Origin of the sequence: Microbispora cellulosiformans (assembly GCF_008728085.1) — a bacterium.
Classification (GTDB): domain Bacteria; phylum Actinomycetota; class Actinomycetes; order Streptosporangiales; family Streptosporangiaceae; genus Microbispora; species Microbispora amethystogenes.
Genome location: NZ_VYTZ01000005.1, coordinates 228,095 through 284,932, shown reverse-complemented (window position 1 = coordinate 284,932; position 56,838 = coordinate 228,095). Strand labels below are relative to the sequence as shown.

Here is a 56,838-nt window from a genome sequence, read left to right as displayed (position 1 = left end):
GGCCATCGCCGCAGGTCGGCCGCGATCGCGGCGGCGAAGAAGGGCTCTGCCGCCGCCTCGTCGGCCAGAACGGCCCGGGCGTAGCGCAGGTCGGCGTGCAGGGCCGGCGACGGTGTGGCGAGCGCCACTGTCTCCATTTCCTCGATGATGCCGGCGATCGCGCGGCCTTGACCGCTGTGCACCGCGGCGTCCGCGAGTTCGGCGACGGAGAAGCAGCGTAGCGCCAGGTGGAAGGCCGGATCGGCGGGGTCGTGCATCCGTCGCAGATGGTCGAAGGCGTCGGCGTAACGTCCCTCGCCCAGCGCGGCGAGCCCGCGCGCGAGTTGCACCGTGGCCAGAACGGGGCGGGCTCCGACGGGCAGGGCCACCTGCTCGGCGGCCATCCCGAGGATCTCCACGCGATCCTGCTCGCCGCGTAGCGCGGCGAGCACCGCGCCCGAGGCCTGGGCGATGGCGTGCATCAGCGGCTGGGAGGTCTCGTGCGCCAGACGGGCGGCCTCCTCGGCCGCGGGAATGGCCACGCTCAGGTCGGCCAGCCGGGCCGCGCTCCACGCCTGTGCTCCGAGGTCCCGTGCCAGGAGGCTGAGCCGGCCCTGCGCGCGCAGGACGGGCAGCGACGCGGCGCAGAATTCCTCTGCCAGGTCGAACGCCCCCACCATCAACGCCGAACTGCCGAGGAGGCGGGCGGGCGGGCGGCCGCCTGTCGGGTGGGCGGCCAGACGGCGTAGCCGCTCGATCACGACCTTGCCGCGCTCGATCGGAGCCGCGAACGCCAGGACCGTCAGCAACCGCCCGTCCAGATCGTCGACGGGCAGGGCCTCGGCCACGGTGACGACGCGTTGCCGGGCCCGCTCGTCGGCGTGAGCCCAGAAGCATCGCAGGGACGCACTGGACAGGAGCTTCAGTGCGAGATCGACGTCTCCCTGCGCCGCCGTGCTCTCGGCGAGGTCGGCCAGTGCGTGCGCCGCCGCGCTGTCGTCGCGGATGCCGTCCTCGAAGTTCTCGCGGATCCACACGACACGGGCCCGCTGCCGGGCCGACAGCCGCAGCCGCTCGCCTTCGCCCAGCAGTCGCACGACGATGTCGCGCCGTCCCATCTCGGCCGCGTACTCGGCGGCCAGGACCAGCCGTTCGCACCGGTGATCGGGGTTCTCGCTGAGCCTGACCGCGTGCTCCAGCGCCGCGACGGCCGACAACAGGTCGCCCCGGCGTCGTACGCTTCCGGCCGCGGTCTCCAGTTCGGCGGCGATGGTCTCGTCCGGCCTGGGGGTGGATGCCGCGCGGTGCCAGAGGCTGCGGTCGGGCCGGCCGGTGAGGACGCCGGCCAGGGCGGCGTGCGCGGCGTGCCTCTGGGAGACGCTCGCGCCCTGGTAGATGGCCGAGCGCATGAGCGGGTGCCGGAACGTCACTTCGGTCTCGTGCACGTCGACCAGCCGTACGGTGACGGCGGGAGCGAGATCGTCCGCGGTGACGGGGAGACCGGTGATCAGCGCGGTGGCGTCGAGGGTCTCGGAAAGGGTGGTGCTGTCGTTGAGCGCGGCCACCAGCAGCGTGGTCCGGACGGCCGGCGGCAGCCCCGACATGCGGCCGGTGAACGTCTGTTCCAGACGGGTGGTCAGCGGGAGCCACCCCGGCGGCAGGGGCCTTCTCCCGTTTCGCGTGTCCGCGGTGATCGGCAGTTCGACGAGGGCGAGGGGGTTTCCCGCGGCCTCCCGCAGCAACCGTGTGCGCACCGCCGAGGTCAGGGTGGGGCTGTGCGTTTCCAGCAGGGCGGTCGCGGCGGCGTCGTCGAGCCGATCGAGGAGCAGTTCCGGCAGCCCTGCCCTGTCGAGCGGGCTCTGGAAACCGTCGCGGATGGCGGCCAGCAGCAGGATCGGTTCCGAGTCCAGCCGCCGCGCGACGAACGCGAGCACGTCGGCGCTGGCGCGGTCGAGCCAGTGGGCGTCCTCGACCAGGAGCAGGACGGGCGAGCGGGCGGCGGCCTCGCCCAGGAGGTTCAGCGTGGCCAGGGCGATGAGGAACGGGTCCGGCACCCGGACGTCGGTCAGCCCGAACGCTGCTCCCAGCGCGTCACGCTGCGGGGTGGGCAGCTCCGCGAACTCGGTACGAAGCGGAAACAGCACCTGATTGAGACCGGCGAAGGGCATGTGTGTCTCTGATTCCACGCCGGCCGTCCGCAGGATTCGCATGCCATGTGCGGCCGCGAGCCCGGCCGTGTCCAGCAACAGGGCCGTCTTACCGATTCCCGCCTCGCCGCGCACCAGCATCGCCCCGCCGGTCATGCGGACGCCGTGCACGAAATCTCCGAGACGCCGCTGTTCGGACTCCCGCCCGAAAAGTGAAGGTGTGGTGTCAAGGGTGGGGGTGACGAGGGGGCCGCCGGGGACGAGCACCAAGCCGGCGTCGTTAACGAGGGTCAAAGGATTCCGGCCTTTCACTGATGCGCTCGATCGGGGGCGGACGTCGTCAGGCGGCGGCTTCGCGGATGAGGTCGGCGACCGTGGCGGGCTGGGAGACGTGGACGGCGTGGCCGACGATGACTTCGACGACCTTGGCTCCGGCGCGCTCGGCCATCATGCGCTGGGCCGGCGGCGGGATCATCCGGTCCTCGGTCGCCACGAGATACCAGCTGGGCTTGTGCCGCCAGGCCGATTCGCCCTGGTCAGGGGCGAACGCGGCGATGTACACCAACGACGTGACGTTGGGGTGCGTGCCGGCCTCGCTGATGACGATTCCGCCGTAGGAGTGGCCGACCAGGACGGCCGGGCCGTCGAGGCCGTCCAGGACCCGGCGGGTCGCCGCGACGTCATCCTCCAGCGACAGCGTCGCGTTCCGCACGATGTGGTTGCGGACGATGTGGTTCTGGACGATGTGGACGCGCAGTCCTGCCCTGGTCAGCTCCTCGTGGACACCCTGCCAGCCCGATCCGTCCACGAATCCACCGTGTACGAGCACGATGTTCCTGATGGTGGTCATGGGCGCTCCCGAGCTGGGCGGACAGGCTCGGAGCCCGTCCTGGTGCTCTCCATCCAAGTCGCGCGCACGCGGCCCGGCCACGCAGAACAGGACGCAGAAGTAGCGCGGAGACCGTCAGGGGGCGGCGTTCGCCAGTTCGTGGCAGCGGGTGCTCGCCTCGGCGTCGCCGACGGCCTGGTACACCTCGGCCGCACGCGCGTAGGCGTGGCGGCTCTCGCCGGTCCGCTCCTCCTCTGCCAGCATGGCCGCCAGCGTCTCCAGGGAGCGGGCCTGCGGGACGGGCAGCTGGACCTGCTCCATGAGGCTGATCGCCTCGGTGAGCTTGGTGATCGCCTCGGCCCGGTCGCCGAGCAGTCCCAGGCATTCGCCGACGCGGGCCAGCGCGATCGGCCGGATGACCGCCGCGACGCTCGGTGTCGCCCCCGAGCGGTCGTCGTCCAGCAGGGCCAGCAGGTCGAGGTACTGCTCCAGTGCCCTGGCGTGGTGTCCGGCATCGCGAAGGCAGGTGCCGAGGGCGCCGAGAGAGTGGCAGTAACGATCGATGTCGCCGTTCTTCTTGTGTATCTCCGCCGCCCGGGTCTCCGACGCGATGGCCTCGTCGAGCCGCCCGAGCCGTCGAAGCGCGCCCCCCGCATGGTGGAGGGCCAGGGCGACCTGCGCTGTGGCACCACCGCGGGTGGCCAGCTCCGTCGCCTGGGCCGTGTAGCGCAGTGTGGTCTCCGGGTCGTCCCGTGGCAGCAGATGGACCCAGGCCAGCATGTTCAGCAGCACCGCCTGCCGGGCCGGATCGCCCAGCGCGGCGGCGGCCTCGGCGCCGAGGGTGAAGACCTCGTACCAGTGCGGCGCGTGCATCCACCGGTCGGAGAACCAGTCCATCGACTCGGCGCAGTCGAGGACGGCGGCGTACCGGCCGATGCTCGCCCCGTGGCGTAACGCGCCCAGCCAGTTGTCCGCGTTCACACGCAGCCAGCGGTCGGCCTCCTCCGGGGAGGACAGGCCGGTGGTGTCGGGGCCGGCGTGACCAGGATCACCGTACCCGGGTTCGAACCACCGTCCGGCGGTCGTCGCCATCCGCAGCAGCCACGATGTCATCGTCTCGGTGAACGCGTCGCGATCGGCCGCGGGCTCCTCCTGCTGAAGCCGGTCGCGGGCGAACAGCCGGACCAGGTCGTGGAAGCGGTAGCGGCCCGACGTGCTGTCCTGCAGCAGACCGAGGTCGACGAGTTCGTCGAGGGCGTCCCATGCCCCCTCGATCGACGTGCCGCCCACCACGGCGGCCAGGGCGGCGTCGAAGTTGTGCCCCGGCACCAGGGCGAGCCGGCGGAAGACCCGCCGCGGCGCGTCGGCCAGCTGCTCGTAGGACAACCCGAAGGCGGTGGCGATCCTGAGATCGCCGGCGCTGAGCTGGTCGAGGCGGCGCTCCTCGTTCGTCATCCGGGCGGCGAGGTCGGCGGCGTTCCAGCCGGGGCGGCTGACCAACCGATTCCCGGCGATCCGGAGTGCGAGGGGCAGACCGCCGCACATCTGTGCGAGTTGTGAGACGGCCGATCCGTCGTCCGAGGCGCCGCGGTCCTTGAGGATTCCCGTCAGCAGCTCGGTGGCTTCGACCAGGGGCAGGGACCCGAGACCGAGTCTGCGCACTCCTTCCAGGCCGGCCAGCAGGCGGCGACTGGTCACCAGGGCCTTCCCCGCGCCGCCGCCCGGCAGCAGCGGCCGGACCTGCTCCTCGGAGGCGGCATTGTCGAGCACGATCAGCACGTGCCGGTCACGCAGCAGGGACCGGTACAAGGAAGCTCGCCCGGCGACGTCGCGCGGGATCTGCTGCTCCGCCGTGCCGAGTGCGCGAAGCAACATGCCGAGGGCGTCGTCGGCGGCCAGAGGCTGTGGAGACATACCGAACAGGTCGAGGAAGAGCACCCCCTTGGGGAAGTCCGGCCTCAAGGTGTGGGCGGCGCGGACGGCCAGAGTGGTCTTGCCCAGCCCGGCGGAGCCGGTGATGAGCACCACACTCGCGTTCCCAGCGCCTAGGAGCTCGCTGATCCAGGCCAGTCCCGCGGCCCGGCCGGTGAAGTCGTCGACGGAGCGCGGCAGCTCGCACAGCCCGGTCGGGCGGTCCCAGTGATCGCGCAGGCGGCCCTCGCGCGCCAGCTCGACGAGCTGTTTGCGGTCGGCGTCCGTCAGGCCGAGGGCGCCGGCCAGTGCGGTGACGGTCCGATGCTGGGGGCCCTTGCTGCGTCCGCGTTCCATGTCCGACAGCGTCCGGGCGCTGACTCCCGAGGCCTCGGCGAGCTGCTCCAGTGTCAGACGCGCCGCGTGCCGATGACGGCGCAGCACCTCGGCGAAGCTGGGTGGGGTGGTGATCGGGTGCTCCTACTCCGCGAAGCAATGGAGATCACCCACAGCTTACGGGGAAGACCGGTGACAGCGGCTTCAGCCTGAATCACGACCTGCAGTCACATGGCGCTCGGTGACGCAGTCAGGTGACGCACGCGCGGCAGGCGGGCCGGTTTCTACGGTGTGCCCCATGAACGCAGATCGCGCCACAGGCAGCGATGCCACGGCGTCCACCACCCACTCGAGTAGGCGAACCTTCCTCGCCCGGGCGGCCGTCGCATCGGCGCTGCCCCTGGCCGCCGGCCTGCTCGGGGCCGGTGAGGCGCAGGCGGCCGCCGTACTCCCCGACTACGCGCCCATCCCCGAGGCGTCGAAGGGCCCGGCGCTCAACGACAGGGGCTACTTCGTCGGCCGGATCGACGGCGACCTGCACTGGGTCACCGACTCCTCCTACCAGGCCATGTTCCTGACCACGCGCCAGGGCGTCGTCCTCGTCGACGCGCCACCCACCATCGGGCACAACCTGCTGCGCGCCATCGAGGAGGTCACCAGGGCGAACGGCCGTCCCCGGAAGGTGACCCACCTCGTCTACTCCCACTCGCACGCCGACCACATCGGAGCCGCCTCGATCTTCGGCAGGGACGTCGTGCGCATCGGGCATACCGAGACCGCGAGATTCCTGCGCCGGGACGCGGACCCGAACCGGCCGGCGCCCACGCTCACCTTCGACGACCACCACGTCCTGCAGGTCGGCGGCGAGCGTCTCGAACTGGCCTACCACGGCCCCAACCACTCACCCGACAACATCTTCGTCTACGCCCCCAAGCAGGAGACGCTGATGGTGGTCGATGTGCTCTATCCCGGCTGGGTGCCGTTCAAGAACCTCGCCGTCTCCCAGGACATCCCCGGCTGGCTGCGGGCCCACGGCATCGCCATGAGATATCCGTGGCGCACCCTCGTCGGCGGTCACCTCGGCCGCCTCGGCGCCCGCGCCGACGGACACCTGCAACAGCGATACCTGGCCGACCTGCAGACCAGCGTCCGTGACACGGTCTCCAGCCTCGACCCGGCGCCGTTCTTCGGCAAGTACGGTCCAGCCGGCAACTCGTGGGCGGTCTTCGCCGCCTACCTGAACGCGGTCGCCGAGCAGGCGGCCGCCCCGGTCATCGCCGACTACCTCGGCATTCTGGCCGCCGCCGACGTGTTCACCAAGGACAACGCCTTCGGCCTGCTGGAGTCTCTGCGGATCGACGCCGGTCTGCTCGGCCCCTTCGGCATCCGTCCCTGACCGCGCCGCGGACGTGCGTGGTCAGGGGAGGTGGCGGCGTACCCACTCGGGGTCGGGGTTGACGTGAGGGCTGCCGGCGACCACGACGGTCGGCACCGTCTCGTCGCCGCCGATGGCGGCGCGGACCGCCGCCGCGCCCTCGGGGTCCTGCCAGATGTTCACCCAGTGCAGCCGCCGGGCGTCGCGGGCGAGACGCAGCCGGAGCCGGAGGCAGTAGCGGCAGCCCGGACGCCAGTAGACGATCGGGCGGCCGTCTACTGCCTCGCTGCGGCGCCGCGCCTCGGCCGCGCCGATCGACCTCGGGAACACCAGGGGAGACAGCAGGACGGCGGCGAACAGAAACAGCAGGAAGAGCGTGACGGCACCGCCGGTTGACCCCTGGGCCGACTGCCGGAACGCCGAGGCGATCCCGCAGGCCAGGAAGACGACCGGCAGTGTCCATCCGCGCAGCATGGTGGTCACGCTATCGGGCGGTTCTCCGGCGCCGCAAAAGTTGGTAGGTCACGTGGCCGATCCGCGCGCGTCCGCGTGACTGGATCCGTCCGTCCCGGGAACCTGGCGAGGACCCGATCACTGGTGTCGAGGACGGAGGGGTGGACGAGCCGATGGCGACCACCGCGGGCGGGGCCCGCGCCGGGCTGGAACCGGTCAGTCTCCGGCTGCCGGGCATCGTGCTGGGAGTGGGACTGGGCGGGTTCGCCGACGGAATCCTGCTGCACCAGATCCTGCAGTGGCATCACATGCTGAGCGGCACCGACAGTGATCACATCGGCGTGCGGTACTACGATCCGCGCACCGTCTCCGGGCTGGAGATGAACACGGTGTGGGACGGCCTGTTCCACACCGTGTGCTGGCTGGCGGTCCTGGCCGGCCTGGCGATCCTGTACTCCCGGGTCACGCGGGACCGCCGCCGGGTGTGGGGCTCGCGGGTGCTGTGGGGCTGGATCCTGGCCGGATGGGGACTGTTCAACCTCGTCGAGGGCGTCGTGGACCATCACCTCCTGGCCATCCATCACGTGCACGGCGGGCCGTACCGGCTGTGGTGGGACATCGGGTTCCTCGTCCTGGGCGCGCTGCTGGTCGCCGGGGGCTACCTGCTGGCGCGGAGCGGGCGCTCTTTCGAGCTGGACGAGCAGTGACAGAACACGGCGCCCACGTCGCGGGCTCGCTGCCGATCCTGGCCGTGCTCGGGTGCGCGATCGGTTACCTGTGCCTGGCGCGGCGGGCCCGCCGCCGCAATTCCGCGCGGGGCTGGAGCCGGTGGCGTACGGCGGGGTTCGTCGCCGGGCTCGCCTTGCTGGGCGCGGCGCTGGCGCCGCCCGTCGCGTCGTTCGCCCACGCCGACTTCCGCGGTCACATGGTCCAGCACCTGATCGTCGGCATGTACGCACCGCTCGCGCTGGTGCTCGGCGCGCCGGTCACCCTGGTGCTGCGCGCCCTGCCCGCCGGCGGCGGGCGGCGGCTGACCGCCGTGCTGCACAGCCGTCCCGCCCGGGTGGTGGCGCATCCGGTGGTCGCGCTGCTGCTGTCCACCGGCAGCCTCGTGGTGCTGTATTTCACCCCGCTCTACAACGCGGCCACGGCGTCGGCGGCGGGGCACTGGCTGCTGCACGCGCATTTCCTGCTGTCGGGCTGCCTGTTCGTCTACGTGATCGCCGGGCCTGATCCGGCCCCGGGCCGGCCCGGGGTCCGTGCCCGCCTGGTGTACCTCGGCTGCGCCGTCGCCGTGCACGCCGTCGTGGCCCAGTTGATGTACGGCGGCTTCTGGGTGGACGTGCACGCCCCGGTCGCCGAGGTCCAGGGCGGCGCGGAGATCATGTACTACGGCGGCGACATCGCCGAGCTTCTCCTCGCGGCGGCTCTGGTCGCCACGTGGCGGCCCGCGCCCCGCACGGGTGCGGGGCGCGGGCCGGCCGTCACGCGGTACGCGCGGCGATCTTGGTGAGGAGCGGCTGCACCAGGCGGGCCGCCAGGGGGCCGAAGGCCGCGAGGATGAGGACGTACGCGGCGGCCAGGGCGCCCAGATCGGGGTGGGCGCCGGCGGCCACGGCCAGCCCGGCGATGACGATGTTGAACTCGCCGCGGGGGATGAGCGCGATGCCGGCGCGCACCCGTCCGGCGCGGGCGATGCCCGCGCGGCGGGCCGCGTAGATTCCGGTCATCAGCTTGGTGATCATCGTGACCAGGGCGAGGCCGGCCGCCAGCCCGGCCGCGGGCAGGATCTTGGTCGGGTCGGTCTGCAGGCCGAAGAAGACGAAGAACACGGCGGCGAACAGGTCGCGCAGGGGAGCGAGCAGCGCGTGGGCGTCCTCGGCGAGCTCGCCCGACAGGGCGATGCCGACCAGGAACGCGCCGACCGCGGCCGAGACCTGCAGCTGCTGGGCCAGCCCGGCCACCAGCAGCGCGAGCCCGACCACCTTGAGCACGAGCACCTCGGAGTTGGGGCTGGCGACGAACGCCTCGATGTAGCGGCCGAAGCGGAGCGCGACGAGCAGCACCACGCTGACCGCGGCCAGCGCGATGGCCACGGTGACCGCCCCGGCGACGAGGCTCAGGCCGGCCAGCATGGCGGTCAGGACCGGGAGGTAGACCGCCATCGTGAGGTCTTCGAACACCAGCAGCGACAGCACGACCGGGGTCTCGCGGTTACCGATCCAGCCCAGGTCGGAGAGGACCTTTGCGGTGATTCCGGAGGAGGTGGCGTAGGTGACGCCCGCCATGGCGACCGCGGCGACGGGTCCCCAGCCGAGCAGCAGGGCGAGGATCGCGCCGGGGGCGGCGTTGAGCAGGAGGTCGACCAGACCGGCGCGGGCGTTGCCCTTGAGGCTGGTCACCAGTTCGTCGGCGTTGTATTCCAGGCCGAGGGTGAGCAGCAGGAGGATGACGCCTAATTCGGCGCCGGTGGCGATGAAGTCCTCGCTGGTGCCCAGCGGGAGGATGCCGCCGGTGCCGAAGGCGAGGCCGGCGAGGAGGTAGAGAGGGATGGGGGAGATGCCGACGCGCAGCGCCAGTGCTCCGAGAATGCCGAGTCCGAGGACGACGGCGCCGAATTCGAGGAAGAGTATTGCGGTGTTGTGCACGCGCTGCCCTCAGCCGCTGGCGAAGATGTCGGCGACGGCGGTGGTGCTCTCCTCGCCGCCCACCACGACCACGATGTCGTCCCCGGTCAGGACGAAGTCGGGTGCGGGGCTGGCGAAGACGCGTCCGGCGCGGACCACGGCGACGATGGAGGCGCCGGTGCGGGTGCGCACCTGCGCGTCGCCCATGGGACGGCCGTCGTAGCGGGAGCCGGGTGTGATCAGAACCTGGAGGCTGACCAGGCCCTCGACCTCGCGGTGCATGGCGTTCAGGCGCTGGACGATGCGGGGGGCGCCCAGGAGCTCGACGAGCGCGTCGGCTTCCTCGTCGTTGAGTTTGACGGTCTCACACGCTCTGTCGGGATCGTCGGGGTCGTAGATGACGAGGTCGCGCCGTCCCGTGCGGTGGGAGACGACCCCGATGCGCCGGCCCGAGCGGGTGGTGAACTCGTGCCGCAATCCGATCCCCGGCAACACCGTCTGCTCGACGTCCACGGCGCCGCTCCTCCGTTCGTGAGATGTCATTACTTGTCCGGAGAACCTACCAATAAGACGCCGTCGTCCCGCCGCCGGTGTCGCTGGCGGCGGGACGACGGCGCTCGGGCGTCAGGCCGCCTGGTCGTCGGCGATCCAGATCGCACGCCAGTTCGGCTGCTCGTGGTAGCGGCGCAGCTCGGCGAGGCCGGACAGCCATCCGGTCCAGGCGCCGTACGGCGGGTTGGCGGTGTCGAAACCGCTCTGGACGAAGGTCAGGCGGGTGGCGCCGCCGGTGTCCTCCAGGTCCCAGGTGACGACGCCCATCGGTCCCCAGTCGACCGAGATCGCGCTGTCGGGAACCAGGTCGATGATCTTCGCGGGCTGGGGGTTGGCGTCGAGGCCGCCCATCGCGAAGCGCCCGCCGACGTACGGCTCGATGCCGATGGGGTACCCGAACCACTCGGTGGCCTTGTCGGAGTCGATCAGCGACTCGTACACCGTGGACACGGGCGCGGCGATGTCCAGGTGACCGCGGAAGTCGGTGGTGGTGTAGTCGGGCTGCGGGCCGATCTCCCGTTCCTGCACGTGGTCGGCGAGGTTGGAGAGGGCGAGCGACCAGAACACCTGCAGCACCCCGCGGATGCTCGCCCCGGTGATGGCGTCCTGGAAGTCGAAGTGGGTCTGCGACAGGGTCAGGACGGTCGTGGCGGCGTCCTCCTCCCGCAGGGTGATCTCCGTGGTGGTCTCCTCGCCGTCGAGCAGCCAGGCGAAGCGCAGGGTGTGGTCGTCGGCGTGCAGCAGGCGCTGGTGGGGGGCCTCGCCCTCGGGGGTCCGGCGGCCCCAGAACTCGTACCGCTCGGGCAGGTCCACCTCGGCGTGCTCGGCCAGCCACACCCGCATCGCCGCGGGGTCGGTGAGCGCGTGGCGCACCTCCTTGATCGGGGCATCGAGGCGGACACGGATGATCATCGGCTCACTCACTGTCGTCTCCCTTGGGGTAGCAGGCCACGGCGAGTTTGAAGGCGTCGCCTTCGGTGCCGCCGTAGCGGGTGAACAGGTCCTGAAGTGCGGACCGCAGGTCGTTGAGGAACTCCTGACGGCGTTCGGGGGTGACGCGTATCTCCCCGGAGACGCCGATGGACGGCAGTTCCGGCGCCGTCCGGTCGAGGGCGGCGACGTCGGCCTGCACCTGTTCCATCAGGTCGAGCAGGTAGCCGAGGCTGAGCTCGTCCTGCCTCCGCCGCAGTCCGCCGATCCGGCCGACGAGGCCGGGCGACAGCCAGTAGGACCTGGCGCTCGCCCGGTAGATGCCCTCGGTGATGCCGCGCACCCGCCGCTCGGAGACCTGCTGCACCAGGCCGGCCTCCACGAGGCGTTTGACGTGGTAGTACACGCGCTGGGGGGTCTGGCCGAGCACCGCCGCCACCTCGGTGCAGGTGCGCGGCTCGGCCAGTTGCCGCAGCACCTCGATGCGCTGCGGCTTGAGCAGGGCTTCCGCCTGCTCGATCTGATCCAGGTACAGGACGTCTCTCATCGCAAAAACAATCCTGTACGTAAAAAATCTCTTTGTCAATGGGGTACGCGTACGGCCTGCCGGGCGTCCTGGCAGGCCGTACGGGTCAGCGAGTTGGTCAGCGGCTGGGCGCGCCGATGACGGAGGTGCCGATGACAAGGTGGCGGGCGGGATCGCAGCCGAGGAGTTCCTCGACGATCTGGTCCCGCAGGGCCGCCGTGAAGGTGATGTGCAGACCGGCCGCGGTGGCCAGCAGGTAGACGGTCTGGCTCAGGTGGCCGACGTCCATCATCAGCGCCCGGTAGACCCGGGGGAAGGTGTACTTCCACTGGTTGCGGGCGATGACGCTGGTGTAGAAGATGAGCGCCCCGGCGCCGGCGACCCAGTCCTGGTCGCCGACGGCGGCCACGAGCCGCTCGTCGTCGAGACGGCGGCCGAGGAACTCGAGGGTGTGGTCGGCGGCGGCGTAGTGGTAGGCGCCCGGCTCGAGGCCCTGGACGTTGCGCGCGTAGAGGTAGAACTCGGTCGGGTGGCGGGCGCCGCCGGAGGGGCTGGTCTTGAACACCCGCTGCCAGGAGTCGGTCACCACCCCGTCGGGGTCGAGGTCCACACCCGCCTGGGTCAGCGGGCCCTCGGCCCGCGGCAGCGGTCCCGCGGCCGTCTTGAGCAGGGCCGCGACGGTCTCCAGCGGCAGCGCGGCGGGCCCGAAGTAGCGGCGGCTGCGGCGCCGGTGCAGCACGTCCATCAGGTCGCGATGGCGCCAGACGCCGGGGTCGGCGTCGGGCAGCGCGAGGCGGGTGGCGCCGGGCAGGGACCAGAACGCCGGAGGCGGCGGGTCGGTGAGAACCTTGGCTTCGAGGTCCTCGTTGTCCTGTTCGGCGGTGCGCATGGCGGTGCCGGCATGGGAGCGGGTGGAGAAGTGGTAGGCGCGCGCCAGCGGCCCCCACGGCTGCCAGGCCTCTTCTATGGCCTGTTCGCGCTGATGGCGGGGCCCGTTCTCCGCGATCAGGATGTCGTGCTGGGCGAGGACGGTGGCGACCCGGTGCCAGTGGGCGGCCTCGTCGGGATCGCCCCCCAGCTCTCGCACCGAGCCCAGGTCGCGAAAGCCGGTGAACCACCGCAACACGCGCTCGACACCGTCGGTGAGGGCGAACTGGCGATGGTCGAGGTAGTCGTCCCAGACCAGTTGGCCGGCGTCCCACAGCAGGGCGCCGCAGCCGGACAGGCGTACGTTCACGACGGGTCTCTCACTTCTCGTTCGGGGGCGGGGCCGGGAGCGCGCGGGCCGCCTCCCGGCCGCGGCGTGCCGCCGCCAGATGAGGGTGGTCCGGCGCCGCCCGGCCCAGCAGCTCAACGGCTCGGCTGTAGCAGGTGTGGGCCTCGCCGGGCTGACGGCGGGCGCGGTACAGGGCGCCGAGATTGATCAGGGTGACGGCGGATTCCGGGTGGCCCGGACCCAGGACCGCGTCCTTGACGGCCAGGGCGCGGATGTAGTGGGCCAGGGCATCGTCCAGGTCACCGCGACGATGCCGCAGCGCGGCGAGGTTGTGCAGTGCGGCGGCGACGTCATGGTGCTCCGGGCCGTACGCGGCCTCGAAGACGGCCAGGGCGCGCCGGAGCAGCGCCTCGGCCTCGTCCGGGCGTCCGCGGCCCTCCACGAGCGCGGCCCAGGCGGCGAGGTCCGCGGCCACCCTCGGGTGACGCTCGCCGAGCAGCCGGGCGCGGACCTCCACCGCCCGGCGAGCCCACGGCTCACCGGCCTCGTGGTCCCCACGGGCGTGGGCGAGCCCGCCCAGGTTGTGGCAGACGGAGGCGACGTCCTCGTGCTCACCGCCGTGGGCCGCCTCCAGGATCGCCAGGGCCCGCCGGTAGAGGGCCTCGGCCTGCTGGAATCGGCCGGTGTACTTGCCCAGCACACCCCACTCGTTGCACACCTTGGCCACTTCCACCGACTCCGGGCCGAAGACCCGCTCCGCGGCGGGAAGAGTGAGAGTGAACAGCAGCCCCGCCCTGCGGTAGCGGCCGCACATACGCCACGCGCTCGCCAGCTCGCACTGGGCGTGGACGCGCAGCGCGTCCTGGCCCTGGCGCCGGGCCTGGCCGGCGGTGGCCCGGAACGCCCGCTCCGCCTCCTCGAAGGCTCTTGCCGCGCACCGCTCCCGCGCGTGCCGCAGCAGCTCCGCCGCCCCGGCGGGACGGGACTCGCCGCTCACCTGGCCTCCCGTACGACGTCACGACCGTGGGCGGCGTCCGCCTCCCGGAGCCGGTGAGCCCGGGGAGGCGGACGCCGAGACGCACTCACGCCTCGATCAGAACCTCGTTGTGGTTGACGTCCATGTGGGCGTGCGGTTCGCTGTAGGCGTCCTCGTGGGTCTCGAACACCGCGACCTCGTTGTGGTTGAGGTTCAGGGCGGACTCCGGCTGGGCGTAGCCGTCCTGATGGACCTCGAACACCGGAGTCTCGCTGTGGTTGTAGGTGAGGGCGGACTCGGGCTGGGTGTAGCCGTCCTGGTGGACCTCGAACACTTCGGACGTCCTCTGCGACATTAAGGGCGCTCCTTCCGGGGGACTCCTGTGACGGCCGGCCCGAAACCGGCCTCGTACAGGCGGGGTGACCACGCACCCCCATTACTCTGGCTCCGACTCCGGAAGCATCTCAGCGGCACGATCTCTCGCCAGGTCCAGTGAGGGCCGGTTCACCGGCGATACTGGTCCGTTGTGCGAGCCCCGCGACACGAGGAGACCGAGCACGTGCCCGACACGCACGACCACGCGCGCCCCGGTGTGGACACATCGCCCGGCGGCGACCGGCTCGCCCTGCGGGCAAACTGCGCCGACTGCTTCGGGTTGTGCTGCGTGGCGCTGCCCTTCGCCGCCTCGGCCGACTTCGCGATCACCAAGGACGCCGGCCGGCCGTGCCCCAACCTGGGGGCCGACTTCCGCTGCGGCATCCACGCGCGCCTGCGTGAGAGCGGCTTTCCCGGCTGCACCGTGTACGACTGCTTCGGGGCGGGGCAGAAGGTCTCGAAGGTGACGTTCGGGCGCAGCTGGCGGGAGGAGCCCGCGAACGCGGGGCGGATGTTCGAGGTCTTCGCGGTGATGCGGCACCTGCACGAACTGCTGTGGTACCTCGGCGAGGGACTGTCACTGCCCGAGGCCCGACCGGTCCACGCCGAGCTGCGCCGCGCGTTCGAGGATACCGAGCATCTCACCCTCTCCGGCCCGGGCGAACTGCTGGCTCTGGACGTCGCCGCTCACCACGACGCGGTCAACGGGCTGCTGCTGCGGGTCAGCGAGCTGGTCCGGGCGGCGGCGGGAGGCCCCGGCAGTGGTGGCGGGAGCCGGGGTGGGAAGGGTCAGGGTGGCAAGGGCCGCGAGCGCCGGAAAGCCGATCATCGGGGTGCCGACCTCGCCGGCGCCCGGCTGAGGAGGGCCGACCTGCGCGGGGCGAATCTCAGGGGAGCCTGCCTCATCGGCGCCGACCTGTCGGGAGCCGACCTGCGCGGCGCGGATCTGATCGGAGCTGATCTGCGGGCGGCCGACCTGCGCGGGGCGAACCTCGCCGAGAGCCTCTTCCTCACCCAGCCCCAGGTCAACGCCGCCCGGGGTGACGACGCGACGAGGCTTCCGCCCGCTCTCGGCCGCCCGGCGCACTGGACGCTTCGCCAACAGTAAGGCCGTCGCCGGCGGTGGGGTCGTAGTCGTAGAGCCAGGCCGTGGCGCGTTCGTAGGCGAACGGGAAGACGACCGGCATGATCAGGTTCCGGAGCCGGCGGGCGATCGGGCCCAGAGCCTTGGCATCCCTGTTGTCGTCCCCGGCCTTGAGCATCCTGGCGACGCGGTCCCGCCGCGCCCGGCCGTACGAGGCGAGGGCCGTGGGCACGGCGGTCGGTACAGCAGTGGGTGTGCCGCCGGCGGCCGCCAGGCAGCGGGCCAGCGTGACGGCGTCCTCGATCGCCATCGACGCGCCCTGACCGGCGCCGACGGGGTGCCAGGCGTCGCCGGCCAGGACGATCCGGTCGTCGTGCCAGACCGGCACCGTCGCCAGGGCGTGCATGAGCGTCGGGCGCCGTACGCTCGTCGCGGCGCGCAGCAGGGCGGACGGCGTCTCCTCGTGGCGGTAGAGGTCCCGGAGGTCGTCCAGGCCGGCCTCGTCCGGTCCGGGGGGCGCTGCGGAGGCGACCTGGGCGGACCACCACACCTCGCCGTCCGGGGCGGCCAGGTAGACGAACGCGCCCCTGCGGCCGAAGACCATGTTGAAGACGCCGGGTTCGACGTCGACATTGACGCCGACGCCGTGTGAGACGCCCGAGACGGAGTAGAACCCGGCGTACGCCGGTTCGGGTGCGGCCGGGTCGAGCACGCGCCGGGTCGCCGACCAGATGCCGTCGGCGCCGACGAGGAGGTCCGCGCGGGCGGTGCGACCGCTCACGAACTCGGCCCGGATGCCGCCGCCGTCCCGGACGGCGCCGGTGAGCCGTTCGCCGGTGACGAAGCGTGCGCCGTGGGCGGCGGCGCGGGCGCGGAGTGTCTCGACGAGGCGCCCGCGTTCGAGGGTGACGCTGTGCAGGGGCTCGCCTTCGGGGCGTCCGCGCGGTGCGTCGCCCAGGAGTTTGCCGGTGTCGGCCCACAGGCGCTGGCGCGCCACGCCGAAGCCCGCCTGCTGTACGGCTTCGAGGCAGCCGAGCGCGCGCAGGCCCTTGAGCCCGTTGGCGGCGAGGCTGAGGAACGAGCCGACCGTTCCGGCGGGGTCGGCGTACGCCTCGTAAACGGTGACCTCGGCTCCGACGCGCCGCAGCGCGAGCGCGGTCGTCGCCCCGGCCACCCCGCCGCCTGCCACGATGACCTGCATCCCGTCCTCCTGAATCTCGGTTCACTGAATAGTTATTCGGCGAATTGCGATTCAGTATGATGTCGCCCATGAACGAGCGTCAAGGCGGGGTGCGCAAGGCGAGGGCGGCCGAGACCCGGGCCGCGCTGAAGGACGCCGCGCGCCGCCTGTTCATGGAACGCGGCTACCTCAACACCAAGATCGCGGACATCGCGGCGGAGGCCGGGCGGGCCACGGGGTCGTTCTACGAGCACTTCAAAAGCAAGGAGGAGCTGCTCCAGGCGCTGATGGCCGACCTGGAGGGCCAGGCCGACGAGGAGATCGGGGCGGCCGGGCATCCCCGCGACCACGACCTCACCGACCGGGCGCAGCTGCGCGGGCACATGGCCGTCGCCTGGAGCGTGCTGCGGGCCAACCTGCCGGTCGTGGCGGCGCGGATGCAGGCGCTGATCGCCGAGCGCCCGGCCTCCGGCGCCGCCTGGGCGAGCCTGACCGCCGAGTCGGAGGTGCTGCGCGACCACCTGGAGTATCTGCGGGAGCGCGGCCACCCGCTGCCGGGCGATCCCGCCCTGCTCGCCCCGATGATGGCGGCGATGCTGTCGATGTTCGGCTACGCCGTCCTCACCGCCGGCGAGCACGGGCCCGCCGCCGGCGACGACGAGATCGTCGACACGCTCACCGGGCTGCTGCTGCACGGCCTGGCCGGCGGTGAGAGCGCCGGGCCCGGCCTCGTGGGGCAGAACAGTTAGCCGGGCAGGGCGCCGGCGACGGCGGTCGCGTCGAGTTCGTCGCTGACGGTCAGGCGCGGCGTGAGCCCGGCGCGGGCGACGGCCTCGGCGGCCTCCCCGGCCTGGCCCCGGCTGGTCTCCACCAGCAGGTGCCCGCCGGGCGCGAGCCAGCGGGCGGCCTCCGCGACGACCCGCCGGACGACGTCGAGCCCGTCCGCGCCGCCGTCGAGGGCGACCTTCGGCTCGTGGTCCCGCGCTTCGGGCGGCAGCAGCCCGATCGCGTCCGTCGGCACGTACGGCGGGCTGGCCACGATGAGATCGATCCGGCCGCGCAGGTCGCCGGGCAGCGGCGCGTACAGGTCGCCGTGGTGGACCCGGCCGCCCGCGGCGGCGAGGTTGCGGCGGGCGCAGGCGACGGCGGCGGGATCGACGTCCACGGCGTGCAGCGTGATCGGTCCCACGGCGGCGGCCAGCGCGGCGCCGATCGCGCCGGAGCCGCAGCACAGGTCGGCCACGACCATCCCCGGCCGCGCGAGCGCGACCGCCTCGCCGAGGAGGAAGGCGGTGCGGGGCCGGGGCACGAACACCCCGGGTTCGACGGACAGCCGCAGGCCGCAGAAGTCGGCCCAGCCGAGGACGTGTTCGAGGGGCAGGCCGGCGACGCGCCGGTCCACCATGGCGTCGAGTTCGGCGGGCGTGGCCGCGGCGGAGACCAGCAGACGGGCCTCGTCCTCGGCGAACACGCACCCGGCGGCGCGCAGCCGGGCCACGATCGAGGGCGGAGCGGGGGAGCAGGATGTCAGGGACATGGGGAGCCTTCCGGAGTGCGAGGGCGCTCCCGGGGCCGCCTTGCCTCTAGAGGGCCGTACGCACGCAACCCACAGGCAGGGGGAGAAGGGAGCACCCGACCAGTTCAGCGGTAATGGGGCTCACCTCCTCGCGTCGTCGCCGCCGTGGACGGCACATTATCAGAGCGCGCCTTCATCCCCAGCGAAGAGGCGGGCGCCGGGTTGGTCATCCGCATCTCGCGGGCCTAGGATCACCGCCATGAAGTTCACTTCCTTCTTCCACCTCCGCTAGCCGCCGTCGGCGAAGCGAGGAACGACCCGTCGCCGACGAGGCGGGGCGGCGCCGTGCCGTCCCGGGCTGACGCGGGAGAAGAAGGATCACCATGCGCGTTCGCGCTGTCACTCTCACCGCTCCGCGTCCCAGCGCTCCCGCCGTCACGTGACGGCGGCGAGCCTGGTGGCGCGGTGCGTCCACGGGCTGGAGCCGACGCTCGCCGCAGAGATCCTGCGGCGCGGCCTCGGCGTCATCACACACATCGGGCATCGCGAGGTGCGCTTCCGCGCCTCGCGCCTGCCCGCCCTGGGCCTGCGCACGGCGGACGACGTGTTCCTGCTGGCGGCGCAGGGCCCCGACGTCGGCACGACCCGGCAGGGCGCCGCCGCGCTCGCGGGGCTCGCCGCCACACTCGCCGGTGCGGCCGACCTCGCCGCGCTGGCGCGGCTGCGCGGTGAGCACGGCGGCCCCCGCGGGCTCACCGGCGTCGAGGTGTCGGCGTCGTTCCTGGGCAGGCGCGCCTTCACCAGATACGACGTGGAGGACGCGGTGGGCCGCGTCCTGGCCGGCCGGCTCGGGGTCGGCTACCACTCACGGCGTGGCGCGGTCGCACCGCCGCCGGGTCACAGCGGCTGGCGCGTCACGCTGGACGGCGAGCGGGCCACGCTCCTGCTGCGGATCGCCGAGCGCCCCCTGCACCGGCGGGACTACAAGCGGCAGTCGGTCCCGGGAACCCTGCACCCCCCGCTGGCCGCCGCCATGGTGGCGATGGCCGGCGTCGAGCCCGGCGACACGGTTCTCGATCCCTGCTGCGGCGCCGGGACGCTGCTGATCGAGGCGGCGCGGCAGGGTGCGGCCGCCCGCCTGTACGGGTTCGACCTGGCCGGGCGGGCGGTGGCGGCGGCCCGGGAGAACGCGGCCGGGCTGCCCGTCGCCGTCGCTCGCGCCGACGCCGGACGGCTGCCGGTGCGGGACGGCGTCGCCCACCGCGTTCTGGCGAACCCGCCTTGGGGTGGTCAGGTCGCCCCCGGAGGCCTGCTCGCCGCGTCCCCGGCGCGGTGGTGGGCGGAGGTGCGCCGGGTGCTCGCCCCCGGCGGGGCCGCCGTGGTCCTGCTTCCCGGCGTCGGCGACCTGCCCCTCGCCCTCCGTCAGGGCCTCACGCCCGTGCACCTCCAGCGCGTACGGATCGCCGGGGCGGAGTCGTTCCTCGTCCGGTTGACGGCGCCCAGGCCCGCACGCGGGGCGCGATGAGGCGGCCCCGCCCTACACGTCCCCCGCCCGCACGACCGGCTCCGTGGAGGGGCCCGCGGCCGGCCCGGCGGGGAGCAGCGACGCCGGCACCAGGCCGAGGACGACGAGCCCCGCCATGACCGGCAGGGTGGATCCTGTGGCGGGGGCCGCTGTGGCCGTCACTCCCGTGGCCGTCATCCCGGCGGCCACGGCGATGCCCAGGCTCGGGCCGATGTTCATCACCGTCTGTTTCAGCCCGCCGACGACTCCGGCGTACCGGGCCGGGGCGTCGCCGACGACGGTCCCGGTCGCGGTGACCATGACGGTCGCGAACCCGGCGCCGACGAGGGCGAAGGCCGCGCAGGCGGCCGCCTGCGCGGCGTCCGGGCCGAGCCGGGCCACGGCCGCGACGCCGAGGGCGGCGAGCGCCGTCCCGGTGACCGCTGTACGGCGTGGGCCGTGCCGGCGCAGGGCGGCGGCTGCCAGGGGCGCGCCGAAAACCATGACCACCGTCACGGGAAGCAGCCGCACGCCCGCCGCGAGGGGGCCGAGCCCGAGCCCCTCCTGCAGCGCGAAGGTGACGGCGAACAGCGCGCCGAACACGCCGCCGGTGACGGCCAGCAGGAGCAGCATCGACGCTGTCACCGGCAGGGACCGGACCACCAGGGCCGGCACGATCGGATGCGCGGCCCGGCGTTCGTGCGCGGCGAAGACGGCCGACAGGGCCGCGACGGCGAGGAACCCGAACAGCGTCGGCCCGGCGGTCCACCCGTGCCCGGGCACGCCGGCGAGTGTATGGACTCCCAGGGCCAGCACGATCGTGAGCAGGGCCGCGCCGGTGAGGTCGAGCCGCGGCCGTAGGGAGGTGTCGGGCGGGGGCGTGCGCACGGCGAGGGTGAGCGCGGCGATCAGGACGGCGATCGGGACCTGGAGCACGAAGACGGTGCGCCAGCCCAGCTCGGCGACGACGGCCCCGCCCACGACCGGCCCGGCGGCACCGGCCACACCGATGGCGCCGGTGCGGACGGCGATCGCCGTACCGAGCCGGTCCGCCGGGTAGGCGAGCCTCAGCAACGCGAGGGTCGCCGGCTGGAGCAGCGCGCCGAACAGGCCCTGGAGGACCCGCAGCCCGATCACCCAGCCGATCGCGGGAGCGAGCGCGATGCCGGCCGAGGCGGCCGCGAAGCCGAGCACGCCGGCGAACAGCATGCGCCGGTGGCCGTACCGGTCGCCGAGCCGTCCCGCGACGACGAGGAGCGCGGCGACCGCGACCATGTAGCCGGTGCTGGTCCACTGGACCTGCGTGAGGCTCGCGGCGAGGTCGTGCTGCAGGCTGGGCTGCGCCACGACCAGGACCGTGCCGTCCAGGGCGACGACCATCGCACCCGCCGCGCTCACCGTCAGCGCCAGGCGCGGTCGCGGGGCTCCGCTCACGGAACCGCGGGCCCGAGGTGGGCGTCGAGCACTTCGGCGACCAGCCGGTCGAGACGTTCGCCGTCCGGTACGCCGACGTGGGCGTCGAGGACGAGTCGCAGGCTGCCCCACGTCCACAGCTGCGCGAGCCCGTGCAGGGCGGACCAGAAGGCCGCCGCCGCCACCGCGGGGTCCTCCGGCGGGTTCCCCGCACTCCGGCACTCGGCGACCAGCGCGACGAGGCGCTCGAACAGCGGCAGCGTGGACTCCCGCAACCTCGGCCCGCCGGACCCGTGCCTGTCGCTGTCGAGCAGCTCGTGGCGGAACATCAGCTCGAACATGCCGCGGCACTCCAGCGCGTACGCGACGTACTCCCGCGCGAACACCCGCAGCAGGTCGCGCGGTGAGGTCAGCCCCGCCATGGCGGCGGCGAACCGCGCTTCGAGGTCGGCGAAGCCCCGGCGGGCGATGGCCGACAGCAGCGAGTGGTGGGTGGGGAAGTACCGGCGCGGCGCGCCGTGCGACACCCCCGCCCGGCGGGCGATCTCCCGCAGGCCCACAGCGGTGGTTCCCTCGGTCATCACGAGGTGGACCCCGACCTCCACCAGCCGCTCCCGCAGGGAGCCCTCAGTTGACATAGACACTGTCTACCACTGCGCGTAGACACTGTCTATCGCTCGGAAAGTTTCTTCGAAGAAATCCGGGAGGCGGTGTCGGATCGGGGCGGTGGCGTTCGTAGCAGGGGTGAGGCCGCCCAGAAGGGGCGGCGCCAAGGCGGAGGAAACGCGCTCATGAAGCTGACGACCATGACTCAGGTCACCATCGACGGAGTGATGCAGGGAAACGGCGGCGCGTCGGACGAGGACCGCAGGAACGGGTTCGAGCGCGGCGGATGGGCCCTGGGGAAGGGCGACGACGAGACCCACGCGTTCATCAAGCAGACCTACCAGCGCGCCGACGCGTTCCTGCTCGGCCGACGGACCTACGAGCTGTTCGCCGGCTCGTGGGGGTCCTGGACCGTCCAGGATGTCCCCGGCTGGGAGCCCGTCCTGAGGGCGTTGAACACACGGCCCAAGTACGTCGCGTCGGCCACACTCGCCGACCCGGCGTGGTCGGGCACCACCGTCCTGTCCGGCGACCTCGCGACCGCCATAGCGGACCTCAAGGCCAAGCCGGGCGGTGAGCTGCAGGTGCACGGCAGTGGCGCCCTGACACGCTGGCTGCTGGAGAACGATCTGGTCGACGAGATGACCCTGATCGTCGTTCCCGTCGTTCTCGGCCAGGGCGCGCGGCTGTTCCCGGACGCCGGCCGGGATCTCGCGCTCGACCTGGTCGAGTCGCGCGTCGACTCGAAGGGCGTGACGACCCAGGTCTACCGGCCGGCCGGGCGCCCGCAGTATGCGACGGCCTGAGGGCCCCGACCGGCCGGGATGAAGGCGGCGGTGCGCTGGACCGCGGTCACGCGCCGACGTAGTCGGCGAGGTGCTCGCCGGTGAGGGTGGAGCGGGCGGCGACGAGGTCCGCGGGGGTGCCCTCGAAGACGATCCGTCCGCCGTCGTGGCCGGCACCGGGCCCGAGGTCGATGATCCAGTCGGCATGCGCCATGACCGCCGGGTGGTGCTCGATGACGATGACCGACTTGCCGGAGTCGACGAGCCGGTCGAGCAGGCCCAGCAACTGCTCGACGTCGGCGAGGTGGAGGCCGGTGGTGGGCTCGTCGAGGACGTAGACGCCGCCGTCGTCGGCCATGTGGGTGGCCAGCTTGAGCCGCTGCCGCTCGCCGCCCGACAGGGTGGTGAGCGGCTGGCCGAGGCTGAGATAGCCGAGCCCGACGTCGGCGAGCCGGCGGAGGATGGCGTGCGCGGCGGGGGTGCGGGCCGGGCCGGCGCCGAAGAACTCCTCGGCCTCGGTCACCGGCATCGCGAGCACCTCGCTGATGTCCTTGCCGCCGAGGGTGTAGCCGAGCACCGCGGCCTGGAAGCGCTTGCCCTCGCACTCCTCGCAGGTGGTGGCGACGCCCGCCATCATCGCGAGGTCGACATAGATGACGCCCGCGCCGTTGCAGGCCGGGCAGGCGCCCTCGGAGTTGGCGCTGAACAGCGCCGGCTTCACGCCGTTGGCCTTCGCGAACGCCTTACGGATCGGGTCGAGCAGCCCGGTGTACGTCGCGGGGTTACTGCGCCGCGAGCCGCGGATCGCGCCCTGGTCGACCGACACCACGCCCGCGCCGGCGGGGATCGACCCGCGGACGAGGGAGCTCTTGCCCGAGCCGGCCACGCCGGTGACGACGACGAGGACCCCGAGCGGGACGTCGACGTCGACGTCGCGCAGGTTGTGGGTGCGCGCGCCGCGGATCTCCAGCCTGCCGGAGGGCGTGCGCACCGTCTCCTTGAGGCGGGTCCGGTCGTCGAGGTGGCGGCCGGTGACGGTGCCGGCGGTCCGCAGCCCCTCGACGCCGCCCTCGTAGCAGACGGTACCGCCCCCGGTGCCCGCGCCGGGGCCGAGGTCGACGACGTGGTCGGCGATCGCGATGGTCTGCGGCTTGTGCTCCACGACGAGCACGGTGTTGCCCTTGTCGCGCAGCCGCAGCAGCAGGGTGTTCATGCGCTGGATGTCATGGGGGTGCAGGCCGGTGGTGGGCTCGTCGAAGACGTAGGTGACGTCGGTGAGCGAGGAGCCGAGGTGGCGGATCATCTTGACGCGCTGGGCCTCGCCGCCCGACAGCGTGCCCGAGGGCCGGTCGAGTGAGAGATAGCCGAGGCCGATCTCCGTGAACGAGTCGAGGGTCTGCCGCAGCGTGGCCAGCAGCGGGGCGACCGACGGCTCGTCCAGGCCGCGCGCCCACTCGGCCAGGTCGCTGATCTGCATGGCGCAGGCGTCGGCGATGCTGATGCCGTTGATCTTCGAGGACCGGGCGGCCTCGCTGAGCCGGGTGCCGCCGCAGTCGGGGCACGCGGTGAACGTCACGGCCCGCTCCACGAACGCCCGGACGTGCGGCTGCAGCGCGTCCTTGTCCTTGGACAGCATCGACTTCTGGATCCGCGGGATCAGGCCCTCGTACGTGAGGTTGATGTTGTCGACCTTGATCTTGGTCGGCTCCTTGTGGAGCAGGTCGCGCAGCTCGGTCTCGGTGAAGTCGCGGATCGGCTTGTCGGGGTCGAAGAAGCCGGAGCCGCTGAAGATGCGGCCGTACCAGCCGTCCACGCTGTAGCCGGGGATCGTGAGCGCGCCCTCGTTGAGCGACTTGGAGTCGTCGTACAACTGGGTCAGGTCGATGTCGGAGACCCGGCCCATGCCCTCGCAGCGGGGGCACATGCCGCCGGTGACGTTGAAGCTGCGGCGCTCCTTCACGGTCTGCCCGGCCCGCTCGATGGTGACCGCGCCCGCCCCGCTGATCGAGGCGACGTTGAAGGAGAACGCCTGGGGCGAGCCGATGTACGGCGTGCCGAGCCGGCTGAACAGGATGCGCAGCATCGCGTTGGCGTCGGTGACGGTGCCGACCGTGGAGCGCGGGTTGGCGCCCATCCGCTGCTGGTCCACGATGATGGCCGTGGTCAGGCCGTCGAGCACGTCCACCTCGGGCCGTGCCAGCGCCGGCATGAAGCCCTGCACGAACGCGCTGTAGGTCTCGTTGATCAGGCGCTGCGACTCCGCGGCGATCGTGCCGAACACCAGCGAGCTCTTGCCCGAGCCGGAGACGCCGGTGAAGACGGTCAGCCGGCGCTTGGGAATCTCGACGCTGACGTCCTTGAGGTTGTTCTCCCGCGCTCCGTGCACGCGGATCAGATCGTGGCTGTCGGCGGCGTGCGGCGGGGTGTCCGGGCTCAAGGGCAGGCTCATCGTTTCTATGTCTCCATCTGCGTATTACGCGGGGTCGTGCCGGCGGTCTGCGGGCGCGGCAACGGCCCCCCTGTCTACCCGATCGGGGGCTCCGGCGCGGCGGCGCGGCCCCGGCGGGGCCGCGCGCTCGCGTCAGCCGAGCTGGTTGATGCGGATCATGTTGCCCGCAGGGTCGCGGAAGGCGCAGTCGCGCACCCCGTACGGCTGGTCGGTCGGCTCCTGGACGACCTCCGCGTCACCCGCCTGCAGCCGGTCGAAGATCCCGTCGAGGTCGTCGGTGGCCAGGGTGAGCATCCCGTAGGTGCCCTTCGCCATCATCTCGGCGATGATGCGGCGTTCGTCCTCGGTGATACCGGGGTCGGCGGCCGGCGGGTGCAGGACGATCGACGTGCCTGGCTGGCCGGCGGGGCCGACCGTGATCCAGCGCATGCCGCCGTATCCGACGTCGCCCCGCACCTCGAAGCCGAGGGTGTCGCGGTAGAAGGCGAGCGCGGCCTCGGGGTCGTCGTGCGGGAGGAACGTCGCGTGAATGGTGAGGTTCATACAGGTCAGGCTAGTTTCGGAGCGGCGGCCCGCGCTTCTCGATTCCTGACCGGCCGGGTCACCTGTTTCTCGACGCACGACGGCATCCCCGCCGGCGCGCCCGCCGTGGCGCGGCGGTAGGCGCTTGGCGGCATGCCGACCAGTTCGGTGAAGCGGGTGCTGAAGGTGCCCAGCGACGAGCAGCCGACCGCGAAGCAGACCTCGGTGACACTGAGGTCGCCGCGGCGCAGCAACGCCATCGCCCGCTCGATGCGGCGGGTCATGAGATAGCCGTACGGCGATTCGCCGTAGGCGAGCCGGAACTGGCGGCTCAGGTGCCCGGCGGACATGTTCACGCCACGGGCGAGTGCCTCCACGTCGAGGGGCTGGGCGTACTCCCGGTCGATCCGGTCCCGGACGCGGCGCAACCGCGCGAGGTCGCCGAGGCGCTGTTTGGAGACGGGTGGGCCGGTCATATCGGGCATCGTACGCCGCGACCGCCGGCGGCCGGGTGATCCGGCCGCCGACGGGGGGCCGGGACGGTCAGCAGACGATGAAGATGCTCTGCCAGCCGACGGGCGTGCGCTGCTCGGCGTTCCGGTCGCTGGGAAGGGTGAAGTGGGCGACCCCCTGGGCGTTGGGCTGGTTGTACATGCGGCCGCTCTGCCCGTCGCCGTACCACCTGTACGACCCGTGGTAGGGGATGTTGGAGGTGCCGCAGGCGTCGATGACGACGGACCTGCCGCTGAAGCCGGGCCCCTCGTAGGCGACGTACTGGGAGGCGTAGGCGGCGCCGGCGGTCGCGACGATCGTCGCGGCGGTCAGGGCGGGAACCAGGGCGATCCTTCTCATGACGCTCCTTCAGCAGACCGAACCACTACTGAAAGTAATCGTATAGCAACGCTCAGTGTCTGGATGGTAAAGAATGCCGCCCCGGGACGGCTTGACTCCGCGATGCCGCGACCCGGACGATGCATCAAACGCGTTTGATGCATCTGACTCCGAGGGGGTGCGGTGGCGTCCCAGCCACAGACCGGGCCGTACGGGCAGGACCACGGCGGCGGCCTCGCGCGCCGGATGGGCACCGCGGACGCGGTGGTCGTCGGGCTGGGATCGATGATCGGGGCGGGCGTGTTCGCCGCGTTCGGTCCCGCCGCGCGGGCCGCGGGCACGGGCCTGCTGATCGGGCTGGTGATCGCCGCGGTGATCGCGTACTGCAACGCGGTCGCCTCCGCGCAGCTGGCCGCGGTGTATCCGGTCTCCGGCGGCACCTACGTCTACGGGCGCGAGCGCCTCGGCCACTGGTGGGGGTTCACGGCCGGGTGGGGCTTCGTCGTCGGCAAGACCGCGTCGTGCGCCGCCATGGCGCTCACCTTCGCCTCCTACGCCGTGCCCGGCCCCTGGTGGGCGCAGCGGGCCGTCGCCGTCGCGGCCGTGCTGGGGCTGGCCGCGCTGAACTACCACGGCGTCACCAGGACCGTCCTGCTCACCCGGGTGCTCGTCGCCGCCACCTTGACCGCCCTGGCCGTCGTCGTGGCGGGGATCGCCGTGGGGATCGCGGCGGGTGGCGGCGCCGCGCCGGAGGGCCTGGGCGACTGGCGGGGCACCGGCGGCGCGTACGGCGTCCTCCAGGCCGCGGGGCTGATGTTCTTCGCCTTCGCCGGGTACGCCCGCGTGGCCACCATGGGCGAGGAGGTCCGCGACCCGAGCCGCACCATTCCCCGCGCGATCCCGATCGCCCTGTTCGTCACCGTGGCCGTCTACCTGGTGGTCGGGGTCGCGGCGCTGCTGGCCGCCGGGCCCGCCCGGCTCGCCGCCTCGCCCGCGCCGCTGACCACCGCGGTCGAGGCGGTGGGCGCCGGCGGCCTGGCCCCGGTGGTGCGGGCGGGCGCGGCGCCGGCGGCGCTGGGCGCGCTGCTCGCCCTGATCGCCGGGATCGGCCGCACCGGCCTCGCCATGGCCCGCCACCGCGACCTGCCCGACTGGCTGGCGGCCGTCCACCCCCGCTATCGGGTGCCGCACCACGCCGAGATCGCCCTGGCCGTCGTCGTCTGCGTCCTGGTGGCCACCGCCGACCTGCGCGGGGTGATCGGCTTCTCCTCCTTCGGCGTCCTCGTCTACTACGCCGTCGCCAATGCCTCGGCCTTCACCCAGCCCCCGGCCGAGCGCCGCTGGCCGCGCGCGCTCAATGTGGTCGGCGTCGCCGGCTGCCTCACCCTGGTCGCCACCCTGCCCTGGCCGTCCGTGCTCGCCGGGGTGGTCATGTTCGCCGCCGGACTGGCCGGCCGATGGCTGGTCCTGCGCCGCCGCGCCTGAGGAACCCGCCGGATACCCACCCCGGATACCCCCTGGATACATCGTCGCGTGTAGCCGTCGTGTACCCCGGCCGCCGGGGCCGTTCCTAGCGTGGGGGGCGACCCGCCCGACCGACCGGGGATGAGGACGCCCGTGGCCCTTCTCTTCGACTTCTGCCGGCTGCTCACGGGGATCGTCTTCCTCACCTCCGCCGTGAGCAAGCTGCGCGGGCGGGCGGCGTACGAGGAGTTCACGGCGGCCACCCGCGCGCTCGCGCCGCGCCTGCCGGCCAGGCCCGCCGCGGCGCTCGTCGTCGCCGCCGAGGCCGCCGTCGCGCCGCTACTGGCCTGGCGGCCCACCGCGCTCGCCGGCTTCTGCGTCGCGCTCGGGCTCCTCGTCGCGTTCACCGTGGCCATGGCCGCCGCTCTGCGGCGGCGCCGCCGGGTCCTCTGCCGCTGCTTCGGCGCGTCCACCGTCCCGGTGGGCCCCGGTCATCTCGTACGCAACGCCGTGCTCGCCGCCGCCGCGGCGACCGGAGCGGCGCAGGCCGCGATGACGGGCGCGATGACGGGCGCGGCGGCAGGATCGGCCGGAGCCCCGGCGGACCTGGGAGTGGCCGGGCCGGCCGCGGCCGCTCTGACGGCCGGTGCCGCGGCCGTCCTGCTGTCGGCGACCGGCGAGATCGCCGGCCTCTTCACGAACACGCACCCACGGAGGTAGTCCCTCATGCCGTTCCTCACAGCGCTCGTCCTCGGCGTCGGCGTCCTGTGCCTGATCGACCTGGTGCTGACGGTCGGGGTGATCCGCAGGCTGCGCACGCACGAGGAGATGCTCTCGGCGCGACCGGGGGCGGCCCCGCCGATCATGCTCCCGCCCGGAGCGACGATCGGCGCCTTCTCCGCCGTGAGCACCGAGGGCATGCACGTCTCCGCCGAGACGCTGACCGAGCCGGTCCTCGTCGGGGTCTTCTCACCCGACTGCCCCGCCTGCGGCGACCGCCTGCCGGAGTTCGCCGAACGCGCGCGGTCCTTCCCCGGAGGACGCGGCAACGTGCTGGCCGTGCTCGTCGGGACGGAGGAGGAGGTGGCGGCCCAGCGGCGGGCGCTGGAGCCCGTCGCCCTGGTGCTGGTCGAGGAGTTCGGCACCGGCGTGACGAAGGCGCTGCGGGTCCAGGGCTTTCCGTCGCTCGCCCTGCTCGACGGGCACGGCAGGGTCCTCGCCAGCGGGAGCACGTTGGCCGAGCTCGACGCGCTTCCCGCATCCGCGTGACGGCTTCGACGACGGCCTCGACGCGGGCGGTGGTCGCCGCCGCCGGCCTGGCGTGGCGGGCGAGCAGGGGCCTGACCCTCGCCTTCGCCGTCCTCACCGCGCTCATGGCCGCCCTGCCGGTGGCGATCGCCTGGTGCACCAAGCTGGTGCTCGACGAGATCGGCGGCACCCACCCCCGGCCCGAGGCGACGGCGGCGCTGGGCGCCACGCTCGCCGCGTGCGGGCTGCTGGCCGCGCTCGGGCCGCAGGTCGTCCAGTACGTCAGGGACGAGAGCGGGCGCAGGGTCGGCCTCGTCGCCCAGGACCGCCTCTTCCAGGCCGTCGAGCGGTTCGCCGGCCTGGCCAGGTTCGAGGACCCCGCGTTCCTCGACCGGATCCGGATGGCCCAGCAGTACGGCGGGGCGACCCCCGGCATGCTGGTCTCCGCCGCGCTGGGCGCGGCCAGGACGGTGCTGACCGGCGCCGCCTTCCTCGTCTCCCTCGTGACCATCAACCCGTGGACGGCGGTCCTCGTGATCGCGGCGTCGGCGCCGTCCCTGGCCGCGGAGCTGTGGCTGTCGCGGCGGCGTGCCGCCATGCTGTGGGGCATCGGCCCGGCCGAGCGCCGCGAGTTCTTCTTCGGACAGCTCCTCGTCGACGTGCGGGCCGCCAAGGAGCTCAGGCTCTTCGGCGTCGGGGCGCACCTGCGCGGGCTGCTGAACGCCCAGCGGCGGGCCGCGAACGCCGAGCGGAGCCGTACCGACCGGCGGGAGCTGCGCGTCCAGGCCGCCACCGGGACCGTCGCCGCGCTGGCGGCCGGAGGCGGCCTGCTGTGGGTTCTGCTCGACGCGGTGAACGGCAATGGCGGGGCCGGCGACGTGGCGCTGTTCGTGGCCGCCGTCGCCGGGGTGCAGGCGGCGGCCGGCGGCCTCGTCCTCGAGGTGGTGTCGGCGCATCAGCAGGTGCTGCTGTTCGGCCACTATCTCGCCGTCCTCGACGCCGGGCCGGACCTCCCGGTCCCGGCCCGCCCCCGGCGGGCGGGGCCGCCGCGCCGCGGGATCGAGCTGCGCGACGTGTGGTTCCGCTACTCGCCCGGCCACCCCTGGGCCCTGCGCGGCGTCAGCCTGACCATCCCGTACGGCGCCTCGGTGGCGCTCGTCGGCAGGAACGGCGCGGGCAAGAGCACGCTGGTCAAGCTCCTGTGCCGGATGTACGACCCCGAGCGCGGCGCGGTCCTGTGGGACGGCGTCGACCTCAGGGAGATCGACCCGGCGGAGCTGCGCGCCCGCATCGGGGCGGTGTTCCAGGACTACATGGAGTACGACATGACCGCGGCCGAGAACATCGGCCTGGGCGATCTGAGCGCGATGGGCGACCGAGGGAGGATCGAGGCGGCGGCGCGGCGGGCGGGCGCGCACGGCGCCGTGAGCGGCCTGCCCCGGGGGTACGACACCATGCTGTCGCGCATCTTCGCCGATCCCGCCGATCCCGCCGATCCCGACGGCTCCGTGGAGGACGGCGGCGGGGCGGGCGTCCACCTGTCGGGCGGGCAGTGGCAGCGGCTCGCCCTGGCCCGCGCCTACCTGCGGGGGGAGCGGGACCTGCTGATCCTGGACGAGCCCAGCTCGGGCCTCGACGCCGAGGCGGAGCACGAGATCCACCAGGGCCTTCGGGAACACCGCCGGGGCCGTACGAGCGTGCTGATCAGTCACCGGCTCGGCGCCGTACGCGACGCTGACCACATCGTGGTCCTCGACGGCGGGCGGATCGCCGAGCGGGGCACGCACGCCACGCTGCTGGCGCGCGGCGGGATCTACGCCCAGCTGTTCGCCCTGCAGGCGGAGGGATACCGGCAGCGGGACGACCCGGACGCCGACGCTCCCTGCCAGCGGCTCTCGGAGGCCCGATGACACCGGTCCCACTCGTGGTGTCCGCGGCGCTCGCGGCCGGGCTCACAGCCGCGGCGCTGGCGCTCAGACGGACCCTGCGCGTCGTCGAGGTCCACGGGGAGAGCATGCGCCCCGCGCTGCGGCCCGGCGACCGGGTCCTCGTGCGGAACCTGCGGCCCGGCCGGGCGGGGGCGCGCGTCCGGCGGGGGGACGTCGTCGTCATCGCCCGCGTGGGCCCGGAGGAGGGCCTGACACTCGACGGCGGCACGAATCTGGTGATCAAACGGGCGGCGGCCGTGGCGGGGGACCCGATCCCTCCCGGGTTCGAGGCCCATGCGGAGGCTCTCGGAGAGGCGTCCGGAGAGGGACCGGGGGAGGCCCGCGTGCCGCCGGGGCGGCTGCTCGTCCTCGGCGACAACCCGTCGCGTAGCACCGATTCGCGGCAGTGGGGCCCCCTGCCCGAGAGCAGGATCACCGGTGTCGTGCTCCGGCGGCTCAACGCGTGAACCGCGTCCCCCGCCATACAAGCGCCCGTGTATCGGAGTGGTATCTCCATGATCGAGGCCGCTCCTAACGTCGGTGAAGAAGAAGTTCTTTCACCAGGAGGAAACGACATGACACGGACGATTCAGCGGCTGGCCGACCGGATGGTCGCCCGCCTGGTCCCGGCCGCGAAGGCCGAGGCGATCAACTGCTGGTACGAGTATTCGGGAACCTGCGCCCGCCGGTACTGCTGCAGCGGATCGGAGATCCCCGGCGGCCGCTACTGCACCGGGTATGAATACACCTGCTGAACGAGCACGGCGGAGCGCCCTCAGATATGGGGGCCGGGGCGCTCCGCCGCCGTCGTCACGTGGTCGCGGCCATCTCCATGGCGTACAGGCGGGTGAGGCCGTTCATCCGGTAGCGGCCGGGGGCCAGCGGCTCCATCAGGCGGAGATCGGCCAGCCTGCCGAGCGCCGCCGCCGCCGTACGCCGGTCGCATCCGAGGAGCGAGGCGGCCGCCGCAGGCCCGCAGTCGGCCAGGCCCCGCTCGCCGAGGCGGTGGAACAGGGCGAGCGCGCCGCCGTCCGCCGTCTCCCCGGAGCGCCGCAGGGCCTGGTAGTCGAGGTCGACGGCGGCCCGTACGGAAAGGTCGCCGCAGGTCAGCAGGTCGAGCCGGTGCTCGTCGGCGGCCAGCATGTCGGCGAACGCCTCCGCCGTCCACTCCCGTCGGACGGCGAGGCGCTTGCCCGCGATCTCCAGCGCGAGCGGCAGGTTGTCGCAGAGCCGGGCCACCCTGCTCGCCTGCGCCGGGTCGACCCGCTCCCGGCCGCACAGCCGGGCGAGCATCTCGTACGCCGCGTCGTCGGCAAGGGGAGCGAGCGGCAGGTGCTCGACGTCGTCGAGCGCCGCGAGCATCCTCCTGCTGGTGACGACGAACCGGCAGCCCGGGCAGCCGGTGACCAGCGGGCGCACCTGCTCCTCACCGGTCACGTTGTCGAGGAGGACCAGTGCGTGCCTCGCGGTCGTGGACGTCCTGAGCTGGTGCAGCGCCTCGTCGAGGTCCGCGGCGATCTCGTCGTCGGCCAGCCCCAGCCGTCCCAGCAGCCGGACCAGCGTCTCGTACGGGCCGGGCCGGGGGAGGGTGCGCAGATCGATGTGATGCACGCCGCCGGGGAAGCCGGGCGCCGCCGTGTGGACGGCGTGCCGGGCCAGGGCCGACTTGCCCACCCCCGCCGGGCCGTGTACGGCGACGTGTCGCGGAGGGCAGGCGCCGATCGCCGCGACGATCTCCTTCAGCTCCGGCTCGCGGCCGACCAGGCATCCCGGCGCCGTCACCGCCGGGACCGGCCCCCGGACGGGCGCCTCGGGAGCCGCGCGGAGCGCGGGGTCGCGGTCGAGTATCCGCCGGTGCAGCCCGGCCAGTTCGGGGCCGGGCTCGACGCCCAGTTCCTCCGCCAGGAACGCCCGTGCCTGCCCGTAGGCGGCGAGCGCGGCGGCGGAGTCACCGGTGCGGTACAACGCGAGCATGAGGGCGCCCCACAGCCGTTCCCTGGTGGGATGGGCGGCCACCGTCTCGCGTAGCTCCGCCACCGCGTCGGCGTGCTCGCCCAGCATGAGCCGGGCTTCCGCCAGCGTCTCCAGAGCGAGGCACCGCTGCTCGACGAGGGCGTCCAGGCGCGGGCCGAGCGCCGCCGAGCGGGGCACGTCCTCGGCGGGGTCACCCCGCCACCGCGTGAGAGCCGCGGACACCTGCCGCAGCGCCGCGTCCGGCCGGCCGGCCGACAGTGACCGCCTGCCCTGCCGCAGGGCGTCGGCGAACTCGGTCACGTCCAGCTCGCCGTCCCGTACGGCGAGGACGTAACCGGGCTGGCGGGCCGTCAGCCGGTCGCCGTCGCCGATCGTGCCGCGCAGGCGGTTGACGTAGGTGCGGACGTTGGCGACCGCGAAGCGGGGCGGCTCGGCGTCCCACACGGACGTGACGAGCCGGTCGATCGACACGACCCGGTTGGGTTCCAGCAGCAGCGCGGTCAGCAGGGCGCGCTGTTTGGGGGTGCCGACCGGGACCGGCCGGCCGTTACGGTGCAGCTGAACCGGGCCGAGCAACCCGAAGCGGAGGTTCACCCTGCCCTCCGGGGGTCGGATGGGGCGCACGTTCGCGTCGAGCGTCGTGATCGGTGCATGCGGAAGCCTCCCGTGGCGTCTCGCGGGGAGCGGGTGAGGAGAACCTCACCAAGATCGCTGTCCTGACGAGCCGCTCACAAGCGCCGTGGGTGTCCGGAACAGTTCCGGACAGCGGCCCGGACGGCGGTTCCGGACTGTTCCGGACTGTTCCGGACTGTTCCGGACTGTTCCGGACGGCCGGCCGCCGGCGGGGCGGCGCGCCCATTGACGCGGACCGTTCCAAGCGCCAGCATCGGGGGCGTCGCCGCCGCTGTCGTCCGCCCGTCCCCGCGTACGGGGACCACCAGGAGGAAATCATGTCGATCATGTCGGGCGAGTCTTCGGCAGGTGCGGCGTTACCCAGGAGCTGGAAGGCGTTCGTCGCGCTGCCCGACGAATCCACGGCCGGAGCGGTCGCCCAGGAGCTGGAGAAGGACCCCAGCCCGGCCAACGCGCTCGCGTCGGTGAAGCTCATCGCCGAGACGCTGGCCCAGCGTTCGGCGCGCGAGCGCAGCACGATGTCCGAGCTCATCGTCAGGCAGCTCATGGGCGACCTGGCCCGGGGCTTCATGAAGGCGACCGCCGCGGTCCGGCTCGCCCACCTGGTGCGGGAGGCGCCGAAGGAGCAGCCGGTGCCGCGGCACGACGACCCGCACGGCGATGATCTGCTCCACACGCTCGATCTCCTCGGGCCGAAGTCGAAGCCGGCGCCTCCTGAGAAGACCGACAAGAGCCCCGACTGGGAGACGCTGGACGCGCTCGACCTGGCCGCGGCGGGGAAGGTCACCGTCGACCTGGTCGAGCTCGCGCGCCGGGTCGAGGACGAGAGCGACGCCTCCTCAGTGGGGCATCTCCGGGTGGTGCTGGATCTCCTCGACTCCATCGGCGTCAAGGCGGCGTACTCGAAGGGGCGCCGTGAGGAGCTCGGGGACATCGTGCGGGGCACGACACAGGAGCACCTGGTCGCCCAGATGGGGTTCCGTGCGGCGAAGAGCCAGCGCAGCTCGCTCACGGGCCTGTCGACCCAGAACGAGCTCGCGGCCAGCTACTGGCGCACGAACTTCCGCGACACCCTGGACGAGTTCGTCAAGAAGCTGAAGGGGGGCGGGGCGTCGGACCAGCACGGCGCGCTCGGCGAGCTCGCCGAGAAGCTGAAGAAGGTCGGGAGGTCGGGCACCGACATCCTGGTCAGCAGCCCGCGCGTGCTGCGCAAGCTCGAGATGGTGCTGGGCCCCGACGTGCTGGAGAAGCTCACGGTCACGCCGCTCGTCGGGAAGTCGGGCGTCAGTGTGCTGAGCGGCACCGGCGCGTACACGAAGATCGAGTGGGACAAGATCCTGTACGAGCTCGGTGCGACGCCGTCGGCCTACCAGCTCTACGAGCTCATGGACACGGGCAAGACCCCGCCGAGTACGAACTTCACCGTCGACACCCGGGCCGACCTCGTGCGGCTCATCACCGGCAGTCCCTTCTCCCGGCTCCAGGAGATCGCGCGGGAGAAGAGGGAGATCGCGCCGGTGTGCGCGATGGTGGAGCACCTGGTGCTGGGCCTGACCGACCAGCTCGGCCCTAAGCGCTTCGACGCGCTGACCGCCAACGCCCTGCGCTCGCTGAGCCGGCTCCTCGACATCGTCGTCGAGAACGTGGACAACCCCACGGTGGCGATGCGCGCGGTCGACCTGATGATGGACGAGATCGCCGTCGTCGTCGCCGTGGCCAAGTACTACAACTGGACCGACTACCGCACGACGATGCGGGCGATCCTGCTGGAGCGGGCGCCGGGCATCGCGAAGCCGGTCGAGGGCGACAAGATCCAGATCGACAGCCACCTCACGACGAGCGGCATGGACGCCATCGCCACCGCGCTCCACATCGCGCTGTCGTCGCGGGACCGGGAGGAGGTCTCGCGGTCCACCGAGACGATCGACTACTACGAGACCGCGTTCCTGCTCGGCAAGCTCAAGAAGGGCGAGAAGGTGACGCCCCACAAGGACGTCCTGGTGGCGGCGCTGAACCCGAGCACGCCCGCCTTCGCGCCGTCCCCCGAGAAACTGGTGACCGACGTCCTGCAGAGTGTGAATACGCACAAGAAGGGTGACGCGCCGTTCGCGCTGATCATCGACACCACCATCGAGATCGCGCCCAAGCAGGGCGGCAAGAGCCAGACCGAGATCGTGCTCGACGGCCTGAAAGACGCCGTCGCCGCCGGCGCGCTCGAGGTCTTCCTGTGCAAGAGCTTCCAGAAGTACGCCTCGTTCGGCACCGGCAAGGTGGCCGCCGGTGATCTCACCGTGTTGTCGGCGAAGGGCAACCTCGGATCCGCGTCCGCGCGGGCCGAGGCGCTGCTGCAGGACCTCAGTCTCGACCTCGCTGGTCACGACGAGGCGCAGCTCGTGATGCACATGCTCAGGCACGGGCACCGCGACGAGCTGGCGCTGATGCGGAGCGCCGCCGTGAACGCCAGGTTCGTGGACGAGTTCTGCTGGCCCATCGACAAGACGGACCTCCGGCAGGGCACGCCGTACGTGGAAGGCATCCCCCTGATCCTGCGTACGACGCCCACCGGCGACGTCGACAAGCTGTTCCAGAAGCTCCAGATGATCGACAAACGCGACAGCTTCTCGTTCCTGCGGACGTCGTTCGTCGGCGGGATCCCGAGCGCCGGCGGCGTCGAGGGCAAGTACGTGCGCATCAACACCGGCCATGAGTCGAAGGCGACGATGGTCGAGTACTTCTACGCGTTCGGCCACCTGGCGCTCAACACGCCCCCCGGCGCGAAGAAGCCGGAAGGCACGAAGGTCGATCTCGGCGCGCTGACGATGGACGTGGTGAAGGAACATCTGGTGGCACTGGGCGACGTCCGGGACGACCAGGACCCCCTCATCGCGAAGTACCGGGACAACATCGTGGCGTCCTACTGCGCGTTCGCCCTCCAGAACGTCATGGGCAAGGGCAACGTGATGCCGCTGCTCGTCGAGTTCTTCACGAGGCCGGCGGGTTCGGTCACGATCGAGACCCAGCGCTGTCTCGCCGACGAGCTGCTCACGTTCAAGGCGAAGAACCCCGGCAGCGACCCCGCCGTCCTCGCGGCGCTGTGCCGCGCGGCGGTGGTCCTCGCTCCCTGGCGGTTCAAGGCCATCGCCGCGACTCTCAAGCTCGACGCCGTGGGGGAGTCGAAGGGGGCGAAGCAGCTACGTGAGCTGGTCGCCCGAGCGGTCAAGTAGGGGTCGCCGTAGTACTCGCCGGAAATCCTTCGACCGGCCGGCGCACGAGTTCACCCCGCAGCGCCGGCCACCTGTCGGGCGGGTGAGGAAATGATCTCGGGGTGGTGGCCGGCCTGGTGGGTGTGCAGCCGTACGTCAGGCCTGGGAAGGGGACTTGTCGTCTTGCGAAAGCCCCGTCGCTATCGCTGCTCCGGAGTCAGGACGCGCCGGGTCCGGTCCCCGCTCCAGGCCGCTTCGAGGATCGCGGTCAGGCTGGCGGTGTCGGCCGGGCCCGGATGGTTCTGGATCAAGCGGGTGACGCCGCCGGCCATCTCCGCGAAGCGCGGGAGGTCGGCGCGTGCCACGCCGATGTCCGCCAAGGAGGCGGGGATGCCGATGTCGGCGAGGAGCCCGTCGAGCCAGGTGAGGAACATGTCCGCGGCCTCGGCATCCGAGGCGCCGGTCACGTCGAGCCCGCACACCCTGGCGAGGACGGCCAACCGGTCGCTGATGGCATCCTTGGCCGCGTCCAGCGCGTAGGGCAGCAGCAGCCCGACGCCCAGGCCGTGCGGCGTGTGGGTGGCTGCGCCGATGGGGTACTGGAGGGCGTGCGGAGCCGCGGTGCCCGCGTGGGCGAACGCGAGCCCGGCCAGCATGGACCCGTAGGACATGTCCGCGCGCGCGTCCTTGTCGCCTCCGTCCCTGACGACACGGGGCAGGCTGCGGGCGATCCGCTCGGCGGCCAGGAGCGCGTAGTGATCGGTGACCGGGTTGCGGCCGAGGAAGACCTGCTCCACCGGGTCGCGCGGTTCGTGGGCCCGGGGCCGCGCGGTGTAGCTCTCCACCGCGTGACAGAACGCGTCGATGCCGGAGTGGGCGCTGACGGTCGCCGGGCAGCTGTAGGTGAGCTCGGGGTCGACGATGGCGAAGTCGGGCACGATGTGGACGCTGGAGACCCCCACCTTCAGCTCGCGGTCCGGGTCGGTCAGCACCGAGACGGGCGTGAGCTCGGAGCCGGTGCCTGACGTCGTCGGGACCGCGACGAGAGGAATCGTCGGCCCCGGCACCTTCGACTCGCCGTAGAAGTCGCGCGGCGACCCACCGTGGCGCCGGATGACGCCGACGATCTTGGCGAGGTCGATCACCGTGCCACCGCCGATGGCGAGGATCACGTCGGCGTCCACCTCTGCGGCGACCGAGACGGCCAGGGCGACATCGGTGAGTGGCACGTCCGGAGTCGCGTCGGCGAACACCCCGACGACTGCGACCTTCTCCCGCACGGCGGCCACGATCTCGGCCACACCCGGTTGCCCCAGAAGAACCCGGTCGGTCACGACGAGGACCCGCGAGCCGCACTCGGCCACCACTCGTGGGATGTTCTGCGCGACCCCTTCGCCCACTATCAGCTGGCGTGGTCCGCGGACGGTCTCAAGCATGTCAGTGCCTCTCTGGAACGTCGGCGGTGATGTGCTGGGCGGACGTCCAGGTCACCTGCGAGACCGGGACGGCGTCGGCACGGTTGGCTGCCGGGTGGCGCGGGCGCGCGCCGGGCTCCCGGACTCGGTCGTGCCCGGGCGCCCGGAGCAGCGGGCCGGTCACGGCAGGTCGATCGCCGCGTAGGTGACGTCGAGGTACTCGAGGATGCCCTCGTGCGACCCCTCCTTGCCGATCCCGGACTGCTTCACGCCTCCGAACGGAGCCGACGGGTCCGAGATGAGGCCACGGTTGATGCCGACCATCCCCGTCTCCAGCCCCTCGGCGAACCGGAGCGCCCGCTGGAGGTCACGGGTGAAGACGTATCCGACCAGGCCGTGCTCGGTGTCGTTGGCCTTCGCGATCACCTCGTCGTCGGACGTGAACGAGATGATCGGCGCCACCGGGCCGAAGATTTCCGTCTCCAGGATCCGCGCGTCTTCGGGCACGTCGACGAGGACCGTGGGCGGGTAGAAGTGGCCCGGCCCATCCGGACGCTCGCCGCCCACCAGGACACGGGCGCCGCGATCGACCGCGTCGGCGACGAGCTCGTCGATCTGCGTGACCGAGGCATCGTCGATCAACGCCCCGACGTCCACGCCGTCGTCGAGACCATGGCCCACCGAGAGCGCGCCCATCCGCTTGGCGAAGCGCGCCGTGAACTCCTCGCGCACCGGCTCCTCGACGTAGATCCGGTTGGCCGCGATGCAGGACTCCCCGATGTTGCGCATCTTGGCCACCATGGCACCGTCGAGCGCGACGTCCAGGTCCGCGTCGGCACACACGATCAAGGCCGCGTTGCCGCCCAGTTCCATGGAGGTGCGCAGCACGTTGTCCGCCGCCTGTCGTAGCAGCACGCGCCCGACCTCGGTCGACCCGGTGAACGAAAGCTTGCGGGTCCGACGGTCGGCCAGCAGTGCTGAGACCACCTTGCCGGAACGCTTGGTCGTCACGACGTTGACGACGCCCGGGGGAACGCCGACCTCCTCCATGATGCGGGCCAGGAACAGCATGGTGAGCGGCGTCTGGGCGGCCGGCTTGGTGATCGTCGTGCAGCCCGCCGCCAGCGCAGGAGCGATCTTGCGGGCACCCATGGCCAACGGAAAGTTCCAGGGCGTCACGAAGACGCACGGTCCGACCGGCTTCGGCACGGTGAGGATGCGATATCCACCATTGGGAGCGGTGTTGTAGCGCCCCTCGACGCGCACCGCCTCCTCGGCGAACCAACGGAAGAACTCGGCGCCGTAGGCCACCTCTGCCCGAGCCTCGGCGAGCGGCTTGCCCATCTCGAGCGTTATCAGCCGGGCGACCTCCTCGGATCGCTCGGTCAGTGCCCGGTACGTCGCGGTCAACAACTCTGACCGTTTTCGCGGCGGGGTCGCCGCCCACTCCGCCATCGCCTTGCTCGCCGCGTCCAGAGCGTCGAGCCCGTCGCCGACCTCGGCGTCCGCCACCTCGGCGATGGTCTCGCCGGTGGCCGGGTCCTCGACGGCGAAGGTGGCTCCGCCGGCGGCGTCGCGCCAGGCGTCGCCGATCCGGAGCCGCCGGTGCTCGGGGGCCAGGACGTTCATCGGGTCACTCATCGCGTCGCCTCCTGTGATGTTCTTGGTGGTGTCCAGCGTGACCTCGGCGATCGCGCCACGCGCGTGGACGAACGGGTCACCCGACTCTCGTCGGGGCCGAGGTCGCCGAGCGGGTCGAACGTGGCCTTGTCCATGGCTGCAGGGCGACGCCCCGCGCCGCCGATCGCCTTCTCGGGCCATGGCTGCTTCGGCGTCGTCAGGCCGTGCTCACCGGTGACGGTCCGCCGAGGCTCGATTGCCGTGTGCGGGCGCATGGTGACGTCGCCGCCCTGCGCGGTTACCTCCCGGACTCGGACAGCGCCAGCCCGGTGCCCGCGTCGAACAGGTGCGCACGGTCCAGGTCGACCGCGACATGCAGGCGCTCGCCCGGCGTACCGGTGAAGGTGGGCCGTGCCTTGACCTTGAGCATCTCCGTCCCCACTTGGACGTCGACCACCGTCCGGTCACCGAGCGGCTCAAGGCCGTAGAGCTCACCCGGCAACGACGTGTCCCCACGCCGCTCGACGGACAGGTCCTCCGCGCGCAGGCCCAGCAGCAGCGGACGACCGTTCTCAGCCGTGGTCCAGCGGGGCCGCGGCAGCGTCCAGCCTTCCGCCCCGACCAGACGATCTCCCTCGGCGCGGCAGGCGAGCAGGCTGATCGCCGGGCTCCCGACGAAGCCCGCGACCCACTGGTTGGCTGGACGCTCGTACACCTCGGCCGGCGTTCCGACCTGCTGCACCTTCCCCTCCTTGAGGACCGCGACCCGGTCGGCCATGGACAGGGCCTCGACCTGGTCGTTGGTCACGTAGACGAAGGTCCCCCCGAGGCTCCGGTGGATACGGGTGAGCTCGGTGCGCATCTCGACGCGGAGCTTGAGGTCGAGGTTCGTCAGCGGCTCGTCCATGAGAAACGCGCGCGGGCGACGGACCAGCGCCCGGGCCAGGGCGACACGCTGCATCTCACCGCCCGACATCTGCGCGGGACGCCGCTGCAGCAGACGTTCGATGTGCAGCAGGCTCGACATCTGCTCGACGGCAGCGGCGATCTCGCTCGAAGAACAGCGGCGGGCCCGCAGCGGCGAAGCGATGTTCTCGTACGCCGTGCGTCGCGGGTAGAGGGCGTAGCTCTGGAAGACCATGGCCAGGTCGCGTGCGGCCGGGGTGTCAGCGGTCGCGTCCCTCCCGTCCAGATGCACCGACCCGGCGTCAAGCTTCTCAAGGCCGGCGATCGCTCGCAGGGTCGTCGTCTTGCCTGCCCCGGAGGGCCCGAGCACGACGAAGAACGAGCCGTCCGGCACGTCCAGCGTCACCCCGTCCAGGGCCTGGACCTTGCCGAAGGACTTGCGCAGCCCGTGTACTGCCACGGTTCCCATCAGGCCACCAGCTCTTCCGTGTCCACGTCGTAGACCGGCGGGGGCCCGCCGGTGTGCCGCAGCCCGACCGGTGCGTCAGCAGCGAAACGGACAGTCGGTGCCATCCGAACTCGTACCTCGCGCTGGCCGCCGTGGTCGACCACGTAGATGATTTCGTCGCCCAGCCACTCCGCCGAGACCACGCGAGCCGGGACCGAACCTTCCGCCCCTGGTTCTGTGACTTCCAGCGCCTCCGGACGGACGCCTGCGACCAGGCGACGGTCGCGCGGCAGGCCTGGCGGCGGCGTGAGGACCAGTCCGCCCTGACTGCGCAGCTTCCCGTCGGCCACCTCCACCTCGATCAGGTTCATCGGCGGGGAGCCGATGAACGCGGCGCAGAAAAGACTCGCCGGACGGTCGTAGACCTCCAGCGGCGTGCCGATCTGCTCGACGCGGCCCTTGTTGAGGATGGCGATTCTGTGACCGAGCGACATCGCCTCGACCTGGTCGTGGGTGACGTAGACCATCGTCGTCCCCAGTTCCCCCTGCAGGTGCTTGATCTCCGTGCGCATGTCCGCCCTCAGCTCCGCGTCCAGATTGGTGAGGGGTTCGTCCATGAGGAACGCGCGCGGTCGTCGCACCAGGGCGCGAGCGAGCGCGACGCGCTGCTGCTCCCCGCCGGACAGCCGGTGCGGTCGCCGGTCCAGGAGCGGACCGAGCCGCATCAGCCGGGCGGCCTCGTCGACCCGCTCCTGCACCTCCGCCTTGGGCAGGCCCTCGGCCCGCAGTGGGAACGCCAGGTTGTCGCGGGTTCTCAGATGCGGGTAGAGAGCGTAGAACTGGAACACCATGGCGATGTCGCGCTCGGCGGGCGGCAGGTCGTTGACCAGCGTGTCGCCGATGTGGATGTCGCCCGACGTCTGCCTCTCCAGGCCGGCGATGGCCCGCAGCGTGGTCGTCTTGCCGCAACCCGAAGGGCCGAGCATCACGAACAGCTCGCCGTCGCCGATGGACAGGTCCACGTGCTCGACCGCGACCGTCCCGTCCGGGTAGCGCTTGTGGAGGGTGGTTACCTCGATGCCCGCCATCAGCGTCGCACCGCCCCGAGCGTCACACCGGCGACGAGGTGCTTGCGCACCAGATAGGCGAAGACGAGCACCGGTAGGGCGAAGACCACGGAGGCGGCGGCCACGAGACCCCAGTCCACAGTGGTTCCACCGATGAGGCCGGCGATGGCGGGTGGGGCCGTCCGCACGCTGTCGCTGGAGGTGAGGAAGATGGCGAACACGAACTCGTTCCACGAGAAGATGAGTGCGAAGACCGCCGTCGCGGCGATGCCCGGCAGGAGCAGGGGAAGGGTGAATTTCCAGAACGCCTGCAGGCGGGTGTAGCCGTCGAGCATGGCGGCATCCTCGTACTCTGCGGGCACCTCGTCGACGAACCCCTTCATCATCCAGATCGTGAACGGGACGTTGAACGCGGTGTAGATGAGGATCAGGCCGAGCTTGTTGTCGATGAGTCCGAGTTGGCGGTACATGAGGAAGATCGGGATCACGACCACCACGGGCGGCATGAAGCGGGTGGACAGGATGAAGAACAGTTGGTCCTTCTTGGCCTTCACGGAGAAGCGTGAGTAGGCCCAGGCCGCCGGGACCCCCAGCACGGTGGCCAGCGCCGTGGAGACCCCGGCGACCACGACGGAGTTGAGGAACGAGACGGACAAGGCCGAGCGACCGCCGCCGGAGCCGGCGAACACGTCCTTGAAATGGTCCAGAGTGACCTTGAAGTCGAAGAACTTGGCCGGGATGGCGTAGACGTCCCGGTTCTCCTTGATGGACGTCTCGATCATCCACAGCACCGGAAAGAGCATCACGACGGCCAGCACGGTCAGCAGCGCGACCTCCAGCACGGCGCGGCCCCGGCCGCCACGGCGCCGCGTGGGGGGCGTGTGATCCCGGCCAGGACCCGCGGACACGGCCTCGTCGACGGAGACGGCCATCAGTCCTCCTTGAGCTTGTTCAAGTAGCGCAGGTAGAGCTGCGTGAGGACGAGGACGATGAGGACCATGAGGATCCCGTACGCCGAGGCGGTTCCGGTGTTGAAGCCCAGGAACGCGACCTTGTAGACGTGGAACGACAACGTCTCGGTGGAGACCCCCGGACCTCCGCTGGTGAGGATGTAGACGAGGTCGAACAGCCGGAAGGCCTCGATGGCCCTGAACAACACGGCGATGAGGAGCAGCGGCCACACCAGCGGAAGAGTGATGGTGCGGAACCGGAACCACTCGGACGCCCGGTCGATCGAGGCGGCCTCGTACAGGTACTTGGGGACCGCCGTAAGGCCCGCGAGTGCGATCAGCATGATGAACGGCGTCCATTGCCAGGTGTCGACCACGATCAGGGAAAGCAATGCCGTTCCCTGCTGGGTGAGCCACTCCACCTGCCCCAGGCCGAGCGAGCCGAGCATGCTGTTGATCACGCCGAACTGCGCGTCGAGCATGAATCGCCAGAACAGCCCGACCACGACCGGCGACAGCATCATCGGAACCAGGAACAGAGTGGTCAGCACTCCTCGCCCGTGCGTGCGCCGCGAGATCAGGTAGGCGATGGTGAAACCGAGCAGGGTCTGCAGGGCGACCGCGCCGACCACGTAGATCAACGTCGTCAGGGCCCTCAGGTGGACCTGCGCCGACGTCAGGATGGCGGTGTAGTTCTCGAACCACACGAAATGGGCGGGCCCCCCGCGGGTGGCCGAGTAGTCGGTGAAAGACAGGTACAACGCCCACAGCAACGGGAACACCGACATCGCGAGCAACAGCAGCAACGCCGGGGAGATGAAGGCCCCGGCGAGCCAGCGGTCGCTCAGGCGGCGGGACCGGCCCGGTGCGGGCGGCGTCGCGGACGCCGCCTGCCCGGGCTGGTCGATCGTCAGAGGAGCGGACTCACTCACAGTCCGCCGCCGCCCTTGCGGTTGCCGGAGTCGAGCACGGCCTGCTGCTCCTTGGCGATGTCGTCGAGCGCGTCCTTGGGCTTCTTCGCGCCGTTGAGAGCCGCGTTCACGTTGGTGTTCTCAATGTCGATGAGGCGCGCGTACTCGGGCACATTCCACATGTCCCGCATCCGCGAAACCGAGTCGGTGTACACCTTGTTGAACGGCCCGGCATTGAGGAACTCGGGCGACTCCAGGGCGTCCGTACGCGATGGCACGCCACCGGCGGCGGCCCACTTCTTCTGGATGTCGGCCCGCTCGAACCACTTCATGAAGTTCAGGGCCTCGTCCTGGTTCGCCTTGGGGGAGTAGGCCGACACATGCATCCCCATGCCGCCGAGAGGCACCAGGTTCGTCTTCTGGCTCGGCAGGGGGGCGAAGCCCAGCTTGTCGAGAATCTGCTCCCGCGTGGTGCCGAGCGTCGACTGCTTCGGGTCGAGCAGGCCGCCGCTCGCGGCGATCCAGTTGAACGCGATGCATGCCTTGCCCTGGGCGACCGCCGCGTTCACCTCGTCGATGAACCAGTTGCCGGAGCCCTTGGCGGTCAGCGGCTTCATCTTGTTGACCAGGACGTCCATCGCCTCCTGGCCCGCGGCGTCGTTGACGACGCCGTCGATCTTGCGCGCCTTGGCGTCCCAGAGGTTGCCGCCGTAGACGCCGTTGACCGTGTTGTAGGTCACGGCCGCGGCGTCGGAGCCGTTGGCCTGGTGGAAGGCCAGCCCGCTGACGCCGGGGTTGTCCGCCTGGCACTTCTCGGCGACCGAGATCATCTCGTCCCAGGTCTGCGGCGGCTTGTCGCCGATCAGGTCCTTGCGGTAGATCATCGTCCAGGTGTCGCCGAGCAGCGGCAGTCCGTACAGGCTGGCGTTTTCGTCGCGCTTGCCGGTCTCCGCCTGGGGGTACTGGCCGTAGGCCGCCAGGAGGTACGGGTTGTAGGCCTTGACATCGATGTTCTTCTTGACGAAGTCGGTGATGTCGAGGATGTTGCCGTTCGTCACGGCCTCGCCGATGTGCTGCGAGTCCAGGATCGGGATGTCGAAGTCGGTCTTGCGCGCTGCGAACTGGGTGAACATCGCGTCGTGCCAGTTCGCGTTCGGCACGGTCTTGACCTTGATGGTCACGTTCGACCGCTCCTTGGTGTACTCCGCGTTCGCGAAGTCCTCCAGCGCGTGGGCGGGGGGCCAGTCGAACCAGATGAAGCTGAGGGTCAGCGGGTCCTTGGTGAGCTCCGGGATGGTCGCCGGCGCCTTGGGGGCGCTCGACGTCGCGCCGTCGTCCTCGCCGCCACCGCCGCACGCCGCCATGGTCGTGGCCACCAACATGGCCGCCGCCGCCAGCCGCGCATTTCGACCGGGAACGGACAGTCGTCCTATTCGCCTTGGATACCGCATCTTCGTGCCTGCTTTCTGGGTGGGGAGGTTCTGGAGCCCTGCTGCGTGGTTCGCCGAGCAGTTGCTGGGGGGTGTTCAGGCGTGTTGCCGGCTGTCGCAGGGCTGACCCGCAGACCGGCGTCACGGGTACGCCGCGACGTAATGGGGCTTCAAGCAGTCAAGAAGTCCTTTGGTCCTTATCGGCCTGGGGGCGAACCGAGTAGGACGTCGAGCATGCTCATTGGAGCTCCAACTGATCGAAGCGGAGCAGATGACGGGGGGATTTCGCGAGGGTGAAGGATGGCTGGCATCCGCCACCTTTCCTATACGATCCGAGTGGGGGCGTCAACATCCCGCAGCGTTGCGACCGAAGTCAACAGCTTTCCGAAAACGTAAGAAAGGTCTCACGTCACGATGGACGACGAAGTGATGATCGCGCGGCGCCGTGGGGCCATGACGGGCGGAACGCCGCCGCGAAGATCTCGCGGCCGGCTCGCCGACGAGGTGTACGACACGCTGCTCGGACAGCTCATGTCGCTACGGATCGAGCCTGGCTCCCGCGTCACGATCGACGTCCTGGCGCGAGAGCTGGGGGTCTCGCAGACGCCGATCCGAGACGCTCTCAACCGCATGGAGGCCGAGGGCCTGGTCGTGCGTGTGCCCCACGCCGGCTATCGCATTCCCCCCCAGATCACCCGTCAGCGATTCGAGGACATGCTTGAGCTCCGCCTGCTCCTGGAGCCGGCGGCGGCGCGCAGATCCGCCGAACGCGCATCCTCCAAGCAGGTGGCCGGCCTGCGGAGAATGCTGGAGGAGATGGCGGAGCTGGAGGGGGGTGGCAACGGGCTCATGGCCTACGGCGCCTTCGGGCTACGCGACGCCGCTTTTCACGATCTCGTCGCCCTGAGCGCGGAGAACCAGGTCATCCGCGAAGCGCTCGCTCGCCTGCACACGCACGTGCACCTGTTCCGGCTTCTCCACGACACCCAGGTCACCTACTTGGCCATGGCCGAGCACGAAGAAGTCCTGGCCGCGATCGCCGCGCGTGACCCCGACGCCGCCGCCTACGCCATGCGCCAGCACATCCTGCGGTCCGGCGAGCGGTTCCGGCGATTGTTCGACGAGGTCAAGGACGCGGACGGAATGGCGTAAAGGCTTGACGGGCGGGCTGGGCCGAGGAATGCTAACCCAATCGGATCGGATTGGATCGATCCACCTCACCCTGCCCCAGATGCGAGGAGAAGCAGGTGCCCAGAGCGCTGCTCCTTTCCGGCGACGCCGCCGAGGAGCTCGACACCATGTATCCCTACTATCGCGTGCAGGAGGGCGGCTGGGACGTCGACGTCTCGTCACGGACGATGCGTGACATTCAGCTCGTCATCCACGAGTTCGACCCGAACTCCGACGCCTACGTGGAGAAGAACGGCCGGAAGCTGCCCGTCGACGTGACCTGGGCCGAGGTCGACGTCGAGCGATACGACGCCCTCATCATCCCCGGGGGACGCGCCCCCGAGTGGATCCGGACCGACGCCGACGTCAGGCGCATCACCGAGCACTTCTTCGCGCGCAACCTCCCGATCGCGCTGGTGTGCCACGGCGCACAGGTGCCGGCGGTGTACGGGCTGCTGAAGGGCCGCAAGACGGCCTGCTTCCCCCCCATCACCGGTGACATGGAGAACGCGGGCGCGACGGTCATCGACGCTCCCGACGTCGTGGACGGAAACCTCGTCTCCTGCCGCGGATGGCCCGACATGCCGCAGTTCGGCAGGGTGATGATGGAGGTCTTCTCCAAGTCCGTCAACTCCGCATCGGCATGAGCACACCTGGCCGGTCTCGGTGACTCGATCCCGGCCAACCTGTTCAACCCGCGAGTGATCGTCGTCGGAGGCTATTTCGCCTCGCCGGCCCAGTGGCTGCCGCCACACGCACAAGACCGGCTGCAACGGCTCGTGGTAGCCGGTCCAGCCGCCCAGTGCCGATTCGTCGTCTCCACACTCGGCTTCGGCGCCGCCTCCCATGGCGCGGCGAGCATGGTGATCAACCACATCATCGACGACCCGACCACGATCATGGATTTACCCAGGCCGGCACCTTACTGACGGCTCCACAGACCTGGAGATGGCACCCTCCAGCAACCGCAACATCTGCTACCGCCAAGTGGCAATAAGCGCGACGGCGCGCGCCTTGCCTGACCTCCCCCCAGTCAGGAAGGTTTTCATGTCACCACATCATCGAACGTGGGCCAGGCTGCTCGACGCAGCCCTGCCAGAAAACGGACGACGCCCGAGACGTCGCACCGCGACCACGATGGCCTTGGCCCTCGTCGCCCCTTTCATCACGCTCCTCGCGACGCCGGTGAGCGCCGAGGCCCCTACGGCGGCTGAGCCCGCTTTCAAGGTCGCTCCAGCGGCGCTGCTGCAGCCGTCCGCGCCTGCCGCCAAGGCCGCACCACCAGACGCCGGCTTCAAGGTGCTCGTGGTGCGCAGCACCCAGGACGCGGTGTCGTCGGCCGGCCTGGCCGCGATCCGGGATGCGGCCAAACCCGGTGAATTCACGGTCGTGGCGCCCGGGCCCGCTGACGTGGGCGACCATTTCACGGAGAAGAAGCTGAAGCAGTACCGCGCGGTCGTGTTCTTGGACACGGGTCTCGCGAGCCCGCTCACGGACGCGCAACGCGCGAACTTCGAGAGCTACTTCCGCGACGGCGGCGGCTTCGTCGGCGTCGGCTCGGCGGTCGAGACCGACGAGTCCTGGTCGTTCCTGACTGACCTCCTGGGGACGCGTGCGTCCGGCAAGACCGACGTGCAATCGGGTGACGTGAAGGTCGCCGACCGCGTCCACGACGCGAGCAAGAATCTGCCGCAGTTCTGGTCGCGGACCGACAACTGGTACAACTTCGCGAAGAACGTCCGCGGTGTGTCACACGTCCTCGCCACCGTCGTCGAGGACCCGTTCGGGCCGCAGCCGCAGGGCGCCGACCTCGACGGGATCGCCGGGGGCACGATGGGCGCCGATCATCCGGTCTCGTGGTGTAAGGACTTCGAGGGCGGCCGCTCGTTCTACACCGGCCTGGGCAACACGGCCGCGAGCTTCGACGCCGGCCTCACCAAGCACCTCAAGGGCGCGATCGGCTGGGCCGCCGGCCAGGCCGACCCGGCCTACAGCGATTGCGGCGCGACCGTGCTGGCCAACTACCAGCAGACGAAGATCGGCTCGCCGCCGAACCTGCAGGAGCCGATCGGCTTCGACCAGCTGCCGGACGGCCGGGTGCTGCAGACGGACCGCCTCGGCTCGCTGCGCATGCACGACTCGACCACGGGCGTCACCACGGTCGTCGCCAACTTCGCCGATCCGAGCCTGCCGATGACGCAGCAGATCTACTCCGCGGGCGAGGACGGGCTCTATGGCCCGGCGGTCGACGCCGACTTCGCGACCAACAAGTGGGTCTACCTCTACTACTCGCCGAAGGAGGTCACCGACGTCAAGCTGAGCGATGGATCGGTCGTCACCCAGATCACGCCGAACACCAATCCGCCGAACGTGGCGGCGTCCAAGACCGCGTGGGATCCGTACGTGGGCTATTTCCAGCTCAGCCGCTTCAAGTTCGTCGACGCCACCGACAGCACGCCGGCGCACCTCGACATGGGCTCCGAGCAGCAGATCATGCGCGTGCCGGTCAACCGCCAGGAGTGCTGCCACGTCGGGGGCGACATCGACTTCGACAAGCACGGCAACCTCTGGATGGTCACCGGCGATGACACGCCCGCGGGCGGCATCAACGCCGGCGGCTACGGGCCGTACAACTCGCAGAAGACCGACGAGCAGCAGACCGTGCGCGTCACCAACGCGACGGGCGGCACGTTCACGCTGACCTTCGAGGGCCAGACGACGGAGCCGATCGCGTGGAACGCGGATCGCAATGCGATCGACGCGGCGCTCGAGGCGCTCTCGAACATCGAGGCGGATGAGATCCAGACCAGCGGCGGCCCGGTCAACACGTCGAACGTCAACGTGTTCTTCCGCCGCGGCAAGCAGCAGTCCGATCAGCCGCAGATCACCGCCGACGGCGCCGGCCTGACCGGCACCGCCACGCCGGCGATCGCCACCAACACGGCGCAGGCGGGCGGCTGGTATCAGCGGCTCACCGGTGACTCGCGCCGCACCGCGCTGAACACCAACGACCTGCGCGGCAAGGTGCTGCGGATCAAGGTCAAGGACGGCAACATCTCCGCCGCCGACGCCAACAAGGTCGACTTCGGCTCCGGCACGGGCGCCTACTCGATCCCGTCGGGCAACCTGTTCCCGCTGGTCGCGGGCGCGCCGCAGGCCAAGACGCGGCCGGAGGTCTACGCGATGGGTTTCCGCAACCCGTTCCGGATCCAGGTCGACGAGAACGACGTGGCCTACATCGGCGACTACTCGCCCGACGCCCAGACACCGCAGCGCTCGCACGGCCCGTCGGGCACCGGCCGCTACGAGATCGTGCGGAAGCCGTCCAACTACGGCTGGCCGACGTGCTACAAGCGCGACCTCGCGCACTACGAGTGGAACTTCCACGAGTTCGCGCCCGGCACCACCACCGCGGGCACGCCGCTGAACAACCCGGCTCAGAAGTTCGACTGCGACGGGCCGACGCAGCGCAACGACTCGCTGTGGAACATTGAGGGCGGTCCGACGGTCGAGCCGGGCCTGAGGGACGTCCCGCCGGTCACCGACCCGGACATCTGGTACTCCTACCGCGACAACAACACGAGCGCGCCGCTCGGCACCCCGTGCGAGGCCTACTACGCGCCGACCCCGGGCCCGATCGCGCCCGGCTCGACGACCGAATGCCCGCGGCTGTTCCCTGAGCTCTACACCGGCGGCGTCGGTCCGCACGGGGTCACGAAGTACCACTACGACCCGGAGAACCCGAACCCTAACAAGTTCCCGCCCTACTACGACGACTCGGTGATCATCAGCGAGTGGACGCAGGACACGCTGCGCGAGGTCAAGCTCGACAAGCAGAACAACCACGTCCAGAAGATCAACAACTTCCTGGATTGCGGCAGCCGTGCGAACGCCGGAGCAGGCAGGTTCCGGTTCGAGTGCGACAACCCGATGGACTTGCAGTTCGGTTCTGACGGCGCGTTCTACATGCTGACCTACGGCAACGGGTTCAACGTCATCAGCCCCGACGCGGGCATGTACAAGTGGGAGTACGTCAAGGGCAAGCGCGCGCCGAAGGCCGTGCTCACCACGGACCGCACCGACGGCTCAACGCCGCTGACCGTGAACTTCTCCAGCGCCGGCTCGCTGGATGAGGATCCCGGCGACTCGATCCGCTACGAGTGGAACTTCGGCGACGGCTCGGCGATCGAGACCGACCCGAACCCGGCACACACCTACACGCAGTCCGGCCGCTACACGGCCGTGCTGACCGTGCTCGACTCGTCCGGCAAGCAGACCTCGACCAGCACCGTGATCACCGTGGGCAACACGAGCCCGACGGTGGTCGTCAATACGCCGGTGGAGGGCGGGACGTTCGCGTTCGGCGACGACATCCCGTTCTCGGTCACGGTCACCGACCCCGAGGACGGGACGGTGAATTGCTCCGAGGTGCAGGTGACGTTCGTGCTCGGCCACGACGCGCACGGCCACGCCGAGGAGTCCGTCAACGGCTGCTCGGGCGTGCTTCACACGGAGGCCGACGACGTCTCACACGGCGGCAACGTCTCCGGCGTGGTCCAGGCGCGCTACACCGACCACGGCGGTCCGGGCGGCGTCCCACAGCTGACCACGACCGGCCAGCACCAGATCCGCCAGAAGCACCAGGAGGTGGAGTTCGTCGTCAATCAGTCCGGCACCAACACGGCGAACAACACCGACGGCGGCGGCGGTGTGCACCGCGGCAGCCTGGGCTCGGGCGACTGGCTCCAGCTCAACGGCCCATTCAACCTGACCAACATCGATTCGATCACGTTCCGCGTGGCGGACGCGGCGACCGGCCGCACGCCCGGGTCGCCGCTGGCGGCAATCGAGGTCCATCAGGACTCGATCACCGGGCCGATCCTGACGACGGCCAACCTCGTGTCCACCGGCGGGACGGGAACCTGGACAAGCCAGACGTTCCCAGTCTCGATGTCCGGGACGCATGAGCTGTTCCTGGTGTTCCGCTCGGTCACGGGTGGCGCCACGGGCGGCAACCTGTTCAACCTCAACTGGGCCGAGTTCGTCGGCGCGGGCATCGGCACCTAGCGAACCCGCCCGTGCCGACGAACCCGAGTTCGTCGGCACGGGCGTCGGCGCCTAGCGAACCCGTCCGCATAGCGGCAAGAGAGAAGACACTCATGCGAAGAAGATTTCGCGCATCGCTAGTGGCCGCCTGCGTGACGGCGGCCGCACTCATCCCCGCGGCACCGTCGTGGGCAGAGGAAACGACACCGCCGACGATCAACGTGGCGACGCTGTCGCCCTCTGCGCCGACCGGCCAGAACAACTGGTACCGCGGCTCGGTGACGCTGAACATGTCGGCGACCGACGACGTCGGCATCGCCAAGTTCCAGTACTCGCTCAACGGCGGCGCAGCCTACATCGACGTGCCCGTCGAGGGGGCGCCGGCGTCGGCCACGGCGTCGGCGGTGATCACGCAGGAGGGCAACACCAGCGTCCGGTACCGCGCGGTCGACACGTCCGGAAACGTCGCGGCGTTCCGCTCGATCTCGGTCCGGATCGACACGCGCGCGCCGGCTGCGTCGTACCCGGCGATCACCGACGGTCACGTCGGTCACGTCGCCACACTTATCCCGACGCGCACGGACCCCGCCCCCGGCTCGGGCGGAGTGGCTGTGCTGAACATGTACCTCGACGGCAAGCTGGTCCCGCCGTTGCCGGTGCAGACCTCCGACCTGTCGCTCGGCGTGCACATGCTCGCGGTGCATCTCTCTGACGCTGCTTCCAACAGCGCGAAGTACACGCAGACGTTCATCGTGACGACATCGTTCGCGGACGTCGGCACGCTGATCACCCGGTTCGTGACCGCCGGCAGCGTCCCGGCGGAGGTCGGCGCGGCGCTCCAAGCCAAGCTCGACGAGGCGAAGGGGCTCGCCGACGCCGGTTCGGCCAAGCGCGCGAGCCAGGTCCTGAACGAGTTCGTGTCGATCGCCGGCGACGGGATCGCGCCCGGCTCGGCCCGCAGCACACTCGTGGGGGACGCGCGTTACCTGATCGACCAGCTCAAAGGCCGGCTCGCGCCGGAGCCCGCGACGGGCCTCGAGTCTGAGCCCGCGGAGGGCCCGAAGTTCATCCCGGACCCGGTGCTCGCCCCGCTCCCGCACAACCCGGACGCCGACTACAACGTCCTGGTCTTCTCCAGGACGACGGGCTTCCGGCACGACCACATCCCGCACACCGTGGCCGCGATCCAGAAGCTCGGCATCGCGCACAACTTCAACGTCGACGTCTACGACCCGCAACTCCCGACCGTCACGCTGCCCACGAGCCCGTTCCTGAGCCTCGACACGCTCAAGCAGTACGACACGATCGTCTTCGAGTCCAACGTCGGGCACCCGGGCCCGCTCGATCCGACCACCGAGCAGCCGACCTTCGAGGCCTACATGAACCAGGGCGGCGGCTATGTCGGCATCCACGGCGCCGCCGACTCGTTCGAGATCCGCACTTGGCCGTGGTACGGCAACCTCGTCGGTGGGTTCTTCACCAACCATCCGAACGGCCAGAACGGGTTCGGCCAGTGCGGCAGCTGCATCCACACCGAGGTGGTGACCGAGGACAACACGCACCCGGCGACCGCGCATCTCCCTGACCGGTGGATGACGGTCGACGAGCTCTACAACTTCGACCGCAACATGCGGGCCGACGTGCACACGCTGCTGAGCCTCAACGAGGACAGCTACCAGCGCAGCCTCAACAGCGGCAACGCGGCCACCAACCCGCTGCGGCTGATGAACGGAGACCACCCGATCGCGTGGTGCCAGAACTGGGGCGGTGGCAAGGCGTTCTCGAACATCCTCGGCCACTTCCGGACGCAGTACTACGACGACTCGTTCATGCGGATCATCCTCGGCGGGATCGAGACGACCGCCGACCGCACGGGCGCCAACTGTTCGTCCTTCCGCGAGACCAGCCTGCTGATCGAGGCCGACCGAGCGGCCGGGCTGCTGACCGCGGACGCCGCGGACGCCGCCGATGCCGCCCTGGACATCGCGCGGGACAGCTACCTGGCAACCAAGTACACCACCGCCATCCCGGCGCTGAACTCGATCGTCGACCTGGCTAACGACAAGGCCTCCGGCGACGCTGCGGCGCGTTCCGAGCTCGCGCGGCAGGCGCGCGCGCTGCGGGAGTGGATGCAGAACCTCAACCGCTGACCCGTTCACGCGGCGGGGGCGGTGGATCGCCGCTCCCGCCGCGCTGACGCTGTAGCGCACCACTATCCGGGCTGTCGCGGGTGCCGCCCCGCAGACCGGCCTCACGAGTACGCCGCGCCGTAGGGGAGCTTTAGGCGGTCGAAGTAGGGCGCTGGCAGGCGGTTCCGCGATGGTGCAGGATGGCTAGCATCCGTCACCTTTCCTATACGATCCGAGTGGTCGTTCAGCTGCAGCAGCGTTGCGACCGATGTCAACAGGTTCGCGAAGACGCTAGCAGGGACCTCACGTCACGATGGACGACGAAGCGACGATCGCGCGGGGCCGTGGGGCCATGACGGGCGGAACGCCGCCGGGAAGATCTCGCGGCCGGCTTGCCGACGAGGTGGACGACACGCTGCTCGGACAGCTGGAGGACTTCCCGAAACCCGGCTGTCGCGTCTGTTGATGTGACGGTCGGTGAGTCGGAGGTTGTTGGGGCTGTCGGGTGTGTCGGGGCCGGAAGCGGCGGCCTGAATGATTGATCATTCGGATCAAGACGACCGATGGCCGGCCGCCGCGCAGCGAGCGCATGACCGGTCTTGATCAAGAGCAAGTTGACTGGCCGTACGAGCAGTTGGCGCGGATGGTCGAGTGGGAGGCTTCGACGGGGTCGGCCCCGGGTGCTGCCGCTGTATACGGCGTTGGTGATGGTTTTGTTCGCGTTACGGCAAGATCTCGATCGAAGGCGTGTACTCCGACAAGAAGGGGTACTGCGGGCAGAACGTTCAGGTCGCCACGCTGTCCGGGCGCCTGGCGGAGGTCGGCGACCCATGCCCTGGCTCCATGCGCCGCATCCGGGCCGCGGTGGAGCGGGCCGTCGCCCGCCTCACATGCTGGAAGTCCTCAAAACCGGCTTCCGGCGATCACTGGAGGACTTCCCCGCAGTGCTACCGAGCCTGGCTCGCGCGTCACGATCGACGTCCTGGCGCGAGAGCCGGGGGTCTCGCAGACGCCGATCCGCCGAACGCGCATCCTCCAAGCAGGTGGCCGGTCTGCGGCGAATGCCGGCGACGAGATCAAGGACGCGGACGGAATGGCGGAAAAGCTTGACGGGCGGGCTGGGCCAAGGAATGCTAGCCCAATCGGATCGGATTGGATCGGATCGGATCGATCCACCTCACCCTGCCCCAGATGCGAGGAGAAGCAGGTGCCCAGAGCGCTGCTCCTTTCCGGCGACGCCGCCGAGGAGCTCGACACCATGTATCCCTACTATCGCGTGCAGGAGGGCGGCTGGGACGTCGACGTCTCGTCACGGACGATGCGTGACATTCAGCTCGTCATCCACGAGTTCGACCCGAACTCCGACGCCTACGTGGAGAAGAACGGCCGGAAGCTGCCCGTCGACGTGACCTGGGCCGAGGTCGACGTCGAGCGATACGACGCCCTCATCATCCCCGGGGGACGCGCCCCCGAGTGGATCCGGACCGACGCCGACGTCAGGCGCATCACCGAGCACTTCTTCGCGCGCAACCTCCCGATCGCGCTGGTGTGCCACGGCGCACAGGTGCCGGCGGTGTACGGGCTGCTGAAGGGCCGCAAGACGGCCTGCTTCCCCCCCATCACCGGTGACATGGAGAACGCGGGCGCGACGGTCATCGACGCTCCCGACGTCGTGGACGGAAACCTCGTCTCCTGCCGCGGATGGCCCGACATGCCGCAGTTCGGCAGGGTGATGATGGAGGTCTTCTCCAAGTCCGTCAACTCCGCATCGGCATGAGCACGCCTGGGCTGTTCCGGTGACGACTCTTCGGACCGTCACCGTCGACGGCTCCCCCGTCCACGTCCTGGAGAGTGGCACGGGGCCCGCGGTGCTGATGCTGCACGGCTCCGGACCCGGTACGACCGGATCCGGAGCCTGGGCGACGACGGCAGAGGCGCTGGGCACGTCCTGGCACCTGGTGGCTCCCGACCAGGCGGGGTTCGGCCGTACGCCGATCCCGCCGGGCTCCAGGGGTGGGCTCCGGCTGTGGACGGAGCAGGCCGCGGGCCTGATGGATGCTCTCGGTGCCGAGCACTACGCCGTGGTGGGTCACTCCATGGGTGGTGCCGTGGCGCTGGCGTTGGCGGCCGCGCGTCCCCAGCAGGTCACCCATGTCGTGGCGGTCTCGACGATGGGCGCCCCCGGGGCGCCGCTGTCCGCCGACCTCGACGCGGTCTGGGCCGCCCCCGCCGGCCCGCCCGGGGCGCGGGACATGTTGAGTCGCCTCGTCTTCGACCAGACGCTCGTGACCGAGTCGGCCGTCGCTGCCCGTGCGGCCGCGATGGAAGCGGGGGCGGCCGCATACGCGTCGCTGTTCCCTCCGCCCAGGGCACGTTGGGCCGACGACCTCACCCTCTCGGCGCGAACGCTGGCAGGGGTCCGCGCGCCCGTGCTGCTCGTCCACGGCGCCGAGGACCGGCTGACCCCGCTCGGGACGGCGGCCCTGCCCCTGCTCGAACACCTGGCCGATGTCCGTCTGCACGTGCTCGGCCGATGCGGGCACGTGCCGGCGCTCGAGCACCCGCACGAGTTCAGGCGACTCCTGTCGTGCTTCCTCGGCCGGGAACGAGGTCACTGATCGCTGCGACAGGTCCGCGGCCCGTCGTCGTGATGCCGCGGGTTGCGCCCGAACTCGTGTAACTACTATAACCAGTTACATGGTATTGAGCTGGAAGCTGGTCGTCGACAGCGTGAACGCGCCCGTGCTGGCGGACTTCTGGGCCGCGGCGCTGGGCTACGAGGTGGAGGATCCCAGCGCGCTCGTCGGGCAGTTGCTGGCCGCCGGTCACCTCCCGGCGGAGGCGGCCGCCGAGCACGGCGGCCGCAGGATCTTCCGCGGCTACGCCGCGATCCGCCACCCCGACGACCCCTTCGACGCCACCAGCGGCGTCGGGCTCGGGCGGCGGCTGCTCTTCCAGGACGTGCCCGAGGGCAAGGGCGGCAAGAACCGCCTGCACATCGACGTGCACGGCGAGCCCGGCGGTCTCGACGCCCTGGTGGCGCGGCTGGAAGGCCTCGGAGCCACCCGCGTCCGCGAGGTGGACAGAGGCCCCGCCGGTCACTGGTGGATCATGCTCGACCCAGAGGGCAACGAGTTCTGCGCCACGTAGGCGAGCAAGGTCCCCGAGCGCGTC

The 56,838-nt window shown here is 71.2% G+C and carries 52 protein-coding genes (2 of these 52 only partly in view); 24 read left to right on the top strand and 28 right to left on the bottom strand.

The window, feature by feature from the left end:
* From F5972_RS15555 to F5972_RS15545, 3 genes are all read right to left on the bottom strand, one after another.
* Positions 1-2,393 carry the 5' portion of a helix-turn-helix transcriptional regulator gene (locus F5972_RS15555; RefSeq protein ID WP_225311574.1) on the bottom strand. The gene continues 382 nt to the left of window position 1, outside the view, so 2,393 of the gene's 2,775 nt are visible here — the first part of the coding sequence; the start codon lies at positions 2,391-2,393; the stop codon falls past the left edge of the window.
* 73 nt (positions 2,394-2,466) lie between these two features.
* On the bottom strand, positions 2,467-2,976 hold the full coding sequence (locus F5972_RS15550; protein WP_150934202.1) for an alpha/beta fold hydrolase: 510 nt from the start codon (positions 2,974-2,976) through the stop codon (positions 2,467-2,469).
* A 114-nt stretch (positions 2,977-3,090) separates the two neighbouring features.
* Positions 3,091-5,310, bottom strand: coding sequence for an ATP-binding protein (locus F5972_RS15545; protein WP_150934201.1), 2,220 nt, complete (start codon positions 5,308-5,310; stop codon positions 3,091-3,093).
* A gap of 190 nt (positions 5,311-5,500) precedes the next feature.
* Between F5972_RS15545 and F5972_RS15540 the strand changes: the two genes are divergently transcribed.
* Positions 5,501-6,598: an MBL fold metallo-hydrolase gene (locus tag F5972_RS15540; RefSeq protein ID WP_150934200.1), complete on the top strand. Its 1,098-nt coding sequence runs from the start codon at positions 5,501-5,503 to the stop codon at positions 6,596-6,598.
* Positions 6,599-6,619: 21 nt separating this feature from the next.
* Here the strand turns inward: F5972_RS15540 and F5972_RS15535 are convergent, their stop codons facing one another.
* Positions 6,620-7,051 carry a glutaredoxin domain-containing protein gene (locus F5972_RS15535; RefSeq protein ID WP_150934199.1) on the bottom strand — a complete coding sequence of 144 codons (432 nt, stop codon included), beginning with the start codon at positions 7,049-7,051 and terminating at the stop codon, positions 6,620-6,622.
* A 140-nt stretch (positions 7,052-7,191) separates the two neighbouring features.
* On the opposite strand from F5972_RS15535, the gene F5972_RS15530 reads away from it, so the two are divergent.
* Both F5972_RS15530 and F5972_RS15525 read left to right on the top strand, forming a co-directional pair.
* Positions 7,192-7,737, top strand: a complete 546-nt coding sequence (locus tag F5972_RS15530) for a DUF2243 domain-containing protein (protein WP_225311515.1) — start codon at positions 7,192-7,194, stop codon at positions 7,735-7,737.
* Complete coding sequence (locus F5972_RS15525; protein ID WP_150934198.1) at positions 7,734-8,543, top strand: cytochrome c oxidase assembly protein; 810 nt, start codon at positions 7,734-7,736, stop codon at positions 8,541-8,543. Before F5972_RS15530 ends, F5972_RS15525 begins: the two co-directional genes overlap by 4 nt.
* On the opposite strand, the gene F5972_RS15520 is transcribed toward F5972_RS15525, so the two are convergent.
* From F5972_RS15520 to F5972_RS15490, 7 genes are all read right to left on the bottom strand, one after another.
* Positions 8,515-9,678 carry a cation:proton antiporter gene (locus F5972_RS15520; RefSeq protein WP_150934197.1) on the bottom strand — a complete coding sequence of 388 codons (1,164 nt, stop codon included), beginning with the start codon at positions 9,676-9,678 and terminating at the stop codon, positions 8,515-8,517. The genes F5972_RS15525 and F5972_RS15520 overlap by 29 nt on opposite strands.
* Positions 9,679-9,687: 9 nt before the next feature.
* Complete coding sequence (locus F5972_RS15515; RefSeq protein WP_150934196.1) at positions 9,688-10,170, bottom strand: cation:proton antiporter regulatory subunit; 483 nt, start codon at positions 10,168-10,170, stop codon at positions 9,688-9,690.
* Between the two features lie 111 nt (positions 10,171-10,281).
* Complete coding sequence (locus F5972_RS15510; RefSeq protein WP_150934195.1) at positions 10,282-11,133, bottom strand: SRPBCC domain-containing protein; 852 nt, start codon at positions 11,131-11,133, stop codon at positions 10,282-10,284.
* Positions 11,126-11,686, bottom strand: a complete 561-nt coding sequence (locus F5972_RS15505) for a helix-turn-helix domain-containing protein (RefSeq protein ID WP_150934194.1) — start codon at positions 11,684-11,686, stop codon at positions 11,126-11,128. Before F5972_RS15505 ends, F5972_RS15510 begins: the two co-directional genes overlap by 8 nt.
* A 97-nt stretch (positions 11,687-11,783) precedes the next feature.
* Entirely contained in the window at positions 11,784-12,902 is a 1,119-nt protein-coding gene (locus tag F5972_RS15500) for a SagB family peptide dehydrogenase (protein WP_150934193.1), read from the bottom strand.
* A 10-nt stretch (positions 12,903-12,912) separates the two neighbouring features.
* Complete coding sequence (locus F5972_RS15495) at positions 12,913-13,878, bottom strand: tetratricopeptide repeat protein (RefSeq protein WP_150934192.1); 966 nt, start codon at positions 13,876-13,878, stop codon at positions 12,913-12,915.
* 85 nt (positions 13,879-13,963) lie between these two features.
* Positions 13,964-14,212: a hypothetical protein gene (locus tag F5972_RS15490; RefSeq protein ID WP_150934191.1), complete on the bottom strand. Its 249-nt coding sequence runs from the start codon at positions 14,210-14,212 to the stop codon at positions 13,964-13,966.
* Between the two features lie 237 nt (positions 14,213-14,449).
* On the opposite strand from F5972_RS15490, the gene F5972_RS15485 reads away from it, so the two are divergent.
* Complete coding sequence (locus F5972_RS15485; RefSeq protein ID WP_150934506.1) at positions 14,450-15,340, top strand: pentapeptide repeat-containing protein; 891 nt, start codon at positions 14,450-14,452, stop codon at positions 15,338-15,340.
* Here F5972_RS15485 and F5972_RS15480 read toward each other — a convergent pair.
* Positions 15,258-16,517 (bottom strand): FAD-dependent oxidoreductase, encoded by a 1,260-nt coding sequence (locus F5972_RS15480; protein ID WP_150934190.1) that lies wholly within the window; start codon positions 16,515-16,517, stop codon positions 15,258-15,260. The two genes, F5972_RS15485 and F5972_RS15480, sit on opposite strands and share 83 nt — an antisense overlap.
* Positions 16,518-16,585: 68 nt before the next feature.
* On the opposite strand from F5972_RS15480, the gene F5972_RS15475 reads away from it, so the two are divergent.
* Positions 16,586-17,245 carry a TetR/AcrR family transcriptional regulator gene (locus F5972_RS15475; protein ID WP_150934189.1) on the top strand — a complete coding sequence of 220 codons (660 nt, stop codon included), beginning with the start codon at positions 16,586-16,588 and terminating at the stop codon, positions 17,243-17,245.
* On the opposite strand, the gene F5972_RS15470 is transcribed toward F5972_RS15475, so the two are convergent.
* Positions 17,242-18,033 (bottom strand): putative protein N(5)-glutamine methyltransferase, encoded by a 792-nt coding sequence (locus tag F5972_RS15470; RefSeq protein ID WP_150934188.1) that lies wholly within the window; start codon positions 18,031-18,033, stop codon positions 17,242-17,244. The genes F5972_RS15475 and F5972_RS15470 overlap by 4 nt on opposite strands.
* Before the next feature lie 418 nt (positions 18,034-18,451).
* On the opposite strand from F5972_RS15470, the gene F5972_RS15465 reads away from it, so the two are divergent.
* The gene (locus F5972_RS15465; RefSeq protein WP_150934187.1) at positions 18,452-19,537 is read left to right on the top strand and encodes a methyltransferase domain-containing protein; all 1,086 of its coding nucleotides are present in this window, start codon (positions 18,452-18,454) and stop codon (positions 19,535-19,537) included.
* A 12-nt stretch (positions 19,538-19,549) separates the two neighbouring features.
* On the opposite strand, the gene F5972_RS15460 is transcribed toward F5972_RS15465, so the two are convergent.
* A complete protein-coding gene (locus F5972_RS15460) occupies positions 19,550-20,950 on the bottom strand; it encodes an MFS transporter (protein WP_225311514.1) in 1,401 nt (466 codons plus the stop codon).
* Complete coding sequence (locus F5972_RS15455; protein ID WP_150934186.1) at positions 20,947-21,567, bottom strand: TetR/AcrR family transcriptional regulator; 621 nt, start codon at positions 21,565-21,567, stop codon at positions 20,947-20,949. Before F5972_RS15455 ends, F5972_RS15460 begins: the two co-directional genes overlap by 4 nt.
* A gap of 153 nt (positions 21,568-21,720) precedes the next feature.
* On the opposite strand from F5972_RS15455, the gene F5972_RS15450 reads away from it, so the two are divergent.
* Positions 21,721-22,341, top strand: a complete 621-nt coding sequence (locus tag F5972_RS15450) for a dihydrofolate reductase family protein (RefSeq protein WP_150934185.1) — start codon at positions 21,721-21,723, stop codon at positions 22,339-22,341.
* 46 nt (positions 22,342-22,387) lie between these two features.
* Here F5972_RS15450 and F5972_RS15445 read toward each other — a convergent pair whose 3' ends face one another.
* From F5972_RS15445 to F5972_RS15430, 4 genes are all read right to left on the bottom strand, one after another.
* Complete coding sequence (locus F5972_RS15445; RefSeq protein ID WP_150934184.1) at positions 22,388-24,769, bottom strand: ATP-binding cassette domain-containing protein; 2,382 nt, start codon at positions 24,767-24,769, stop codon at positions 22,388-22,390.
* Between the two features lie 132 nt (positions 24,770-24,901).
* A complete protein-coding gene (locus tag F5972_RS15440) occupies positions 24,902-25,312 on the bottom strand; it encodes a VOC family protein (protein ID WP_150934183.1) in 411 nt (136 codons plus the stop codon).
* Between the two features lie 5 nt (positions 25,313-25,317).
* Complete coding sequence (locus F5972_RS15435) at positions 25,318-25,767, bottom strand: helix-turn-helix transcriptional regulator (protein WP_150934182.1); 450 nt, start codon at positions 25,765-25,767, stop codon at positions 25,318-25,320.
* 67 nt (positions 25,768-25,834) lie between these two features.
* Positions 25,835-26,143: a MiAMP1 family antimicrobial peptide gene (locus F5972_RS15430; protein WP_150934181.1), complete on the bottom strand. Its 309-nt coding sequence runs from the start codon at positions 26,141-26,143 to the stop codon at positions 25,835-25,837.
* Between the two features lie 162 nt (positions 26,144-26,305).
* Here F5972_RS15430 and F5972_RS15425 point away from each other — a divergent pair, with 162 nt between their 5' ends.
* The 6 genes from F5972_RS15425 (at position 26,306) to F5972_RS15400 (ending at position 31,517) form a co-directional block, all read left to right on the top strand.
* Positions 26,306-27,607: an APC family permease gene (locus F5972_RS15425; RefSeq protein ID WP_404803057.1), complete on the top strand. Its 1,302-nt coding sequence runs from the start codon at positions 26,306-26,308 to the stop codon at positions 27,605-27,607.
* A gap of 132 nt (positions 27,608-27,739) precedes the next feature.
* Complete coding sequence (locus F5972_RS15420; protein WP_225311513.1) at positions 27,740-28,306, top strand: MauE/DoxX family redox-associated membrane protein; 567 nt, start codon at positions 27,740-27,742, stop codon at positions 28,304-28,306.
* Between the two features lie 6 nt (positions 28,307-28,312).
* The gene (locus tag F5972_RS15415) at positions 28,313-28,855 is read left to right on the top strand and encodes a TlpA family protein disulfide reductase (protein WP_150934179.1); all 543 of its coding nucleotides are present in this window, start codon (positions 28,313-28,315) and stop codon (positions 28,853-28,855) included.
* Positions 28,852-30,744 (top strand): ABC transporter ATP-binding protein, encoded by a 1,893-nt coding sequence (locus tag F5972_RS15410; protein ID WP_225311512.1) that lies wholly within the window; start codon positions 28,852-28,854, stop codon positions 30,742-30,744. Before F5972_RS15415 ends, F5972_RS15410 begins: the two co-directional genes overlap by 4 nt.
* The gene (locus F5972_RS15405) at positions 30,741-31,229 is read left to right on the top strand and encodes a S26 family signal peptidase (RefSeq protein ID WP_150934178.1); all 489 of its coding nucleotides are present in this window, start codon (positions 30,741-30,743) and stop codon (positions 31,227-31,229) included. Before F5972_RS15410 ends, F5972_RS15405 begins: the two co-directional genes overlap by 4 nt.
* A 108-nt stretch (positions 31,230-31,337) precedes the next feature.
* Entirely contained in the window at positions 31,338-31,517 is a 180-nt protein-coding gene (locus F5972_RS15400) for a hypothetical protein (protein WP_150934177.1), read from the top strand.
* Positions 31,518-31,572: 55 nt separating this feature from the next.
* Here the strand turns inward: F5972_RS15400 and F5972_RS15395 are convergent, their stop codons facing one another.
* The gene (locus F5972_RS15395) at positions 31,573-33,330 is read right to left on the bottom strand and encodes an AfsR/SARP family transcriptional regulator (protein ID WP_150934176.1); all 1,758 of its coding nucleotides are present in this window, start codon (positions 33,328-33,330) and stop codon (positions 31,573-31,575) included.
* Between the two features lie 356 nt (positions 33,331-33,686).
* Between F5972_RS15395 and F5972_RS15390 the strand changes: the two genes are divergently transcribed.
* Positions 33,687-36,593, top strand: coding sequence for a hypothetical protein (locus F5972_RS15390; protein ID WP_150934175.1), 2,907 nt, complete (start codon positions 33,687-33,689; stop codon positions 36,591-36,593).
* A 179-nt stretch (positions 36,594-36,772) separates the two neighbouring features.
* On the opposite strand, the gene F5972_RS15385 is transcribed toward F5972_RS15390, so the two are convergent.
* Positions 36,773-38,008 (bottom strand): iron-containing alcohol dehydrogenase, encoded by a 1,236-nt coding sequence (locus tag F5972_RS15385; RefSeq protein WP_150934174.1) that lies wholly within the window; start codon positions 38,006-38,008, stop codon positions 36,773-36,775.
* On the opposite strand from F5972_RS15385, the gene F5972_RS15380 reads away from it, so the two are divergent.
* Entirely contained in the window at positions 38,007-38,192 is a 186-nt protein-coding gene (locus F5972_RS15380; RefSeq protein WP_150934173.1) for a hypothetical protein, read from the top strand. The two genes, F5972_RS15385 and F5972_RS15380, sit on opposite strands and share 2 nt — an antisense overlap.
* Here F5972_RS15380 and F5972_RS15375 read toward each other — a convergent pair.
* The 6 genes from F5972_RS15375 to F5972_RS15350 all read right to left on the bottom strand — a co-directional run bounded on the left by F5972_RS15375 (position 38,168) and on the right by F5972_RS15350 (position 45,271).
* The gene (locus tag F5972_RS15375) at positions 38,168-39,628 is read right to left on the bottom strand and encodes an NAD-dependent succinate-semialdehyde dehydrogenase (RefSeq protein ID WP_150934172.1); all 1,461 of its coding nucleotides are present in this window, start codon (positions 39,626-39,628) and stop codon (positions 38,168-38,170) included. The two genes, F5972_RS15380 and F5972_RS15375, sit on opposite strands and share 25 nt — an antisense overlap.
* A gap of 277 nt (positions 39,629-39,905) precedes the next feature.
* A complete protein-coding gene (locus tag F5972_RS15370; RefSeq protein WP_150934171.1) occupies positions 39,906-40,982 on the bottom strand; it encodes an ABC transporter ATP-binding protein in 1,077 nt (358 codons plus the stop codon).
* Positions 40,982-42,049: an ABC transporter ATP-binding protein gene (locus F5972_RS15365; protein WP_150934170.1), complete on the bottom strand. Its 1,068-nt coding sequence runs from the start codon at positions 42,047-42,049 to the stop codon at positions 40,982-40,984. Before F5972_RS15365 ends, F5972_RS15370 begins: the two co-directional genes overlap by 1 nt.
* Positions 42,049-42,960 (bottom strand): carbohydrate ABC transporter permease, encoded by a 912-nt coding sequence (locus tag F5972_RS15360; protein ID WP_150934169.1) that lies wholly within the window; start codon positions 42,958-42,960, stop codon positions 42,049-42,051. The genes F5972_RS15365 and F5972_RS15360 overlap by 1 nt, the downstream gene beginning before the upstream one ends.
* A complete protein-coding gene (locus tag F5972_RS15355) occupies positions 42,960-43,910 on the bottom strand; it encodes a carbohydrate ABC transporter permease (protein ID WP_150934168.1) in 951 nt (316 codons plus the stop codon). Before F5972_RS15355 ends, F5972_RS15360 begins: the two co-directional genes overlap by 1 nt.
* Positions 43,907-45,271 (bottom strand): extracellular solute-binding protein, encoded by a 1,365-nt coding sequence (locus F5972_RS15350; RefSeq protein ID WP_225311511.1) that lies wholly within the window; start codon positions 45,269-45,271, stop codon positions 43,907-43,909. Before F5972_RS15350 ends, F5972_RS15355 begins: the two co-directional genes overlap by 4 nt.
* A gap of 462 nt (positions 45,272-45,733) precedes the next feature.
* Here F5972_RS15350 and F5972_RS15345 point away from each other — a divergent pair, with 462 nt between their 5' ends.
* From F5972_RS15345 to F5972_RS15300, 9 genes are all read left to right on the top strand, one after another.
* Positions 45,734-46,471, top strand: coding sequence for a GntR family transcriptional regulator (locus tag F5972_RS15345; RefSeq protein WP_150934166.1), 738 nt, complete (start codon positions 45,734-45,736; stop codon positions 46,469-46,471).
* 95 nt (positions 46,472-46,566) lie between these two features.
* Complete coding sequence (locus tag F5972_RS15340; protein ID WP_150934165.1) at positions 46,567-47,136, top strand: DJ-1/PfpI family protein; 570 nt, start codon at positions 46,567-46,569, stop codon at positions 47,134-47,136.
* Positions 47,137-47,190: 54 nt separating this feature from the next.
* Positions 47,191-47,418, top strand: a complete 228-nt coding sequence (locus F5972_RS15335; RefSeq protein ID WP_191910137.1) for a hypothetical protein — start codon at positions 47,191-47,193, stop codon at positions 47,416-47,418.
* Positions 47,419-47,437: 19 nt separating this feature from the next.
* Entirely contained in the window at positions 47,438-51,556 is a 4,119-nt protein-coding gene (locus F5972_RS15330) for a ThuA domain-containing protein (RefSeq protein WP_150934164.1), read from the top strand.
* A gap of 200 nt (positions 51,557-51,756) precedes the next feature.
* Positions 51,757-53,685, top strand: a complete 1,929-nt coding sequence (locus tag F5972_RS15325; protein ID WP_150934163.1) for a ThuA domain-containing protein — start codon at positions 51,757-51,759, stop codon at positions 53,683-53,685.
* 292 nt (positions 53,686-53,977) lie between these two features.
* Entirely contained in the window at positions 53,978-54,130 is a 153-nt protein-coding gene (locus F5972_RS15320) for a hypothetical protein (RefSeq protein ID WP_225311510.1), read from the top strand.
* A gap of 741 nt (positions 54,131-54,871) precedes the next feature.
* Positions 54,872-55,441 carry a DJ-1/PfpI family protein gene (locus F5972_RS15310; RefSeq protein ID WP_150934165.1) on the top strand — a complete coding sequence of 190 codons (570 nt, stop codon included), beginning with the start codon at positions 54,872-54,874 and terminating at the stop codon, positions 55,439-55,441.
* Between the two features lie 19 nt (positions 55,442-55,460).
* On the top strand, positions 55,461-56,282 hold the full coding sequence (locus tag F5972_RS15305) for an alpha/beta fold hydrolase (protein WP_150934162.1): 822 nt from the start codon (positions 55,461-55,463) through the stop codon (positions 56,280-56,282).
* 79 nt (positions 56,283-56,361) lie between these two features.
* Positions 56,362-56,814: a VOC family protein gene (locus tag F5972_RS15300; protein ID WP_150934161.1), complete on the top strand. Its 453-nt coding sequence runs from the start codon at positions 56,362-56,364 to the stop codon at positions 56,812-56,814.
* 22 nt (positions 56,815-56,836) lie between these two features.
* On the opposite strand, the gene F5972_RS15295 is transcribed toward F5972_RS15300, so the two are convergent.
* On the bottom strand, positions 56,837-56,838 hold a 2-nt sliver of the coding sequence (locus F5972_RS15295) for an erythromycin esterase family protein (RefSeq protein WP_150934160.1). Its footprint extends 1,156 nt past the window's final position; a 2-nt sliver of its 1,158-nt coding sequence is all that appears in the window; its start codon lies off the right edge, out of view — the gene reads right to left on this strand; only part of the stop codon is in view: it crosses the right edge, with 2 bases visible at positions 56,837-56,838.

Excerpts from the sequence above, each read along its gene's own strand:
- F5972_RS15550 (WP_150934202.1), bottom strand. The coding sequence starts at position 2,976 with ATGACCACCATCAGGAACATCGTGCTCGTACACGGTGGATTCGTGGAC.
- F5972_RS15540 (WP_150934200.1), top strand. The coding sequence starts at position 5,501 with ATGAACGCAGATCGCGCCACAGGCAGCGATGCCACGGCGTCCACCACC.
- F5972_RS15535 (WP_150934199.1), bottom strand. The coding sequence starts at position 7,051 with ATGCTGCGCGGATGGACACTGCCGGTCGTCTTCCTGGCCTGCGGGATC.
- F5972_RS15505 (WP_150934194.1), bottom strand. The coding sequence starts at position 11,686 with ATGAGAGACGTCCTGTACCTGGATCAGATCGAGCAGGCGGAAGCCCTG.
- F5972_RS15490 (WP_150934191.1), bottom strand. The coding sequence starts at position 14,212 with ATGTCGCAGAGGACGTCCGAAGTGTTCGAGGTCCACCAGGACGGCTAC.
- F5972_RS15480 (WP_150934190.1), bottom strand. The coding sequence starts at position 16,517 with ATGCAGGTCATCGTGGCAGGCGGCGGGGTGGCCGGGGCGACGACCGCG.
- F5972_RS15475 (WP_150934189.1), top strand. The coding sequence starts at position 16,586 with ATGAACGAGCGTCAAGGCGGGGTGCGCAAGGCGAGGGCGGCCGAGACC.
- F5972_RS15470 (WP_150934188.1), bottom strand. The coding sequence starts at position 18,033 with ATGTCCCTGACATCCTGCTCCCCCGCTCCGCCCTCGATCGTGGCCCGG.
- F5972_RS15455 (WP_150934186.1), bottom strand. The coding sequence starts at position 21,567 with ATGTCAACTGAGGGCTCCCTGCGGGAGCGGCTGGTGGAGGTCGGGGTC.
- F5972_RS15450 (WP_150934185.1), top strand. The coding sequence starts at position 21,721 with ATGAAGCTGACGACCATGACTCAGGTCACCATCGACGGAGTGATGCAG.
- F5972_RS15445 (WP_150934184.1), bottom strand. The coding sequence starts at position 24,769 with ATGAGCCTGCCCTTGAGCCCGGACACCCCGCCGCACGCCGCCGACAGC.
- F5972_RS15440 (WP_150934183.1), bottom strand. The coding sequence starts at position 25,312 with ATGAACCTCACCATTCACGCGACGTTCCTCCCGCACGACGACCCCGAG.
- F5972_RS15435 (WP_150934182.1), bottom strand. The coding sequence starts at position 25,767 with ATGACCGGCCCACCCGTCTCCAAACAGCGCCTCGGCGACCTCGCGCGG.
- F5972_RS15430 (WP_150934181.1), bottom strand. The coding sequence starts at position 26,143 with ATGAGAAGGATCGCCCTGGTTCCCGCCCTGACCGCCGCGACGATCGTC.
- F5972_RS15415 (WP_150934179.1), top strand. The coding sequence starts at position 28,313 with ATGCCGTTCCTCACAGCGCTCGTCCTCGGCGTCGGCGTCCTGTGCCTG.
- F5972_RS15405 (WP_150934178.1), top strand. The coding sequence starts at position 30,741 with ATGACACCGGTCCCACTCGTGGTGTCCGCGGCGCTCGCGGCCGGGCTC.
- F5972_RS15400 (WP_150934177.1), top strand. The coding sequence starts at position 31,338 with ATGACACGGACGATTCAGCGGCTGGCCGACCGGATGGTCGCCCGCCTG.
- F5972_RS15390 (WP_150934175.1), top strand. The coding sequence starts at position 33,687 with ATGTCGATCATGTCGGGCGAGTCTTCGGCAGGTGCGGCGTTACCCAGG.
- F5972_RS15380 (WP_150934173.1), top strand. The coding sequence starts at position 38,007 with ATGTCAGTGCCTCTCTGGAACGTCGGCGGTGATGTGCTGGGCGGACGT.
- F5972_RS15385 (WP_150934174.1), bottom strand. The coding sequence starts at position 38,008 with ATGCTTGAGACCGTCCGCGGACCACGCCAGCTGATAGTGGGCGAAGGG.
- F5972_RS15375 (WP_150934172.1), bottom strand. The coding sequence starts at position 39,628 with ATGAGTGACCCGATGAACGTCCTGGCCCCCGAGCACCGGCGGCTCCGG.
- F5972_RS15370 (WP_150934171.1), bottom strand. The coding sequence starts at position 40,982 with ATGGGAACCGTGGCAGTACACGGGCTGCGCAAGTCCTTCGGCAAGGTC.
- F5972_RS15365 (WP_150934170.1), bottom strand. The coding sequence starts at position 42,049 with ATGGCGGGCATCGAGGTAACCACCCTCCACAAGCGCTACCCGGACGGG.
- F5972_RS15360 (WP_150934169.1), bottom strand. The coding sequence starts at position 42,960 with ATGGCCGTCTCCGTCGACGAGGCCGTGTCCGCGGGTCCTGGCCGGGAT.
- F5972_RS15350 (WP_225311511.1), bottom strand. The coding sequence starts at position 45,271 with ATGTTGGTGGCCACGACCATGGCGGCGTGCGGCGGTGGCGGCGAGGAC.
- F5972_RS15345 (WP_150934166.1), top strand. The coding sequence starts at position 45,734 with ATGGACGACGAAGTGATGATCGCGCGGCGCCGTGGGGCCATGACGGGC.
- F5972_RS15330 (WP_150934164.1), top strand. The coding sequence starts at position 47,438 with ATGGCACCCTCCAGCAACCGCAACATCTGCTACCGCCAAGTGGCAATA.
- F5972_RS15320 (WP_225311510.1), top strand. The coding sequence starts at position 53,978 with ATGGACGACGAAGCGACGATCGCGCGGGGCCGTGGGGCCATGACGGGC.
- F5972_RS15300 (WP_150934161.1), top strand. The coding sequence starts at position 56,362 with ATGGTATTGAGCTGGAAGCTGGTCGTCGACAGCGTGAACGCGCCCGTG.